Raw genomic sequence first — 57,671 nt, forward strand, 5'->3', positions numbered from 1 at the left:
GATCTTCGACGTCAGGAACTTCTGCTCGTCGAGCGGGTCGGAGTACGCGGCGTGGCCGTCCTGGGCCTCGGGCGCCTTGAGGAAGGACACGGCGGGCATCCGGTGCTCGGCGAGCGCGGTGTCGAACGCGGAGAGGTCGTACTGGTGGTTCGCGCGGTCGGTGGAGCCGATCATGCGGTCGCTCGTCGGTGCGAGGTGGTGCGGGTTCGACGTCGACGCGTAGTACGCGAACGGGTTGTGGTGCGGCGAGTAGTCGTTGCTGACCGACCCGCCGACGTTCGTCGTGGTGGCGTCGCACTTGGCGAGGGTCCCGGTGCCCGAGTAGGCCGTCGTCGGGGTGAAGCCGCCCTGGAACCAGCCCCAGGTGACGCCCTTCGCGTTGAGCAGGTCGCCGATGTTCTTGCCCGACATCTTGACCAGGTTCGACGTCGACGTGTGGTCCTTGTCGGAGCAGTCGTCGTAGGCGGGGTCCGGGTCGGCGGTGACGGTGCCCTGGCCGGCGGCGTCCTTCGTGACGACGGAGGTCGAGGTCGGCACCGTGGCACCGGTGACCGAGTCGACGCCCGTGCCGCCGTGGGTGTTGCCGCTGATCAGGTTGAGCGCCCCGGGGGTGGAGGGGCCGAAGCCGGTGTCCCAGGCGTTGTCGCTCATCGCGTAGTTCTGGGCGTAGTTCCACAGCCCGGTGGTGGTGTTGCCGTCGTAGTAGTCCATCGTCAGGCCGGGGGACCCGTACAGGCCGGTGCAGGTGTCCACCGAGGTGCTCTCGACGAACTTGTCCATGGCACCCCCGTCGACGGCCTTCTGCTCGGGCAGGTAGTTGTGGTTCTGGTCGCAGGTGAGCGCCTGGGCGGGCGTCAGCCGTGACGGGGCGTAGGCGTTCGGGTTCTTCGTCAGGGTGCCGGAGGACGCGAGCGTGTTCACCTTCGGGGTGCTCCGCGCCGCGGTGAAGCGGGTGCCGTCGGTGTTCGCGGCCTTCGGGTAGGTGCCGAAGTAGTGGTCGAACGACACGTTCTCGTCGTACATGACGACGACGTGCTTGATCGGGGTGGTGGTCTTCAGGGAGTTGTCCGCGGCGGACGCCGACTGCGGGATGGCGAGGGCCGTCCCGGCGACGGCCGCCAGGGCCATGATGGCGAGCGCGCCCTGTTGGACGCGTCGTTCGGAAGGTCGGAACACGTGGAACCTCTCACTGGTCGGGACGGTGGGGTGGTGGGGAGCGGTGGGGCCCTACGGCGGGCGGGCGGGCGCGTTCGAGCGACGGCCCGGCGCCCGGCTAGGTCCGTGCGAGCAGCCGACGGCCCAGCCAGTCGTCCGCGTGGCGGACCCCGGGCAGGGCGAAGTAGTAGCCACCGCCGACCGGTGACACGTAGTCGACGAGGGGCTCGTCGACCAGGCGCTTCTGCACGGCGACGAACTGCCGTTCCAGGTCGGCCTGGAAGCACGCGAACAGCAGGCCCATGTCGAGGTCGCCGTTCGTGTCGGTGCCGTTGTCGTAGTTGTACGGACGACGGAGCATCTGCTGCGCACGGGCCTCGGCGGTTCGGGGGTTCGCCAACCGGATGTGCGCGTCCATCTGGATGACGTCGCCGGTCGGGTCGTCCTGGTACCGGGGGTCGTCGAACTCGCCGCTGCGGGTGAGCGGGGCACCGGAGTCGCGGTGCCGGCCGATCATGTTCTCCTGCTCGTGCAGCGAGACGCGGTCCCAGAACTCGACGAACATCCGGATGGTCCGCACGACGTGGTAGCTGCCCCCGGTGACCCAGTCGGGTTCGCCGCCCTGTCCGCCGCGGGTCCAGACCAGGTCGTCCATGACGCTGCGGTCCGCGGTGGACGGGTTGCCGGTGCCGTCCTTGAACCCGAGCAGGTTGCGCGGGGTGCCGGAGGGGCGCGGCGGGGACGCGAAACCGTCCTGCCGCCAGCGCACCTGCATGCCGCCGCGAGTGGCCCGGGCGATGTCGCGGACGGCGTGCAGGACGGTGTCGGTGTTGTGCGCGCACACCTGCAGCAGCAGGTCGCCGTCCGAGATCGACCGGTCGAGGTCGTCGTTCGGGAAGTCCTCCATCGTCCGCAACCGCGCCGGGCGCTGCCCCGACAGGCCGTACCGGTGGTCGAAGAGCGAGGCACCGACGCTCGCGGTCACGGTGAGCCCGTCGGCCGCGACCTCCGGTCCGAGCACGCCGGAGTCGGCCGGCGGCGCGGTGATCCCGACGTCGGCAGGCGTGCCGCCGCGGGTGAGGAACCGGGCCCGCTCGGTGATCGTCCGGAGCAGGTCGGCGAGCTCCCCGCGGTCGGCCGCGGTCACGTCGAACGCCAGGAACGCCGACTGTCGCTGCGCGGGCGTGGTGATCCCCGCCTGGTGCGCCCCGTGGAACGCGTACGAGGAACCGGGCGGAGCGTCGGCACCGCCCGTGGTCGCGGCGGCTGCCTGGAGGCCCGTCCCACCCCCGGCGGTCAGGCTCGCTGCCGCCGCGGCGGCTCCGGCACCTGCCCCGACCGCGCTGGTCAGGAACGCGCGGCGGCCGACCCCGCGGGTGGGGCCGGTCGGCGGCTGCTGGTCGTCCGGTGCACCGGCGGGACACGCGCTGCCGTCGGCCGACAGTCCGAGGCGGGCGTGCGCCTCGGACATCCGTCGGTACGTCGCCGCGTCCATCCCGCGTGGGAGTTGCCGGCTCTGGATGCCCTGCCGGCCCTGGCACTGCGGTCGTTCGGTCACGAGGTCCTCCTCGGGTCGCAGATGGCGGCGACGGGGGCGAGTCGTTCGAGCGCAGCGTCGAGGTCGGCGTCGAGGTGCTCGCGGGCGGTGCGGTCGAGACCGTCGAGGGTGTCCCAGCTGCCGTCCGGCCGTCGGTGTGACCGGACGTCGGCACGGAGGGTCGCCAGCGCACGATCGGTGGCCCGGAGGCCCGGGTAGCGGGTCCGCAGGATCGACCGGAGCGGCTCGAGCGCGTGTTCCGTCCCGCTCGTGTTGGCGTCGATCGTCGCCAGTGCCGTGTGGCTGCCGGCGTCGGTGGCCCCGGTCGCCTCGAAGCGGAGTGCGTTCTCGAGGATCTCGTGCGAGCGCAGGCCGATGTCGAGCGGGTCGACCCGTTGGATGGGGAACGTCCGGCGCAGGTGCGCGACGGCGGCGACCAGGGCGTCGGCGGGCGCGACGGCGCGACGGCTGGGCGCACCCGACCACAGCAGCGCCTCGACGCGGTGGAAGCCGGTCAGGTGCGAGTCGTCGAGTGCGGTCCGTCCGGCGGCCGGGAGCCCGTTGATCGCGGTGTCGTCGTCGCCGAACGCCCCGTAGGCGGCTCCGAGCTGCTCGTACTCGCGGTGCCCGGTCAGCCAGTCCCGCCGTGCGGCGCGGACGTCACCCGCACGGACGTCGGCGTCCAGCGCGCGCACGTCGTCGAGCAGCGCCGGCAGGCGACTCTCGATCCAGGCGCCGTACGACTTCGCGGCGGGGATCAGGTCGTCGCGGGTGACCGGGACGATCCCCGGGGTCTCGTCGCTGACGTGGGTGGCGCCGCGCAGGTGGACGACGGGCCCGGTGCTCGGGTTCGCGTCGGCGGGCAGGCAGCGGAACCGGTACTGGCCGCGGGGGAGTCGGACGCCGTAGTCGTGCGTCGCACCCGATCCCAGGCCCTCCGCGTCGAGGTAGACCGCGCCGTTCGTGGGGTCGACCAGCTGCACCTCGATCCCGGTGACGGAGGTGTTGTGGATCCGGAACGTCTGGGGGCCGGCGAGGGCGTGGTCCGGGCTCGCGGGCCACCCCGTCCCGCAGGCGTCGGTGCCGGCCTGCACGGTGACCGCCGACGTCTGCGGCGCCGACGAGGGGACCAGGTGCGGGGCGACGATCGCCGTCCCCACGAGTGCCCCGAGCGCGCCGACGACCACTGCCGTCGTGGCACGAACCGACATCGGCACCGATGACCCCATCCTGTAGCAACTCACAGAAAACCCTGATCAGAGCCACTTTCGGCTCGACCAGGGCAACCATAGAGTCGCCCCAGGGGCAGTTTTCCCGTCGTTCACCGCAGGGCGGTTCTGTTCACCGGATCGTCATCGAGCGGTCTGCGGCGAACGGGCGCACCCGGGTGGCGTGGGCCGCTCGAGCTCGAGCTAGAGCTCGACCTCGAACGGCTCGGTGCGCACGAGCTCGTGCACGCCCGAGATGACCTCGCTCGGGCGGAACGGGTACCGGTCGATCTCGGCCTGGTCGCTGATGCCCGTCATCACGAGCACGGTGTGCAGCCCCGCCTCGATGCCGGCCTGCACGTCGGTGTCCATGCGGTCGCCGATCATGCCGGTGTTCTCGGAGTGCGCGCCGATCCGGTTCATCGCCGACCGGAACATCATCGGGTTCGGCTTGCCCACCACGTAGGGCTGCTTGCCGGTGGCCTTCTCGATCATCGCCGCGATGGCGCCGGTGGCCGGCAGGACCCCCTCGGCGCTCGGGCCGGTGGCGTCGGGGTTCGTCACGATGAACCGGGCACCGGCGCGGATGAGCCGGACGGCCTTGGTGATCGCCTCGAACGAGTAGTTGCGGGTCTCGCCGACGACGACGTAGTCGGGGGCGGTCTCGGTCATGATGAACCCGGCCTCGTGCAGGGCGGTCGTCATGCCGGCCTCACCGATCACGAACGCCGAGCCGCCGGGCATCTGTGACTTGCAGAAGTCAGCGGTCGCGAGCGCACTCGTCCAGATCCGCTCCTCGGGCACGTGCAGACCCGAGCTCCGCAGCCGGGCGCTGAGGTCGCGCGGCGTGAAGATCGAGTTGTTCGTCAGCACGAGGAACTCGGTGCCGTCGTCGAGCCACTGCTGGATGAGTTCCGGCGCGCCCGGGAGCGCCTGGTTCTCGTGGACGAGCACGCCGTCCATGTCGGTCAGCCAGCACTCGACGTCGTCTCGGGTCGCCATGGCCCTCACCCTACTGCGCAGGGGTTCAGGCCCGGCTCGTGGTCGGCTCGGAAAGGGCCGGGAGGCCCGGGGCGGCTCTTGCGCGCTGCTCCGAGACCCGAGAAGGTCGAGACACCGAACCGCGGTCGGCTTTTGCCCTACGCTTTTCGGGACACGTACCGAATCAAGGAGGCCCCCCGTGCTCGTCGAACCCGGAACCCCGTCCGCCGCGCCCCGACCCACCCCGGTGTCGGAGACGGAGCTCGAGGTGACGCCGCGACGACGCCGAGGCCGCCCGAACGTGCTCTCCCGCGAGCAGGTGATCGACGCCGCCACGACCATCGCGAACGAGGACGGCCTCGACCGCCTGTCCTTCCGGGCCCTGGGCGTGCGGCTCGGGGTCGCCCCGATGACCGTGCACCGGACCATCGGCGGGCTGGACGACCTGCACGCCGAACTCGTCCGCCGCACCGTCGACGAGTTCACCGCCACCTTCGTCTGGCCGGACGAGTGGCACGCCGTCGTCCGCACCTTCGCCACGACGTTCCGTGACCTGATGCGCACCCACCCGCTCGTGCTCGAGTCGCACAGCCAGCGCGCCCCGCTCGCCTCGACCGAGTCCGACGCCGTCGTGGCGAAGGTCGTCGGTGCCCTGCAGGACGCCGGGCTGCCGCCGGCCGAGGCGATGTACACCTTCTTCGTCGTGTACGACTTCGTGGTCGGGCACGCCGGGGTGCAGGTCGGACGCGGGGACTCCGAGGCCGGACGCCCCGAGCGGCACCGGCTGGTGGGCGAGATCCTCGGCGAGCACTCCTACGACGACCGGTTCGCGCTCGGCCTCGACATCCTGATCGCCGGCATCGAGTCGCGCATCGCCCACGGGGCCGGCGCCGCCTGAGCCCGCGCCGCCGCCGGGCGCTGCCGTCGTCGGGCCGGTCCCGTGTGCGCCGTACGCTGGTCGGGTGACCACTGCGCCCGAACCGTCGCACGAGCTGACGACCAACGGGGTGGGGCCGCACCCGGAACCCTGGCCCGACGACCCGCGGCTCGACCCGGAGCTGCTGGCCGCCGGGGACTCCCGGAACGTGCTCGACCGCTACCGGTACTGGTCGATGGACGCGATCGTCGCCGAGCTCGACACCCGCCGGCACGCGTTCGACGTGGCGATCGAGAACTGGCAGCACGACCTGAACATCGGGTCGATCGTGCGGAGCGCCAACGCGTTCCTGGCCGGCACCGTGCACATCATCGGGCGACGCCGGTGGAACAAGCGCGGAGCGATGGTCACCGACCGGTACCAGCACGTCCGCTACCACCCCGACGTCGAGGCGTTCCTCGCCGCGATGGCCGAGGAACAGCGTCCCGTCGTCGCCATCGACAACACCCCGGGTGCCGAGCGCATCGAGACCGCGACGATCCCGGAGCGCTGCGTGTTCCTGTTCGGGCAGGAGGGCCCCGGGCTCACCGAGCAGGCGGTCGCCGGTGCCGACGCACACCTCGAGATCACGCAGTTCGGGTCGACGCGGAGCATCAACGCCTCGGCGGCGGCCGCGATCGTCATGCACTCGTGGGTCGTCCAGCACGCGGAGTTGCCGGGCGCTTCGTGAGCAGAACTGGTCGGGTACGGGCCCTGGAGCCGACCATTCGTGCTCACGAAGCGGGCGGGGCGGAGACGGGGCGGGCCTCCAGGCCAGGGTCCGTGCTGACGCGTCAGCGAGCGGCGGTGGTGCGGCGCGCGACCAGGCGGGGTTCGACGAGGAGTTCCGTGGCGGCGATCCGCGGATCGGCGATGCGGGCCAGCAGGCGCTCGCCGGCGCCGCGACCGATCTCGACACTGCGGTCGTCGATGCTCGTCAGGCCGACGTACCGCATCGCGGCCACCGGGGTGTCGTCGTAGCCGATGACGGAGACGTCCTCGGGGACGCGCAACCCGCGTTCGGCGAGTTCGGACAGCGCGCCGAGGGCCATCACGTCGTTCGCGGCGAAGACGGCCGTGACGTCCGGGTGCTCGTCGAGGAGCATGCCGAGGGCGCGGGAACCGGCCTCCTCGGTGGGTTCACCCGGCAGGACCGTCGTGACGACGGACGCACGGGTCGCCGCGGCCTGCTCGAACCCGGACTGGCGTTCGGCCGAGGCCGCCGAGCTCGCACCGACGAACCCGAGTCGGGTGTGGCCGAGGTCGAGCAGGTGCTGCGCCGCGATGCCGCCACCGGCGTGGTCGTCGTTCGCCACGGTGTCGGCGCGGGGGATCGCCACGCGGCCACCGGCGATGACGAGCGGCATCGAGGCGGGGATCGCGAGGTCGGTGGTGGGCTCGCCGGCGATCACGATGCCCTCGACGCGCATGGAGAGGAAGCCCTCCACCGGAGAGGCATCGAGCCCCGTGTTGAGGAACCGGTCGGCGACCACGAGCCGGTGCCCCTGGTCCTGCAGGCTCTCGCGCAGACCGGTCAGCAGGTCCACGAACCACTGGTTGCGGAAGTCGTCGAGGACCACGCCGATGGTGCGGCTGCGCGTGCCGGCCAGGGACACGGCCGCGGTGGAGGGTCGGTAGTCGAGCTCCTGGATCGCCTTGAGCACGGCTGCCCGGCGCTGGTCGCTCACCCGGGGGGAGCGCTGCAGCACGAGGGAGACGAGGGACTTCGAGACCCCGGCGCGTGCGGCGACGTCGTAGATGGTCGCGGGCTTGCCGTCTCCCATGATGCGCTTCGACCTCCGTTGGCTCGTGCGTCGATCGTAGCGGTTGACGTGACATGGGCCGGGCGGTGGGGTGCGGGGTGGGGGTCGGTGCGGGTGCGGGTCGTCGAGTGAGCAGAAGACGACGGGTCCCGAACAGCCACTCGTCGTCTTCTGCTCACTCCCTTGGGTTCGCGAGTCCTCCACAGGGGAGGCACGGTGCCGGTTCTGCACGGAACTCCGGTTCGGTGAGCGGGGCCTCGGCGCGGGGCGCGAGCGTGTCGGCATGCAACCACGACCACTCCCTCCGGCGCTGCGAGGCCGGGCCTTCGACATCGGCGCGGCTGATCGAGCCGGAGTTCCCCGACAACGACTCCAGCGGAAGGACCTGACGTGCCCGACGCGATCGATCCGATGGCCCCGGGACCGACCACCCGATCCGATCCGCCGCATCCAGGCACTGCGGCCGGTCCTGTTGCCCGGACAGTTCGTCAGCCACACCTCGGCGGCGGTGTTGTGGGGGCTGCCGGTGCCGTGCGGCCCTGAGGCGCCGGTGCACATCACCAGCGTGCACCCGCAGGCGCAGCCCCGGCGCGTCGGTGTGGCCGGGCACCGTGTGGCTGCTGACCGGGTGAGCACCCGGCAGCGCTGGGGTGTTCCGTCCAGCAGCCCCGCGGCGCTGTGGGTGGAGTGCGGAGACCTGCTCGGACTCGATGAGCTCGTCGTCCTGGGTGACGCCATCGTCACGTCGCGGGCCTGCGCGACCGCGCTGGAGGACCTCGCCGCCGCGCTCGCCGGGGCGGGGAATCGTCGTGGCGTGCGGAAGCTGCGCGTTGCACTCGAGCTCGTGCGGGTGGGGGCCGGGTCACCGCAGGAGACCCGAGCGCGGCTGGCGATCGTCCGCGCGGGGCTGCCCGAGCCCGAACTGCAGGTCGACGTGCTCGACGAAGCCGGCCGGTTCGTCGGCCGCGTCGACCTGGCCTACCCGGAGCACCGCATCGTCATCGAGTACGAGGGCGACCACCACCGGACCGACGCCGACCAGTGGGGCCGTGACCTCCGCCGCTACCGCGAGATGGAACGACTCGGCTGGGCAGTCGTCCGGTGGACCAAGTCCGACCTGACGCTGCACCGCTCAGCCGCAGTCGCGCACCTGCAGACGCTCCTTGCACGCGGAGGAGGTCGCGTCTAGTGAGCAGAAGACGACGGGTCGCTATTGCACGCCCGTCGTCTTCTGCTCACTCGATGTCGCGCGCGGCCGCCCGCGCCGCCCGCGCCGCCCGGCGCCCGCGCCCCGCTACCCGATCAGGCTCGGGCGCAGGTCGCGCAGCGTGCGGGAGCGGGTCTGCCGCGCCGTGACCACGAAGGACACCAGGAGCGCCCCGAGCAGCCAGCAGAGCAGCACGCCCGCGTCCGACCACGCGGCGCCGAGGTTCCCGCCGTACATCGTCTGCCGGATCGCATCGACCGAGTACGTCATCGGCAGCGCGAAGTGCAGCGCCGCCAACGGCCCCGGCAGCGTCTGCCACGGGAACGTCCCGCCGGCGGTGACGAGCTGCACGAGCATGAGCACCAGGCCGAGGAACTGCCCCACCGATCCGAGCAGCACGTTGAGCGCCATGATGATCGCCGCGAAGGTCGCCGAGGCAAGCACCATGATCCCGATCGTGCCGCCGACGTGCACCACGTTCAGGTCGAGGGCGAAGCGCACGATGAAGAACAGCGCCACCATCTGCACCAGGCCGAGGAGTGCCGGGGTCAGCCATCCGCCGAACACCACGGCGAGAGGCTTCCGCACCGCCGTGATCGCACGCTTCGAGATCGGCTTGAGGATGAGGAACAGCGCGTACATGCCGATCCAGGCCGCGAGCGAGATGAAGAACGGCGCGAGGCCGGCACCGTAGTTCGACGCGGCGGCGACGTTGTCGTCCCCGACCTTGACCGGGTCGGAGATGACCGAGGCCTGCGACGCACGCTCCGAGGCGTTCGACGCCGGGATCTTCGTGCGGCCCTCGTCGAGCGACGACGCGAGCTTCGACGAGCCGGTCGTGAGCTTGTCCAACCCCGATGCGAGCGACGAGGCGCCCTCGTCGGCGGTCTTCGCACCGGTCGCGAGCTGCGATGCACCGGACGACAGCGTCGGAGCGGCCGAGGCCAGCTTCGACGTGCCGTCGGCCACCTTCGACGCGCCCGACGAGAGCGTCGAGGCGCCCGTGGCCGCGTCCGCGATCCCGGACGACAGCTCCGGGGCCTTCGCGGCGAGCTTGCCGGTGCCGGCGGCGAGCGTGTCCGAGCCGTCGGAGAGCTGCTGGATGCCGCTCGTCAGCGCCGGGGCCTGCTCGGCGAGCTGTGAGGCGCCCGCGGACACCTGCGCGCTGCCGGTCTTGAGCTTCTGCAGGTTGCCGGACAGGTCGCCGGCACCGGTACCGAGCTCGGTGCTGCCGGCCTGCAGGTCGTCGAGCCCGGCGAGCAGTCGGGTCTTCTGTTCCTCGGAGAGCACCGTGGAGGCTTGGACGACGGGCTTCAGCGACGCGACGAGTTCGGGCGACTGCGCAGAGAGCTGCTGGACGCCCGCGATGAACGGTGCGGCCTTGTCGGCGAGCTCGGCGTTGCCGCTGGCGACCTGCGACGCACCACTGGACAGGCGCGCAGAGTCGGAGGGAAGCGAGGCCGTCTGGTCGCGGAGCTGGTGCAACCCGGACTGCAGCTGCTGCGCCCCACTGTCCAACTGCTGCGTCTGCGACGGCAGTGCCGCTGTCTGCTGCTGCGCGCTGGCCAGCCCGGACGCCAGGGTCGACGCCCCCGACGCCACCTGCTGCGCCCCGCTGTTCAGCTGCTGGGTCTGCGACGGCAGGTCGGCCGTGCCGGACGCGAGCTCCGCCGCCCCGGACGACAGCTTGCCGGTGCCGTCGGCGAGCTGGTGCGCACCCTTGTCCGCCTTGGCGGTGCCGGACGCGAGTTCATCGGCCCCGTCGACGGCGTCGCCGAGGCTGTCCCGCACGTCGGCGAGCCCGACGAGCAGGGTCTTCGCCGCCTGCTTGCCGACACGCTCCGCGACGGCGGTGCGCATGGTCTTGCCCGCCTGCTCGGCGATGGTCGAGGCCAGGTAGGAGTTCGTGTCGGCCGTCGTCATGACGAGCTTCGCCTGCGTCGGGTCGTCGGACTGCGCGGACACCAGGTGCTCGGAGAAGTCGTGCGGGATGGTGACGACGAAGTCGTACGTGCCGTTCCGGACGCCGGAACGGGCGTCGGCGGCGCTCGTCTTCGTCCACTTGAAGTCGGCGCCGTCGATGGCCTCCTTCGTGACGTCCTTGCCGTAGTCGACGTGGTCGCCGTCCAGCGTGGCGCCGGCGTCGAGGTTCACGATCGCGGCGGGGATCTGGTCGAGCTTCGCGTACGGGTCGCGGTTCGCCCACAGGTAGGCGCCGCCGTACAGCAGCGGCACGATCATCAGCGCGATGAACGCCAGGCGTGCGAGCGGGGTCGCGGTGAGCCGCGCGAGTTCTGCGCGGACGAGCGAGGTGGTGGTCACTTCTGTGCCTCCGTCGGGACGGTTGCGGATGCTTCGGTGACGGAAGGAGCGGCCGGGAGGCCCGGCTCGGTTCCGTCGGTTCGGGCCACGTCCTCGGGGTCCTCGGTCTGGGGCGTCACGAGCGTCGCGACGTCGTCGTGCGTCTCGATGCCGTCGTGCGTGTCGATCGTGTCGAGCAGGTGCTCGACGGTGGTGGCAGCGGCCTTCGAGGTCACGAGGACCACGGTCACGCCCCGACGTGCGACGTCGCGGACCACCTGGAACCAGTCCTCGACGGCGCCGCCGTGCCGCTCGGGCGAGGTGATCACGATGCCGGTCACACCGTCGCGGAGCAGGGCGAGTTCGACCAGGAGCCGGACGCGCACGGCGGTCGGCACCCGCTGCACGGCGGTGTCGACGTAGTCCCGCAGACCGAGCTCGTCGAGCACGGTGTCGACGTGCTCGCGGTTCGGGCGCTGCCCGGCGAACGCGAGCTCCTCGCGCACGATCTGCTTGAGGGTCATGACGGGGAAGGGCTCGGCGACCCCGGGGGTGTCCACGAGCGCGAACGAGCGGCGGACGGCTGCCGGGTCCTCGTGCCCGTCGAGCAGCAGGCGGCCGGTGTCGGGCTGCATGCGGCCACCGGCGACGAGTGACGCGAGCACGGGTGCCTGCTCGGTCTCGACGGCGAGGACCCCCGGGCGTCCGGGGCCGGCGACGGCGGAGACGACGGGCAGGGGTGCGCCGGGCTCCTCGCCGATGCCGACGTGGTCGAGTTCGAGCGTCATGCGTGGTCCTTCGGGGCAGGGGCGGGGGCGGGAGCGGGGGCAGCGGGTTCGGAGAGCAGTGCCGTGCGCCAGTCGATGCCGGCCATGCCCAGCGCCGACACCACCACCATGCGCCGTCCGTCCTCGTCGCTCGTGCCGGAACGGGTGGCCTCGTCGAGGACGGCGATGCACGCGCCCTCGACCAGACGGCCGAGGGTCTCGGGGTCGACGTCGTCCCGCATGGCGCCGTCGGCGATCCCGAGCGCGCACGCCTGGCGTACCTGTGAGCGCAGCGGCGCGAACACCTCGGCGACGGGTTCGGCGAACGGGCTGCGGACGGCGACCCGGGCCATCGAGCGGACGTGCGACACCTCGGTCCAGAGCGTCACCGCGATGGCGGCGAGGCGTGCGGCCGGTGGGAGCTCCTGCAGGTCCGATGCGGTGGGCATGGCTGCGGCGATCCGGGCGGCGCCGGCGGTCACGACCTCGCGCACCAGGTCGTCGCGGGAGGGGAAGTGTCCGTACACCGCACGGCGCGAGAGTCCCGCAGCCGCGGCGATCGTCTCGATCGAGGCATCCGGGTCCTGCTGCAGACAGGTCTTCGCCGCGTCGAGGAGGGCTGCCCGGTTCTCCGTGGCGTCGCGGCGGGGCGCGCGGGAGGGCTGCTCGGTGGTGGTCACGCACCCCATCGTAATAACGTGCACACGTGTGTGCAACTTAACAGGTTCCGTCCCCCGGACGAGGGGAGTCCCCCAAAGTGCGGACTGTCTTCCCTGAGAACGAACGCATAGCTTCACAGGAATCTCATGCGAACCACGGACTGAGCCAGGAGTGCCCTCTTTGAACCGTGCAACACCGAACACCGACCCGAACCCAACCCCCCATCGCTTCACCCGCGTCCTGACCGCCGGCATCGCCGTCGCGGCCCTCGCGTGTGGCGGTCTCGCAGTCGGGGGCGCGGCCTCCGCGGCTCCGGCCGGGATCTCGGTGGCCGACCTCAAGCTCTCCGCCCCGCTCCGTGACGCCAAGCCGACGAAGACCGTCGCCGCGTTCGTGCGCACGACCGGCCAGGGTGCCCTCGAAGTGGACGCCAAGGCGAAGGGCGGGGACCTGACGAAGTCGCGGACCCAGTCCTCCGCGGCCAAGAACCGCGTCGAGGCGATCCAGTCGACCGTCGCCGCGGTGCGGTCGGCCGTCAAGCGCGCCGACGCCGACGCGACCGAGCTCTACTCGACCGAGTACACCGTCCCCGGCGTCGCGGTCGTCGCCGACGTCGACGCGTTCCGGCAGATCGCCGAGCGCTCCGACGTCGAGAGCATCATCCCGCTCACGCCGAAGAAGATCGTCGAGCCGACGGTCAACGAGAACGCCGACGCCGCTCCCTCGGGCGTCGACCCCAGCCTGGTCCAGCCCGGCGCCGACGGCGTCGCGCCGAAGAACGCCGCGAGCGACGTCTACACGCGCTCGCTCAACGCCTGGCAGCAGACCGGGCACACCGGCAAGGACGTCAACGTCGCCGTCCTCGACACCGGTCTCGACTACACGCAGGCCGACTTCGGTGGCCCCGGCACCACCGAGGCGTACCAGCAGGCCCTGGCGAACGCGAGCAGTGGCGCCCCGGACCCGAGCCTGTACGACGCGTCGAAGTTCCTCGGCGGGTACGACTTCGCCGGTGCGACCTACAACGCCGACCCGTCGGACCCGGACGCCTACGACCCGGTGCCGGCTCCCGACGACAACCCGATCGACGGCAAGGGCGGCGACCACGGCACGCACGTGTCCGGCTCGATCGCCGGCTACGGCCTGACCGCCGACAAGCAGCAGTTCGACGGCGACTACACCAAGCTCACCACGCAGCAGGTGCAGGACATGTGGATCGGTCCGGGCACCGCGCCCGAGGCCGGCCTGTACGCCCTGAAGGTCTTCGGTGACAACGGTGGCTCGACCGACGTCACCGGTGCCGCGCTCGACTGGGTGGGCCAGGCGCTCACCGAGGGCAAGGACATCAACGTCCTGAACCTGTCGCTCGGCTCCGACTACGGCGCGCCGGACGACCCCGACAACGCCAAGATCGACGCACTGACCGCTCGCGGCGTGCTCCCCGTGATCGCCTCGGGCAACGCCGACGACTTCACCGACATCGGTGGCTCGCCGGGCAACGCCGAGGGTGCGCTCACCGTCGCCGCGAGCGCCACCGGCCAGTCGCTGTACGACGGCGTCCAGGTCACCGCACCGGCCGACGTCGCGAAGACCTACCGCTCGCAGTACTCGTCCAACTTCAAGGGGACCCTGCCCGTCGAGGGCGACGTCGTCGTCCCGACCGCGAACATCGACGGCTGTGCAGCGTTCAGCGCCGCCGACGCCGCGAAGATCAAGGGCAAGGTCGTCTGGCTGAAGTGGACGGACGCCGCGCTCGAGTGCGGTTCCGCCGTGCGCTTCGGCAACGTCCAGGCCGCTGGCGGTGTCGGCGTCCTGCTGGCGGGCACACTCGACACGTTCGAATCCGGCATCGGTGGCAACGCGACCATCCCGGGTGCCGAGCTGACCGCGAAGAGCGTGGCGAGCCTCCAGGCCACCGCCAAGGCGGGGACCCTGCACGTGCGCTTCGCGGACGAGCTCAAGGGCTTCGAGGTCGCCATCGAGGCGGACGCCGTGAACACGCTCGCGTCGTTCACCAGCCGTGGTGTGCACGGATCGTTCGACGACATCGTCAAGCCGGACATCGCCGGCCCCGGGGTCAACGTGATCTCCGCGGCCAACGGCACCGGTGACGGCCGCATGTCGATGAGCGGTACCTCCATGGCCACGCCGGACGTCGCGGGCATCGCGGCGCTGACGTTCCAGTCGCACCCCACATGGTCCGCCCCGCAGGTCAAGGCGGCCCTGATGAACACGGCGACGCACGACGTGAAGGACGGCAACCGTTCGGCCACCCTGCTCCGCCAGGGCACCGGTCGCGTGGACGCACTGCAGGCGGTCACCGCCGGCACCACGGTCCGCAGTGCCGAGAACGACCAGCTCGTCACCGCGTCGTTCGGCGTCGTCGAGGTCGCGAGCGGGACGAGCGAGACCCGCACCCTGCAGATCGACAACACCGACAGCACGGCGCACACGTACAACGTGTCGTACCAGCCGCAGGTGTCGCAGCCGGGTGTGACCTTCGCGCTCAGCTCGAAGCAGGTCACGGTGCCCGCCAACGGCACCGCGTCGGTCACGCTGACGTTCTCGGTCGCCGACGCGACGAAGCTCCGCCGGGTCATCGACCCGACCCAGGAGGCCGTCCAGCAGGGCTACCAGCGCGAGTTCGTGGCCGCCGCTTCCGGCATCGTGGCGTTCGCGCCGACCGACAGCTCGCTCAACCCGATGCGCCTCGGGGCCTACGTGGCCCCGAAGCCCGTCAGCGCTGTGCGGGCCCGGACCACGGTCTCGTTCACGGGACCGGGCAAGTCGGCCTCGCTGACGCTCAAGGGCCGCACGCTCGACCAGGGCGGACTGACGACCGGCTACCACGCCGCCGTCGCTCCGTTCGTGCTCGGCGGCACCGACCCCGCCCAGGCGTTCCCCGAGGGTTCGGCGACGCGCTCGCTGCAGGCGGCCGACGTCCGTTCCTACGGTGCGTCGTACGACAAGGCGTCGGGAACCCTGGCGTTCGGCGTGCAGACCGCTGGTCCGGACGCGAACCCGGGAGCCGTGACCAACGTCGAGGTCCTCATCGACACGGACCGTGACGGCGAGCCCGACTTCCTGGTGTACAACGCGAAGTCGGCTGCCGTGGACGCCACGTTCGCCACGACGGTCGACCTGGCGAAGGCCGCCCTGGACGACCCCGACGTCGACCCCGTCGTCGACGTCCAGCCGCTCAACGGCGGTGCGCCCGGACAGGACGTGAACACCTTCGACAGCTCCGTGAAGGTGCTGACCGTCGCTGCGAAGGCCATCGGTTCGTCGAAGAAGTTCGACTACACCGTGCTGACGGAGTCGGCCTACGCCCCGGGTGCTGCCACCAGCGGTTCCTCGGTCGTGGACGAGACGAAGACGGCCACGTTCGACCCGTCGAAGCCGAAGCTGTCGTTCTCGCAGGACGGCACCACCGGCGTGCTGTTCGCCGACGCCGACTCGCTCACGGTCACCCGTGCCTCGGGTGTCACCAAGGCGACGGTGCTGCTGCTCCACCTCGACAACGCGGCGGGCAAGCAGGCCGACACGTCGACCATCAACGTGGTCCCGCCGAAGCTCGCGCTGGCGAAGGGGAGCAAGGTCGCGGTGAGCGGGACGGCGAAGGTCGGCTCGACCCTCACCGCGAAGCACGGCACGTGGAGCACGACGAAGGCGACCTACAAGTACCAGTGGCTGCGTGACGGCAAGGTCGTCAAGTCGGCAACGGGTACCAAGTACAAGCTCGGCTCGTCCGACGTCGGGCACCGCGTCAGCGTGCAGGTGACGGCCCATGCCTCCGGGTACAAGGACGGCACGGCCAAGTCCGGGGCGACCGCGAAGGTCACGCGCCGCTAGGACAGGGAGCACGCGCGGTTCACGCGCCACATGGTGAGCAGAAGAGGTCGGGTCCCGAGTGGGGATCCGACCTCTTCTGCTCACCAAGCGCGGGGCAGCCTCCTGAACGCGTGTTCGGGACAGGTAGTTAGACAAACTAGTGAAGTGGTGCCAGTGTGGCTCCCATGCAGAGCACGCTGAACCAGCTCCGGTCCAACCCGGTCGAGTGGCGCCGTCGTGGACTCACCCCGCCGGACGTCATCCAGGCCATGATCGAGCAGCGCCTGGCCGAGCCGGGGCACTCCCAGCCCGTCGGCGACCCGTCGTACCAGGACTTCTTCCGGAGCTGATCCGCGTCGGCCGGGCGATTCGGGACGCACCGGCGGACAGACGGGAGGCGCGGTGCCAGCTGGCACCCCTCCCTCGCAGGCTCGGTCGGCGCGCCCCGCGCAACGCTTCGCGTTGCCGCTGAGCGGAACGCGCCCGTTCGTCTCCGGTGACGTCTCGGACGTCACTCGCCGATCGTGCCGCCGGCCGCGTCCTCGGCCCTGCCGATCTGGTCGCGTCCGACCGTGCTCCGACCGATCCGGACGGACATCGAGGTGCGCTCGATGTGGACAAGCGGCCCGCCGTCCACAGGACGTCACAGCGGGTGACGCGCAGGTGACCAGCCGATAGACTCGGGTGGACCACCGGCCCGGACGGCCGTGTGCGGTCCTCCGCCAACGTGAGGAGAACCAGATGCCCGCAGCAGTCATCATCGGAGCCCAGTGGGGCGACGAGGGCAAGGGGAAGGCCACCGACCTCCTCGGCTCCCGCATCGACTACGTCGTGAAGTTCAACGGCGGCAACAACGCCGGCCACACCGTCGTCGTCGGCGGCGAGAAGTACGCCCTGCACCTGCTGCCCTCCGGCATCCTGACGCCCGGCGTGACCCCGATCATCGGCAACGGCGTCGTCGTCGACCTCGAGGTGCTGTTCCAAGAACTCGACGCCCTGCGTGCCCGCGGCGTCGACGTCTCGAAGCTCCTCGTGTCGGCCAACGCCCACGTCATCACGCACTACCACCGCACCGTCGACAAGGTGACCGAGCGGTTCCTGGGCAAGCGCCAGATCGGCACCACCGGTCGCGGTATCGGCCCGACCTACGCCGACAAGATCAACCGCGTCGGGATCCGGATCCAGGACATCTTCGACGAGAACATCCTGCGCCAGAAGGTCGAGGCGGCGCTCGACCAGAAGAACCACCTGCTGGTCAAGGTCTTCAACCGCCGTGCGATCGACCCGGAAGAAGTCGTCGAGTCGCTGCTCTCGTTCGCCGAGCGCCTGCGCCCGATGGTCGCCGACACCGCCCTCGAGATCCACCGTGCGCTCGAGCGCGGCGAGACCGTCCTGTTCGAAGCCGGCCAGGCCACCATGCTCGACGTCGACCACGGCACCTACCCGTTCGTCACCTCGTCGTCCGCGACCGCCGGTGGCGCCGCGACCGGTTCGGGCATCGGCCCGGGCAAGCTCGAGCGGATCATCGGCATCGTCAAGGCGTACACGACCCGCGTCGGCGCCGGTCCGTTCCCGACCGAGCTGTTCGACGAGTCGGGCGAGTTCCTGCGCGCCAACGGCTTCGAGTTCGGCACCACCACCGGCCGCCCGCGCCGCTGTGGCTGGTACGACGCCCCGATCGCCCGCTACACGGCACGCATCAACGGTGTGACCGACTTCGTGCTCACCAAGCTCGACGTCCTGACCGGGCTCGAGACGATCCCGGTGTGCGTCGCGTACGAGGTCGACGGCGTCCGCGTCGACGAGGTCCCGGTCAACCAGTCCGACTTCCACCACGCGAAGCCGGTGTACCAGGAGTTCCCGGGCTGGACCGAGGACATCACCGGAGCCCGCACCTTCGACGACCTGCCGAAGAACGCGCAGGACTACGTCCTGGCGATCGAGGCGATGTCCGGCGCACGGATCTCCGCGATCGGTGTCGGCCCCGGCCGTGACGCCATCGTCGTGCGGCACGACCTGCTCGGCGACGACGAGCGTGCCGACCAGCGCGCCGGCGAGCGCACCGACGCAGCGTGACGATGCGGATCCTGTTCGTCTGCAGCGGCAACATCTGCCGGTCGCCGCTCGGCGCGCAGGTCCTGACGGCACGACTCGGCCCGGACGCCCCCGCGTTCGTGGTCGAGTCGGCCGGCACCATCGCCGACGACGGTGCCGCGATGGACGGCGCCGCGGCGGAGCAGTCCGTCCGGCTCGGGGGTGACCCGTCGGCCCACCGGTCGCGGTACCTGACGGCCGAGATCGTCGCGAGCGCCGACCTGGTGCTGACCGCCGAGCGATCGCACCGTGCGGCCGCCGTCTCCCTGGCGCCGCGGGCATCCAAGCGGACCTTCACGATCAAGCAGTTCGCGCGGGTGCTCGCCGGCCTCGAGCCCGGTGACCTGGCCGACGTGACGACCCCGCAGGAACTCGTGGAGCGTGTCGCGCGGCTGCGTGGAACGGTCCCGCCGCCCGCCGACCCGGCGGACGACGACGTGGACGACCCCTACCGTCGCTCGACGGCGACCCACCAGCGGGTCGCCGACGAGATCGACGTGGCCCTGACGGGCATCGCGGACGCATTGCGCGCCGTGGTCTGACCCCCTGACGGACAGGAGGCCCGGTGTCAGCTGACACCGGGCCTCCCGTTTGTCTGGACTGCTCGTGTTCTGCGAGTGATAACGATTCTCAGTTGCATGTAAGGTCGCTGTGGCAGCGCGCAGCGCTGCGTCCCCGCCTCTCAGCAGATCAGGAACCCATGCGTCCACGCTTCCTCATCGGTGCGCTCGCGCTCGCCGTGATCATCCCCGGCGCGCTCCTCGTGCGCCCCGCACCGCCCTCGCCCGCCCGACCGCTCGCGGACTCCGTCCCCGCCTGGACCGCACACGCGGAGCGCGGCGACCCGGTGACCGCCGACGAGTTGTCCCTCACCGTCCTCCTCGACCCCGTGCACCTCGACCGCGCCCCGGCCGTGGCGACCTGGTTGCGCGGTGCCGGGCTCCACGTCGGCCCCGTCGAGCGCTCGATCGCATCCCTGCCCGTTCGCGGGACGGCCGCGCGCATCGCGGACGCCTTCCACACCTCCTTCACGCGGTGGGACGTCGCCGGACAGAGCGCCGTGGCACCGGTCCGCGCCCTCGCCGTGCCACGCGGGCTGACCGCCGTCGTCGGCGTGTCCGGAGCCGTTGACTCTGACGCCGTCCGACCGACCGAGACGACCACTGCAGCAGCGGCGGCACCCACCCCGGCACCGGGTGAGACCGTCCCGCGACCGCCGGTCCTGGCCGACGACGGACAGTGCGCCGCATGGTGGGGCGAGCGCCTCACGACGGACTGGCCCGCATCGGTGCCGGTCACGCACCGATCGAACGCGCTGTGCGGGTACCAGCCGGGCCAGTTGCGCGAGGTCCACGACGTGCCGGCCGGGTACACCGGACGCGGCGCGACCATAGCGATCGTCGCCGCCTACGACGACCCCGACGTCGAAGCGAACACGGACACCTACTTCCGGGCGGCGGGCGCCCAGCCGTTCCGCTCGGGGCAGTACCAGCACCACGCTCCGGCGTCGCCGGACACCTCCCGCTGCGGCGGGCCGCAGAGCTGGACAGAGGAGCAGCACCTCGACGTGCAGGCGGTGCACGCGATGGCCCCCGACGCCGACATCGAGTACTGGGGTGCCGACGACTGCAGCACCACCTCGTTGTTCTCGCGGATCCTCGACGTCGTCGAACACGGCAGTGCGGACGTCATCAGCCTGTCGTTCGGGTCCACCGAGGACCTGGACACCGCGGACGACCGGACGCTGCTGAACCGGGTGCTCGTCGAGGCGGGGGCCCGGGGCATCTCGGTGTTCGCGTCCTCTGGCAACGACGGCGACAACAGCGCCGTCGGTGACCACGACTCCGGCCCCGACGTGTCGTCGCCGGCGTCCAGCCCGTACGTGACCGCGGTCGGAGCGACCAGCACCGGGCTCGCCCGTGACGGTTCCGTCGCGGTCGAGGCTGGTTGGGAGACCGAGACCCGCTTCGCGCGCAACGGTGCCCTCATCCCGCCGGGCTTCGCGTACGGCGCCGGCGGCGGCCAGTCCGACGTCTACGGCCGACCGACGTGGCAGCGCCAGCTGCTCGACGAACCGGGGACCGGGCGACTCGTCCCCGACGTCGCGTCGATCGGCGACCCCAACACCGGCTTCGTCGTGTACGGGCCACACAAGGGCGTGACCGGCTACGTCACGCACGGCGGCACGAGTCTGGCGACCCCGATGGTCGCCTCGATGGTCGCCATGGCCAAGGCCGCCACGGGGGTCCGGATCGGGCTCGTCACGCCGATGCTCTACGAGATGCTCGGGACCGACGCCGTCCGCGACGTCCGCCCCGCTTCCGCTGCCACCTGGTCGCCGCGCGGGCCCGATGCCGGAGCGCTGTGGCCCGAGACCCTGTTCCTCTGGGACACCGGTCGGCAGGGACTCCGGTCCGCACCCGGCTGGGACGACGTGACCGGGGTCGGCGTCCCCGCCGGCCGCGCCTTCTTCACCGCGTTCGCCGAGGAGGCCCGCCGATGACCGATCGTCCACGCACCAGTTCCGTCATCGCGCTCGCGGCCTCGGCGCTGCTCGGCATCGGCCTCGTGGCGCCCATGCTCGCGCTGCCGGCCAGCGCGGACACCGCGGCCGACGGCGCCACCCTCGCCGCCGCGTCGGGCGTCGAACTGACCGACATCGACGGTGGCACGCTCACCGCACCGACCCCGGCCGTGCGCTGGGACTCGGGCGACCCGACGGTGGCCCGGGTCGACACGACGCAGGACGTCCTGAAGCTCAACACCACCCGCACGAGCGGTCTGCGCTCGGAGGCCGGCCCGGACGGGGCGACCTCGACGATCGCGAGCGGGGAGTTCACCCTGCGCGATCGTCCCCCCGTCGTGTTCACCGGACTCCGCGCCGCGTGCACTCCCGGCGGCACCCCCGCGGTGTCGTTCGACCGCCTGACCATCAACGGCGACGACGTCACCACCGAGGCCACCGCGACGCCCGGGTGGAGCCGCGACCTGCCGGAGTCCCGTTACGGCGCCACCAAGGTCGTCGTCGGTAGCACCACGACGGCCGCCGACGGCACCACGACGACGGTCGCGCTCCGCATCGACGCCGAAGCCGGTGCCTCCGAGATCTGGCGCGTCCGTGCCGGATCGGTCTCCTGCGCGGCGGGTGACCGCTGGCCGGCACCCACCCCGACGCCGACGCCGACGCCCACCCCGACCCCGGCTCCGACGCCTGATCCCGCGCCGCAGCCGACCCCGGCCCACGGCGACGCCCTGGCCACCCGGAGCGTCAGCGGTGTGCAGGTGACTGCCCCGGACGGAACCGTGCTCATCGACGGGCAGCCCACGGTGACCGGCGTCGCGAAGCGCACCGCCGACCGGGTCGACGCTGCCGACGGTTCCCCGTCGACCGCACGTGGGGTCACCGTCTCGACTGCGGCGGACGGTACTTCGGACGTGCACCTCGACTCGTTCGAGCAGATCCCCGACCGGGCCTCGGACCCGGTCGCGGAGTACCGCTGGCCAGCGCTGCGCGTGTACGGCCTCGACGCCCACCTCACGCCGGAGGGGACGATGACCGTGGACTTCGCGAACGAGTCGAACGCGGTGTTCGTCAACGGGGTGTGGATCAACACCGCCACCGACCTGTACACCGGCGTCGACGCTGACGGCAAGGAGCGGGTCAGCGTGGCCTTCGGGGAGCGCACGGTGCACGCGGACGGCAGCACGACCCTGACCGCGCTGCACTACCGCGACCTGACGGGGGCGCACCCCGACGTGCGGCTCGGCGCCGTCACGATCCCGGCGAGGGCGAGCAGCCCGACGGACGCTCGGGTCACCGCCGCCTTCGGGGTGGGCGTCCGGGGGACGGACGGTACGGCGCTGGTCGCCCCGCAGCCGCGGGTCACCAGTGCCGGGGAACACCGTTCCGCCGCCCGCATCGACGCGACCGCCGGCTACCCCGCCCGGGCAACCGACGTCACGGCGGCGATCGGGGACGACGGCGACACCGCGACCATCTCGGTCGGGCACTTCGAGCAGATCCCGGACGAGGCCACCGACCCCGTCGCCGCCTACCGCTGGCCGGCACTCCGCGTGAACGGGTTGCACGCCGAGGTGACGGCGGCCGGCACGATGACGGTCTCCTTCGACGACGAGTCGAACGCCGTGTTCGTCAACGGGGTGTGGATCAACACCGCCACCGACCTGTACACGGGGCTCGCCCCGGACGGGACCGAACGGGTCCGCGTCCACATCGGCGAACGGACCGAGAACCCGGACGGGACCGTCACGCTCACGGCGCTCCGCTACGAGGACCTGACCGGGACGCACCCCGACGTGCTGCTCGGCCAGGTGACGTTGGCGGCGGCGCAGCCCGCCCCGGACCCGACCCCGGGAGGGGGCGGCACCACGCCGACACCGGAGCCGCACGACCCGGCCATCGCACGCTGGCACGCCTTCGCGCTCCGGGCATCCGGACCGAGCGACGTCCCGGCACAACCCGTCGCTGCGCCCGCCGCCGACGGCACCACCGTGACCGAGCGGGCGGACGAGGTCGGGGACGGCGCCACCGGACAGCTGCGTGTCGACGGGGTCACGGTGCGGTCGGCGAGTGACCGCGGCGAGGTCCGACTCGAACGGGTCGTCCTCTACCCGGGCACGAGCATCGCCGGCGAGCTCCGTGACGTCCGTGTCCGGGTGACCCACGGCGGTGCCACCGTGACGACCGCGGGTGGGCAGATCGCGGGCACCACCATCCCGGCGGGCACGATCCGGGCGAACACCCGGATCGCCCTGCCCGGCGGGCTGGGGAAGGTCGTGCTCAACGAGCAGCGGACCCGCGGGCGGGACCGGACCGTCACCGCGCTGCACCTGAGCGACCCCGCCGGGTTGGCAGCCGACGTGTCGGCAGCGGTGGTCACCACGGCAAAGGTCGATCCGCCCGCGAACGGCGGGAATGGCGGGCAGGGCGGCGGCAGCGCAGCCGGAGGCCCGGGCAACGAAGCGGCTCCCGGTGCCCTGACGCCGGACGGCACGAGCCCGGCCGGTACGAGCGGTACGAACGGCATCGGGACGGGCAGCGGAGACCTCGCGTTCACCGGTGCCTCGCTCCTGCCGGGCCTCATCGCGGCGGTGCTCCTGCTCGGTGCGGGTACCGCGATGGTGGCGCTGCGGCGTCGACGGCGCGTGCGCTGACCGCAGGCCCGCGGGATCGCGGGACGTCAGGCCCGGTGCCGGTCGGCACCGGGCCTGACGTCCGCCGCGTGGGGGAGGCCCGCGCGACCGCCACGTGCGAGGATGACTCATGCCCGTCGTCGAGTCCCGCTGCGTCGTCCCGGTCGAGCCCGACGTGGCCTTCGCCGTCTCGCAGACACAGGGGGCGATCCGGAAGCGGTGGGACCCCTTCATCCGCCGCCAGTACCTGATGGACGGTGCGACCGTGCCGGCGAAGGGCGTCCGGACGTACACGGTCCAGCGGTTCGGGCTGGCGATGGAGAGCGAGTACGTCTCGTACCACCCGCCGTCGAACGTGGGGATGAAGATGACGAAGGGCTCGTGGTTCTTCGAGCGCATGGGCGGGGGCTGGCGCTTCACGGCGGCCGAGGGGCAGCGCGGACACACCCTGGCCGTCTGGCGTTACAACTTCACGTGCCGGCCGAAGTGGCTCGCGCCGATCGCCGAGCGGATCGGCGTGCTGGTGCTGCAGCGGGACATCGACCGGCGCATCCTGGGGTTCGCCCGCGGCTGCGAGGACCCCGTCGTCCTGGCCCACGTGGCCGCCCAGCGCGCTGCCTGACCGGACCCGCGAGACGCCGGCGTCTGCGCACGACGACGGCGTGTTCAGGAGTGCCGAACCGAGCGAAAGGCACTTGCATCCTTCGATGGAACTCCCGCAGGTGCATCCCGAAGCCGGTCGTCCCCGAGCGCCCGGCTTCCTAGCGTCGTCTGCATGACGAACACCACCGAAGTCCGGCCCACCGCCGGCACCGCAGCCCGCGACCGAGGGGGTGTCCGCGGCCCCATCGCCCGGCACCCGCTCACGTCCTTCTTCACCATGGCACTCGGCCTGAGCTGGCTCGCGTGGGTGCCGTACATCCTGTCCCCGCACGGCATGGGCGTGTGGGACATCCACTTCCCCGAGGTCCTGGGCAGCGCGCAGTTCACGGGCGTCCTGCCCGGTGCGCTCCTCGGCCCGTTGGGCAGCGCGTTCATCGTCACCGCGGTCGCCGACGGTCACGCGGGGCTCCGCCGCTGGGTGGGACGGCTGTTCCGCTGGCGGGTCGCCTGGTACTGGTACGCGCTGGCGCTCGTCGTCGTGCCGGCCCTGATCGTCGTGTCCGCGCTGCCGTTCGCCGGTGGTGACGTGCGGGCTCCCTCGGCCCTGGCCTTCGCCATGCTCGTGCCCGGCCTGATCATCCAGCTGTTCTCGACCGGCCTGAGCGAGGAGCCCGGCTGGCGCGACTTCGCCCTGCCCCGCCTGCAGCACCGCTTCGGAGGCCTCGGCGCCGCAGCGATCCTCGGCCCGATCTGGGCGCTCTGGCACATGCCGCTGTACTTCAGCGACTGGGGCGGCTGGCCGAACGCGCACTGGAGCGAGCCCGTCGTGTTCGCCCTGTTCACCATCACCTTCAACGTCGTGATGATCCAGGTCTTCAACAAGACCCGCGAGAGCCTGCCCCTGGCCCTGCTGCTGCACGTCGGCGTGAACAACACGATCTCGACGCTGTTCCCCGAGATGTACCCGAGCATGACCGCCGGCACGCTGATGATCGGCCTGACGATCATGTCGACGATCGCCGCCGTGGTGCTGCTCGCCGTGACCCGTGGCCGCCTGGGCTACGACCCCGCCCGACGCGCCCTGCCCCTCGACGCACCGGTCCCCACCCGCGCCCGCCTCGTAGGATCCAACGATGGCACCCGCTGAGCACGACGCGCTGCGCGCACCGGCCGAGCCGGCAGCACAGCGCGCCCGCCGCGTCGACGTCTTCGTCGCCCTCGGCACGGCCGTCGTCGCACTCGGGCTGCTGCTCGGCCTGCCGCCCCTGGACGCCCTCGAACCGGACGGCCCCGCCCTGGCACTGGGGGTCCCTGCAGTGTTCTCGGCCGCCTGGACCGTCCTGGCCCTCGGCCTGCTGGCCCAGTCGGCCGCCCTGCTCGCCGCCCGTCGGGCACCGCGCACCGTCCTGATCGTGGTCGCCGCCCTGACGGTGGTGGTCGCGGCGCTCGCCCCGGCGTCGTCCGACCTGTTCGGCCTCACCGCACTGCCCGTGGTCGTCGCCGTCGTCCTCGCCGCACTCCGCGTCCCGCTGGCCCGCCTCTGGCCGACACTCGTGGTCGCCGCTGCCCTGGTGGCAGCCGGCAATGTGGTGCTGGCGGTCGCCGGTGACACCACGGCCGCCGTGTCCGGCTCGCTCGGGCAGGGCGTGCTGCAGGCGATCGGCGCGGTCGGCCTGCCCCTGCTGGTCACCCTGCTCGTGCAGTCCCGCCGCGAGGTCCGCGTCGCCCGCACCGCCGAGGCCAGCGCCGTGAACCGTGAGCAGGACGCCCTGGTCGACGCCGCGGTGTCCCGCGAACGTGCCGCGATGGCCCGTGAGCTCCACGACATCGCCGCGCACCACCTGTCCGGCATCGCACTGATGGCCGCCGTCATCGACCGGCAGATCGACGCGGACCCGGAGCGTGCCCACGAGGGCGCCCGCCAGGTCCGCGAGCAGAGCACCGCCGTGCTCGAGGACCTGCGCCGCCTGGTCGGCCTGCTCCGCGACGACGCCCCTGCCGAGCGCGCCGTCGAGACGGTCGCCGGCATCGTCGACCTGGCCGAACGCGCCCGGTTCCGCAGCGACGTCCGGCTCGACGTGCTGCCGGGGGAGCGTCCGCTGGCCGACGGCGTCGGCCCGCTCGCGCAGCTCGCCGCGTACCGAACCGTCCAGGAGGCACTGGCCAACGCCGCCCTGCACGCCCCGTCCGCCCCGTGCACCGTCACCATCGACGACCGCGACGCGACCCGGGTGGTGATCCGGGTGGAGAACGCACCGGCCACCGTGCCGGCAGCGGGGACCTCTCCCTCGGGCGGCAACGGCCTGCGGGGGATGCGCGAGCGGGCGGACCTGGTCGGGGCGCGCCTCCAGACCGGCCCGACCGCGACCGGCGGATGGCTGGTGGAGCTGGCGCTCGGCCGGGAGGCACCTGCCGCACCCGCGCAGGCCGCCGACGGCACCGGGGTGGTCGCGTGATCCGCGTGCTGGTCGCGGACGACCAGCCCCTGGTCCGCGCCGGGGTGTCCGCGCTCCTCGGTGCGGAGCCGGACATCGAGGTGGTCGGCGTGGCCGCCGACGGCGGCGAGGCGCTCGCGCTGGCGCGCGAGACGCGACCCGACGTCGCCTGCCTGGACATCCGGATGCCGGTGATGAACGGCATCGAACTCGCCCGGATCTTCTGCGCGCCGGACGCCGATCCGGCGATCCCCGCGCTCATGCTGACGACGTTCGACCTGGACGACTACGTGTTCGGGGCACTCGAGGCCGGGGCCTCCGGGTTCCTGCTCAAGGACGCGGAGCCGGACACCATCGTCGGCGCCGTCCGGCAGGTCGCCGCCGGGAACGGCACGCTCGACCAGGCCCTGACCCGGCGGGTGCTGCGGGAGTTCGTGTCGCGGCGGAGCCTGCAGCCGGTGTCCGGCGACCGGGCCGACGGCGTGCTGACCGCCCGCGAGCGCGAGGTGCTCCTGCTGCTGGCGCAGGGGATGTCGAACGAGGAGATCGCCGCTGCGCTCGTGCTCGAGGTGTCGACCGTCAAGTCGCACCTGGCGCGGATGCTTCCGAAGCTCGGGGTGCGGTCGCGGCTGCAGGCCGTGGTGTGGGCGTACCAGAACCGGATCGTGACGGTGCCGGAGCAGTCGTAGCGGCCCCGGTGCCCGCCGGCGGGCTGCGGTGTCAGCCGGCGGGCCGTGGCTCCGCGGCGCCGGGGACGACGAGCTGCCAGACGTCGTCGTCTCCGTCGTGGGAGAGGTACAGGCGGAAGGTGCCCTCGTCGGCGAGGGGGTCGCCCGAGAGGTACTCGACCGGTTCGCCGCTCGTCTCGCACTGGTCCGAGGTGCTGATGACCTGGATCGTGTCGCCGGGGGCGGCGGCGTCACCCTTCGTGACGTCGGTGACCGTCGCCTCGTACACCTCGTAGATGCCCTGCGGTTCCACGGTGCGGTCGGTCTTGGTGACGTCGGCGTCGACGACGAGTTCAGCGGCGTCGCGGCGTTCGGCCGGGGTCTTCAGCTGGACGTAGTCGGTGCACCCGGTGCTCTGCACGTTGTCGTCGTTGCTCGAGTTCGTGGGGGCGCCGGTGCCGCTGCCGACTTCGGGGGCGCAGCCCGCGAGGGTGCCGCCGAGCACCACGACGAGTGCCACGACCGGTGCGATCCGTCCCCACTGCATGGGGCGAGTATGGCTCACGACGCGACCGGGGGCTAGCCCGCTGCGCCCTTGGCGCCCTCTGCGGCGATGTGGATCGCCTGCTGCATCCGGATCGAGACCTTCTTCGACATCGCGACCGTCGGGTGGACGCCGTCGTAGGTGCGCGAGGACGGCCAGCCGCCGTCGAGCCGGCGGTCGGCTGCCCACGGGTCGACGAACATCCAGCCGCGGGTGAGTGCGTGGTTCTGCAGGTCGCGGTTCAGGATCTCGCCCTGCTTGCGGCGGTCGATGTGCTTCTTGCTGTAGTTCGTGATGTTCGACGGGGCGATCGCGGCGATCACGACGTGGCGCGCGCCGACCTTCTTCGTGATCTTGTCGATGTTGTTCAGGATCGACTTCGTGCTGTACCCGTAGCGCAGGTCGTTCGTGCCGGCCATCACGACGAGGACGTCGGCATCGTGCGCCGAGCTCCGTTCGAGGATCCGCGTCGAGGTGGCTCCTCCGATCGAGGTGCCCCCGACGTTGGCCATCGTCGGGTCCTTCAGCTGCCGCATCCACGAGGCGTCCATGGCCGTGAGCGAGTCGCCGGCGTAGGTGAACGTCAGCTTGCTCGGTGTCGGAGCGGGCGTCGGGGTCGGCACCGGTTTCGGCGTGGCCGTCGGGGCGGTGCTCGGCGCCGGGGCGCTGGTCGGAACGGGCGTGGGCTCGCTCGGCTGGCTCGGCTGGCTCGTCGGCTCCGTGGTCGGGGACGGTGCCGGAACGTCGGTCGGCGTGGGGGCGGGGGCGCTCGTCCCGGTTCCCTCCACGGCGGTCGCGGTGTTCGGGACTGCGGCGAGCAGGGTGCCAGCGAAGACGGCGACGGATGCGGCTGCGGCGATGAAGGGCAGGCGGGAGGAGCGCTGGTGGTGAGGCAACGTGAGCTTTCGTTTCGGGTGCGAACTTCACCACCCTAGAAGTTCCGTGACATGTCATCGTCCCCCAGGTCTGGGGGGCCGCACGGCTCGCGCTCCGCGGACAGACAGATCGTTTCCCGTGCTACACGATCCGGTCGCTGTCCGGGGAACGCACGTTCCCGTTCGGGGGACTGTGCGCGGGCGCGTCGGGCTGGTGCAGTGTATGCATGCACATCGAAACGCCGCCGGTGACCACCCCCGACGACCCCGCCCTGCGGGGTGAGGTCATCCACGGGATGATCACGGCGCTGCGTTCCCGTCCGCTGCACGAGGTGACCCCCGACGTCGTCGCGGCTGCGGCCGGGGTGGACACCGACGTCGTCGGCCGCACGTTCCCGAGCTGGGACGGCCTGCTGCTGGCGACCATCGACCGGTGGAACGAGGACCGTACCGTGCCGCTCATGCCCCTGGCCGAGCAGCACGGCACCATCCGGTTCCTGCGCGCGATCGTCACCGCGAACGTGGCCGACCCGTCGCTCATGCGGTTCCTGACGGCGACGCTGAACATCGCGGCATCGCCCGAGCACCCGCTCGCGCCGATGCTGCACGTCCGGTGGCGACGCTTCCACGCCTTCGTGCAGCACGCCCTGGAGCGCGACGTCCTGCTCGGGCGTGAGCCGAGCACGATGGAGCCGGCCCGCGGCTCGGAGCAGCTGCTCGCGACCTACGAGGGACTGCAGCTGCAGTCCATGGTGCGGCCGGAGATGGACCTGCTCGAGGCCTTCGACCGCGCCGTGACGCGCCTGCGCGAGGGCTGGTCCCGCGCGTACGTGCCGCCCGTCTGGGACCTCGCCCGGGTCGGTTGACCCTCCGGGTGGCTCGTCGGGCCGCCCCCACAGACCGAGGACGCTAGGGCGTCCGAGGGCAGACGCTCACCGTCTGCACGCGTCGCCGCACGATTCGGGTTCGAGCGGCGGCGCGTACCAATCGCCGCGAGACGACCGTGCATTCCCCACTGGTCGCCGGTCGCTCGTTCCGCGCCGTCAGTCCGCGTGCATCGCGAGCGGTCGCTCGGTGTCCACCTCGACCGGCTGCCGGCGGATCGCGATCACCGTGACGTCGTCGTCGTGCGGCACCTCGTCGGCTCGGGCCGACAGCGCGAGGACGACCGCATGAGGATCGCGGCCGGCGCGGGCGATCGCGGCGACGGAGTCGATCGTGTCGTCCAGGTCGTCGTACAGGTCGAGCACACCGTCGCTGAACGAGACGAGCAGGTCGCCCGGTTCGAGGGTGCCGTCGGTCGTCGCCCACTCCTCGCGGATGCCGAGCCCGAGCGGCATGTCGCCGGACCGGAGCCGGTCGACGTGCCCGTCGGCCCGCAGGACGAAGCTCAGTCCGTGCCCGGCATCGGCCCAACGGAGCGTGCCGTCGTCGGAGATCCGGGCGTGGAACAGCGTGGTGAAGGCGAGGTCGGGACCGACACCCTCGGCGGTCAGCCCGTCGGAGGCCCGCTTCAGTGCCTCGCCGGGGTCCTCGACGGTCCGGGCGCTGCGCAGGGTCGCGCGCACCGCGGCCGCGATCAGCCCCGCGCCGACGCCCTTGCCCATGACGTCACCGAGACTCACTGCCACGCCGGTCGGCGTCGGGTACCAGTCGAAGAAGTCCCCACCGACGCTCCGGGCCGGCAGGCAGGCACCGGCGACGACGACGTCCTCGGTGATGCGGCCGGTCGTCGTCGGGAGCAAGGACCGCTGCACCGCGGCTGCCCGGTCGATCTCGGCGCGGACCTTGCCCTCGCGCGCCTCGGCGGACCGCAGACTCCGTCGGGCCCGGCGGGAGAGCTCGTGCACGACGACGGCGACGGTGCCGAACACGACGACGAGGATGCCCAGACGGACGAGTTCACCCGCGCCGGGCGCGTCGGACGGGGTCAGGACGTAGGGGGCGAGGATCACGACCACGATGCCCGCGATCGCGAAGAGCACGGTGCGACGGCCCTCGAGCGACGCCCACCAGACCACCGGGAGCACCACGATCGCCGTGAACAGCGAGGAGCCGGAGCCCGTCCCGGTGCGCAGCAGCGCGATCGTCAGGAAGTCGACGGTGAGCAGGACCGGCACCACCCAGGCCGCGCGGCGCACGAGTGCGGGGATCGCGCTCATCAGCGTCGCGACCACGACGCCCACCACACTCGCGACGAACAGGTGGTGCTGGGTGATCGGCAGCGTCGGCATCACGACGCTCAGGAACGCCGACAGCGCCAACAGGCCGCTGATCGGAGCCTGACGGACGAGAGGGTTGTCGACGATGCTGGTTGGGCGAGTCATGCTCAGTGCAGGCTAGTGGTCCGCGCTGCCGAGCGACCGCCCCTGACCCCATCTGGGGACGCAGCCCTGGCCGCTCAGCGCGGCCAGGTGGCGACGACCGCGACCGCGTTGAACAGCACGTGCGCCAGGATCGCGCCGCCGATGCGGTCGGTCATCGCGACGAGCGTGCCGGTGAGCAGGCCGAGCAGGAACGTGGTCACGAACACCTGGAACCCGCCGAGCGACGTGCCACCCGCACCGAGCAGCAGGTGGAGCAGCGCGAACAGGAACGCCGTGACCAGCACCGCGAGGAACCGGGTGCGGGGCGTGAGCTCGGCGGCGAGCCGGCGCTGGAACAGCCCGCGGAACACCACTTCCTCGAGCACCGGGCTCACGACGACGATGCCGATCGCCGACACGAGCAGCAGCCCGACGTCCGGCGTGCCGAGGGACGGCGCGGGGACCAGCCCGGTCGTCCCCGTGAACGCGAGCGACATGACGACGTCCACCGCGCGGCACACGATCACGATGCCGATCGCGAAGACCACGATCCCCAGGTCGAGTCGCAGCCGCGACGCCATGGCCGATCGCGGCGTCCGACGGAGCACCACGGCGGCCGCGACGACGAGCGGCACCCACACGGCGGCGTCCGCGCCGAGCACCTGCAGGACCGGCGAGGGGATGCCCCCAGTCCGGGTGACCTGTCCGACGATCCGGGTGAGGATCACGGCGACGCCGAGTGCGACGAGGATGACGATGAGGTCCCGCTGTCGCCGCACGCTGGGCTCGGTGGTGGTCGTGGCCGGCTCGGAGCGCATGGGGCCACCGTAGAGGACACCGCGCGGCGGATGGCGACTTCCCCCGAGCAGTACTCGTTCCTGTGGCACTATTTGTATGCCGTGCGCTGGGAGTACCCCGGCGTGCCTGTGTCGGGACCACGGGGACGGCCATGATCGGGGAAGGCAAAGGCGTGGAACTCCGCGACTACATCACGGTGCTCCGCAAGGGATGGGTGCTGATCGTCGTACTCGCCCTGGTGGGAGTGGCCGCAGCCGCAGGGTTCTCCCTGCTGAAGAAGCCGGTCTACTCGGCATCGGCGCAGGTCTTCGTCTCCACGGAGACGTCCGGCAGCGCCAGTGACCTGGCGCAGGGCAACACGTTCACCCAGCAGCGGGTGCTGACGTACTCGAACCTGGTGTCGACGCCGATCGTGCTGCTGCCGGTGATCTCGTCGCTCAAGCTCGACATGAACGCGGACCAGCTCGCGACGATGGTGTCGGCGACGGCGCCGACGAGCACGACCCTCATCTCCATCTCGGTGGAGGGCACCGACCCGGTGCAGGCCGCCGACATCGCGAACGCGACCTCGCAGAGCCTGACCAACGTCGTGCAGGACATCGAGGCCACCGACGCGAGCGGCAAGAGCACCGTCAAGCTCACCCGCGTGAAGCAGGCCGACGTGCCGAGCGTCCCGGTCAGCCCGAACGTGCCCGTCAACGTGGCGCTCGGTCTGCTCGTCGGGCTCGCCCTGGGCATCGGCATCGCCGTGCTGCGCCAGACCCTGGACAACCGGATCCGCACCGAACTCGACGTCGAGAAGATCAGCGACAAGCCGGTCGTCGGTGGGATCGCCTTCGACGCCAAGGCCGCCGAACGTCCGCTCATCGTGCAGGTGGACCCGCGCAGCCCCCGTGCCGAGTCGTTCCGCACGCTCCGCACCAACCTGCAGTTCCTCGACATCGGCACCGGTGCCCGCACCTTCGTCATGACGTCGTCGATGCAGTCCGAGGGCAAGAGCACCACCGTCGCGAACCTGGCGATCGCCCTGGACAGCGCCGGGTTCCGCGTCATCCTGATCGACGCCGACCTGCGCCGCCCCCGCGTCGCCGAGTACATGGACGTCGAGAGCAACGCCGGTCTGACCGACGTGCTGATCGGCCGCGCCGACCTGGAGGACGTGGCCCACCCCTGGGGCCGCGGCAAGCTCGTCGTCCTGCCCGCCGGTCAGATCCCGCCGAACCCGTCCGAGCTGCTCGGCTCGCGCGCGATGCAGGACCTGATCGACCTGCTCGAGCAGCAGTTCGACTACGTCCTGTTCGACGCACCGCCGCTGCTGCCCGTCACCGACGCGGCGATCCTGGCCAAGAAGGCCTCCGGCGCGATCGTCGCGGTCGCCTCGGGACAGACGCTGAAGGGTCAGCTCGCCGCGGCCGTCGCCACCCTCGAGAACGTCGGGGCCCCGGTCTCCGGCTTCGTCCTGACGAAGATGCCGCTGAAGGGCCCGGGCGCATACGGCCACGGCCGCTACGGTTACGGCTACAGCTACGGCCACGACGAGGACGACAACACCGTGACCACGTCGACGCACCCGCCGAAGCGTTCCGGCAAGAAGCTGGGCGTGCTCCGCCGCGCCGGGCGCTGAACGGGGCCGATCAGATGACGAATCGCCGGGGGACCCGAAGCCTCGGCCGCGCACTGCCCCGGACCACGTTCATCCTGGTGGCCGTCGTGGTGGTGGCGCTGATCGTCGTCGACGTCGTGCTCGTCGCGCTCGCCCTGGGCCGGACAGCGCCCGAGGAGAACGGGCCCGCCGGCCCCATCCCCACCTTCTCGGGAACGCCCGACCGGCGTGAGACACCGCGACCGAGTGCGTCTGCGGACGCAGACGCCGCCTCCACCAAGCAGCAGGGTCGCCGCCTGCTGGCAGCGGTCGACGGTCAGGAGGCGTGGCGCGCGTCCGGTGGGTCGTGCGGCGGCCCGCGGCCGGTGCTGGAACACTCCGTGGACGGCGGGGCGACGTGGGTCCCGGTGGGACTCGGGACGGATGTCGGATCGCTCATGGCGATCCGGGCCTCCAGTGCGGAGCTCTCGGTCCTGGTGGGTGTCGGCGACGACTGCACCACGACGGCGCGGACCAGCACCGACGCCGGCGTGACGTGGGAAGCCGGGGCGCCCGGCGCCGCCGGCGCCGGCATCAGCACCGACGGTGTCGTGCTCGCGAGCGGGACGGAGCAGGCGCCGTGCGGCGACCCGATCGACGCGTTCCAGGGTGAGAAGACCGCCGTCGTCATCTGCGACGGCCAGCTCGAGTGGCGCACCGGCGATGCCGCCTGGGTCGACGTGCCGATGGGCGGCGTCCGTTCGATCGGCGTCGACGGTGGCAACTACACGCTCGCCCGCGTCGGTGCAGCAGCGTGCGACGGCGTGCAGATCGAGACCATGTCCGCTTCGGACGTGACGCCCTCGTCGTCGACCACGCCGATCGGCTGTGCCGACGGCGCGGACACCGACAACACCGTCACCATCGACCGTGCCGGCCAGGACGTGTGGCTGTGGGACGGCACGACCGTGCGGGTGTCGTCGGACGGTGGCGCGACGTGGTGACCGGGTCGTCCTCGTGACGGCGGATGCGCTCAGCGCACCACGCGCCATCGGTGCCACCGACGAGTGGAGCCGCACGTACTCGCGCCGTGTGCTCTTCACCGACCTGCTGGCCCTGATCTGGGTGGTCTTCGGTGTGCAGATCGCCTGGCTCGGGCTCGAATCGAACCTGGCGACCAACACCGCCGACCTGCGGCTCAGCTACTCCGCGATCTCCATCGTCGTGATCGTCGTGTGGATGAGCGCGCTCGCCCTGTACGACACCCGCGGTGCGCGGGTGATCGGCGTCGGCAGTACCGAGTACCGCCTGGTCGCTGACTCCAGCGTCCGCGTGTTCGGCCTGCTCGCGATCGCGGCGTTCCTGCTGCACGTCGACCTGGCCCGCGGCTACGTGCTCATCGCGTTCCCGATCGGGATCCTCGTCCTCCTGCTGTCGCGGTGGATCTGGCGGCAGTGGCTCGTGGCCCAGCGTCAGCAGGGCGCGTACTCGGCGACCGTGCTGCTCGTCGGGTCTCCGGCCAGCGTGCTGCACATCGGCCGCGAACTCGCTCGTTCCCCCGAAGCCGGCTACCGCGTGGTCGGGGCGGTCGTGTCGACGAACCACCGAGGTCTGCTGACGGGTTCGACCATCCAGAGCCACGGCGGCTTCGACGACGTCGGCTCCGCGCTGCGTGAGACCGGCGCCGACACCGTCGTGATCACCAGCTCCGACGACCTGCCGCCGGAGCGCGTCCGTGAGCTCAGCTGGTCGCTCGAGCCGGGCCGGCAGCACCTGGTGGTCGCGCCGAGCCTGACCGACATCGGTGGTCCCCGCATCCACACCCGGCCGGTGCAGGGCCTGCCGCTCATCCACGTCGAGACACCGACGTACTCGGGGCGCAAGCTCTACACGAAGCGCGCCTTCGACCTGATCGGTGCAGGGTTGCTCGTCGTCGTCCTGTCGCCGCTGCTGCTCGTGCTCGCCGTGCTGGTGAAGACCACCTCGACCGGTCCGGTCTTCTTCCGGCAGGAGCGCGTCGGCCTGAACGGCAGCACCTTCCGGATGATCAAGTTCCGTTCGATGGTCGTCGACGCCGAGGAACGCCTTCAGGAGCTCAGCGCGCTCGACCGTGCCGAGGGCAACGACGTCCTGTTCAAGATGCGGAACGACCCCCGGGTCACCCGGGTCGGCGGGTTCATGCGCCGCTACAGCCTTGACGAGGTGCCGCAGCTGTTCAACGTGTTGACCGGCAGCATGTCCCTCGTCGGACCCCGACCTCCGCTGGCACGCGAGGTCGCCCGCTACGACACCCACGTCCACCGTCGGTTCCTGGTGAAGCCGGGCATGACCGGCCTGTGGCAGGTGAGCGGTCGGTCCGACCTGTCATGGGAGGATTCGGTGCGGCTCGATCTGTACTACGTGGAGAACTGGTCGATCGTGGCCGACCTCCTGATCCTCTGGAAGACCTTCAAGGCAATCGCCAACAGCCGGGGTGCGTACTAGATGGTTGATCACAACGACGTCCGGCCCGACGGCGGGGACGAAGCCACTCCCCGCGACACCCTGCTGGCTCTTCCCACGGTGCGTGCCGCGGGCGTACCACTGGTCGCGATACCCGGCTCGAAGATCCTCGACGAGCTCAGACTCATCGCCGATCATCTGGACGACGCAGGCGTGCCGGTCCATTTCGTCAACGCCTACACCGTCTCGTTGACCGCTGACGAGCGCTACTTGCGCTTGTTCCAGTCGGACGGGCTGAACATCGCCGATGGGACGCCCCTCGCTTGGATTGCCCGTCGGACGAGTGGCCAGGTGGCACATCTGCGTGGTCCAGATGCGTTCCGTGAGCTGCTTTCGTCGGACCCGTCGCACGGCATCCGGCACTTCCTTCTCGGCGGAAGTGATGCTTCGCTGGCCCGTCTCGAAAGCGCGATCGCGCGCGACTACCCCGACGCAGTGGTGGTGGGGTCGTTCAGCCCGCCGTTCACTGACTTCGGAACGAGCGATCGAGAACTGATCGACTCGTTGATCCGGGAGTCGAGGGCGAACATGCTGTGGGTCGGTATCGGGACTCCCAAGCAGGACTACGAGGTCCAGCGACTCGCCGAGCGGCACCCCGCAGTCGTGTTGGCGGTTGGAGCCGCCTTCAACTTCGTGTCCGGAGACGTGGTTGAAGCTCCGAGACTGTGGCGCCGGACGGGCCTGGAATGGTTGTACCGGCTCTTCCGTGAGCCACGACGCCTCTGGCGACGGTACTTGCTGGGCAACGTGAAGTTCCTGCTCCTCGCACTTCGGAGACGACGTGGCTGAGGCAAGCGCGGACGTCGTGGTGATCAGCCAGCTTCCTCCACCGGTGCACGGATCGACCATCATGACGCGGACGTTCCTGGAGGTACTTCACCGCTCCGGCCTGCGGGCGGTCCTCGTGGATCGTCGCTTCAGCAAGTCAGTCGACGAGATCGGCGGTACGAGCCTCAAGAAGGTCCTCAGCGCTTTCTCGCTTCTGTTGCGACTCGGGAACGCACTCCGACGCAACCGAGGAGCGGCGGTGGTGTTCTTCACCACCAACCGGCCGCCATCGTTCTGGGTCGATGTGATGATGAGCGCAACGCTCCAGGTGCTGCGCCGTCCCTACATCGCGTACGTGCACACGTCGGGGTACCAGGAACTCGCTGACCGAGGCGCAGGACAACGCCGCGGGGTCGCGCTCCTCCTCGGCGGTGCTGCGTCCGTGGTCGTCCTCGGGGAGTCGATGGTCGCTGACGTACGGCGGTTCAACGACTCGATCCGCACGATCCCCAACGCCGTGCCGGAGCGGCAGCGGAAAGCCACACCTGTGGCCGAAGCATCGTCAATCGTCTTTCTGTCGAACCTCATCCCCGGCAAGGGTGCGGAGGACTTCATGCGCATCGCGAACCGATGTCTGGACAGCACGCCGGGATCGCGCGCGGTCGTGATCGGGCGTGCTTCGTCGGACGAGTACCTCGACGGTCTCCGAGCGCTCCTCAACCCGCACGTTCGCGATCAAGTGCACTTCACGGGTGCTCGGTTCGATGAGGACCGCGACGATGTTCTCTCGACAGCAGCCGTGCTCGTCTTCCCCAGCACCTACCGCTACGAGGCACAACCGTTGACCGTGTTGGAAGCGATGCGGTTGGGTGTTCCGGTCGTCGCCTACGACGTCGGAGGCCTCCGCGATGTCATCGAAGACGGCAAGAACGGATTCCTCGTCGGCTTGGGCGACTGGGAGGCGGCGTCTGAACGTTGTCGGGAGATCCTGTCGTCACAGCGTGATCGCGAACGCCTCGCAGCCGGAGCCCTCGCAACCTCGCGTGAGCGCTTCGGACTCGCCCAGTACAGCGCCGCATGGGTCGCGCTCCTCGAGCGAGGTGTGTGACGTGGCGGGCCGACGATTCGCGATCGTGCAGGAGTACGTCCCGGAATACCGTGCGCCACTCTTCGACAGGTTGGCGGCGGCGCTGTCGGCGGAGGGCGATGAGCTCACCGTCTTCGCAGGAGAACCAGCGGGTACTCTTGCACAACGACGAGACGGCATTCGCACCCGCCCGTGGTTGCGGAAGATCCGGCAGCGGGAACTGAGCTTGCTCGGGAAGCGACTGACCATCCGCGCTCTGCCTCGCGACGTCTGGCGAGCAGACCTCATCGTCGTGGAGCAGGCCCGACGGAATCTCGACGTCCCAGTGTTGCTCCTCTGGCCCCGCACCGCGCGGAAGACAGCGCTGTGGGGTCACGGTGCTGACGTCGTGAAGGTGCCGTCCCGCTTCGAACGCCTGTACAGCCGCCTGATCACGCGGAAGGCCGCCTGGTTCTTTGCGTACACGCCTTCCGGTGCCGAGTGGGCCGCCGAGATCGGTAGGGATCCACGGCGTACCACGATCTTGTACAACAGCATCGACGTGGGGCAGCTACAGGAGGACCTTCGATCCGTTCAGACAACGACGTCGGCGCACCAGGTCTGCTTCATCGGCGGGCTCGACGCCAGCAAGAAGATATCCGAGCTGATCGCGATCGGAGAGGCCGCACACCGTGCGGATCCTGCCTTCCGCCTGGCGGTCGGGGGCGACGGACAGCTTCGAGGTGCGGTCCAGTCCGCTGCTGGCCGTTTTCCGTGGCTCGACTATCGTGGCCCCGTGTCAGGACGCGCGAAGGCGTCGATGCTCTTCGAAAGCGAGTTGCTCCTGCTTCCAGGTCGAGTCGGCTTGACAGCAATCGACAGCCTCGCAGCAGGCCGGCCGATCGTCACGCTCGCCTCTTCCCTGCACGGACCGGAGTTCGGGTACCTCGAGCCAGGCAGGACCTGCGTCGTGTCTGATGGTGTCGAGGACGCCGCCCGGTCTATCGTGACGCTCCTTCGCGATCGACAGGCACTTGCGACGATGCAAGACAGCTGCCGCCGGGCATCTCAGAAGTACTCCATCGAGAACATGGCGCAGTATTTCCACGGCGGGCTGAAGGAAGCGATCAAGGACGACGATGAGTAAGTTGCACGTGATCGTGGCCAGCCACAACCGCGCTGAGACCACCGGAAACGCGCTGCGGTCGCTCCACGAGGCGGCTTCCGGTGCGGGTGTCGAGTACGACGTGACGTTGTTCGACGACGGTTCGTCAGACGACACCATCGCGCAAGCCACCGCCGCCGTGGATCGACTGACGGTGCTGCAGGGTGACGGCTCGGCTTTCTGGGCGCTGTCCATGGCCACTGCAGAGGCAGCGGTGCTGGCACGGGACGACGTCCGGGACGACGACTGGTTGCTCTGGTTCAACGACGATGTCCAGCTCGAGCGCTCGGGGCTCCGGGCACTGTTCGAAGCAGCCGCACGCCTCCCGGATGGCATCCTCATCGGGAGTACCGTCGACGCTGTTTCGGGCGAGCTGACCTACGGAGGCCTCCGGCGCGCGGGTGTCCACCCGCTCTCGTTCGCTCTCGTCGAGCCGTCAGGACTCGTCGAGGAAGCGAAGCGAGTCGACGCGTTCAACGGCAACATCGTGCTCCTACCCGTCCATGTCGCTCGGGCGGTCGGATCGATCGACGGAGGATTCAGTCATGCGTACGCGGATGTCGATTACGGGATGCGGGCGACCTCGGCAGGTGTGCCGATCTGGGTGACCGGGGGCACGGTCGGTTACTGCAGCCGGAACCCGACCGTGTCGCACCGATCCCTCATCACCGCCTGGCGGTCCTTTACCAGTCAGAAAGGGGCGGGCAATCCGCGCTCGCTGCGGCGTTACCTGCGCCGGCACAGTGCACGCTCGTGGTGGTTCTTCTACACAGCGTCTTACGCGCTCTGGTGGATTCGGACCCTCCGTCGGACAGCGCGCGGCGAAGGAGCAAGCCGATGACGACCTTGCTCTTCCTCGTCGTGGCGATCATCTTCATGGTCCTCGCGATCGGTCTGGTGCGGATGCAGCCGCGCGTCGTCTACTGGGTCGCGTCCTTGTACGCCGTGACGGCATGGGAGTACCCGAACTTCGGAACGATCGGCACTTTCGGAGGTACGACCATCACCCTTGGCGACGGGCTAGCAGTGAGCCTGATCGTCGCGGGACTCCTGGACGCTCGGGCGGTGGTCCGGCGTTTCCCACCTGTTGCTGTCATCGCTGGCGCGGTGCTCGTCGCACTGCTCGCGATCTCGCTCGTTCAGGGGATCGCGACCTTCGGCCTCGGCGTCGCCGTGAACGAAGCACGTGGCTTCTTGTACGTCCTCGGCATCTTGTTCTGGGCGGTGACGCGTCCCTGGCCGCAATCCGAGGTCGTCTACGCGGAGAAGTTCCTCGTCATCGTGCAGGGCGTCGGACTGTGCGTCGTGGGCCTGTACCACGTCGCGCGGTACGGGTTGGGCGGGACCGCCGACTTCGTTCTCGTCAGCGGAGAACTCAGCCAGACTGGCCGGCCTCTGGTCTCGGGGCAAGCCCTGCTCCTCACGCTCTGTGCGGTTCTTGCTCTCCGGCTCTGGCAGCGCAATGCGCAATCGCGCTGGGTCTGGTTGTTCGGCTTGTTCATGGTGTTCGTGATCGTCAGTCAGCAGCGGACTGTCTGGTTGACGGCCCTTGCAGTCGCACTCGTCCTCCTGGTCCGCGGACCTCGTGCTCTTCGCCAGAAGCTCGTGCTGCTCTTCGGGGTGCTCCTCGTCGGGGGCGTCCTGGTGTCGGCAGCCCAGTCGTCGACGAGCAGCATCGTGGCTGAGTTCGCCGGCTCAGCATCGAACACCGGAACGTACTCCGCGCGACTCACGAGCTGGATCGGGCTCATCGTGCAATCGGTGGGCGAGGGTGTGCTGACCGTCCTGTTCGGAGCACCCTTCGGTCACGGGTTCGGCAGGTTCGAGGGTGTCGGCCGATGGGTGGTCTTCGCGCCACACAATTGGTACGTCACGGTGTACCTGCGGGAGGGGCTGATCGGGCTCGGCGCGATGTTGGTCATCTTCCTGCCCCGGTTCTTCGCCGGGTTCAGGGCCAAGCGAGATGTCTTCCTGACTGCCGTTCTCGTGTGCTTCCTCGTCTACGGATGGACGTACTCGTGGCAGTGGTGGACCTGTCTGCCCCTCGCCCTGGCGTTCCTCGACCGAGACTTCCCCGAGGCGATCTCCCCGCAGAAGCCCGCGCTCCATGGCTCCCGGCGGCTTGAGGTGCACAGGTGAAGCCCGGGATTCGGGTCCTGCACGTCCTCGGGGAACTCAAACCGAGTGGCATGGAGCGAATGCTCGTCTCCGGAGCACAGGAGTTCGAAGCGGCGGGTGTCGACGGTCATGTCCTCGGCGTGGGCCTCCATCACCCGTTCGAGAGCGCGATCCGGGACGCTGGCTACTCGGTGACCACCACCGACCGCGCGTTGCACACCCCCGCTGGGCGCGAGATGCTGCGACGCCTCCTCGCTGACGTCGAACCGGATGTCGTCCACATCCACACCGAGGGCCGGTACTTGCAGACGGTGCTCGCTTTCCGGAGGCTGAACCGGCGACTGCCCGTCGTGAGGACCATCCACAACGTGTTCGACGCGCGCGGTCGGTGGTTTGTCCGTCGTGCCGCGCAGGCGCTCGTCGCTGACCGGTTGATCAGCGCTCTCATCGCTCCGAGCCCTGACGTGGCGGAGAATGAGACGCGCTTCGGCCGTCGGCCCCAGGTGATCTACAACTGGGTGGAGGACCGGTTCTTCGATCTGGCGAGGCAGCGTGCCGAAGCGGCGGTGGCGCCCTCGGCCCCGATCGTCATCGTCGGGAACTGCTCGAGGATCAAGAACCACGAAGTGGCACTCGAGGCAGCGCTCCTCGGGAACCTCCGCGTTGCCCACGTCGGTTCCGAAGAAGATGCCGGGCCCGTTGAAGGGGAACTCCTCGAACGACTCGAGCGAGCGGGACTCCTCGTCGCTCGCGGGGTAGCGGATCCGGGAGCAGCGCTCGTCGCTGGGCGCGTGTTCGCGATGCCCAGCCGTCACGAGGGCATGCCTGTTGCGCTTGCTGAAGCGTTGGTCGTCGGCCTGCCCGCGATCGTTTCGGACGTTCCGGGGCTCCGGTGGGCCGTGGGGCAGAGTGGTGTCGTCGCACTCGCAGACCGGGAACCGGCGAAGTGGAGCGAACGTCTCCGCGCGGGAGCCGTGGCGAGTAGCGGTCCGACGATCGACTTCCATGCCTCCAGGGGAGTCGCCGAGTACACGGCGGTGTACCGAGCCACCACCACCAGACGACGAAGAAGGGCTGCCCCGTGATCCGAGGAATGCTGACAGGCATCCGGCGGCGGCGGTGGTTCCGGGCGCTGCCGACGACCGTGGCGTGCGAGCGCGGCCTGCGCTTCGGCGCACGCGTCCGTCTCTGGGCGCCGACGTCGCTGACCATCGGCTCGGATGTCCATCTCGGGTCCGACGTCCGTATCGAAGTCGACGGCAGCATCGGCGACGCGGTCCTCATCGCCAATCGGGCGGCCATCATCGGTCGACGTGATCACGACATGACTGTCGTGGGGGTCCCCATCACCGCGAGTCCTTGGGTGGGTGACACTCCGGCCCTCAGCGCCGTCACGACGATCGGAAGTGACGTCTGGATCGGGTTCGGAGCGATCATCTTGTCCGGCGTCACGGTCGGGGACAGTTCCGTCATCGCGGCTGGCTCAGTCGTCACGCAGGACGTCGAGGCGAACACGGTCGTCGCCGGCAACCCGGCGAAGGTCCTCAGGCCTCGATTCCGCGAAGGAGAACTGAGCGCGCACTGGGACGCCTTGCGAGGACAGGGTGTCCGGCTCGCCGTTGACGAGGCGGCAGGTGCACCCGATGTCTGAATCGTCTCCACGGATCTTCTACGTGCCGAACGAGTTCGGCGGTTTCCGCCAGCTCGGCTTCCGTGATCCGCTGGAAGCGCTGGTCAGGGCCGGTCGCGTCGCTTCACTCGCGACCTTCAGCGTCCTGGACGCGATCCGGAACGGTGGAGATGCCGAGCGTCACCGGGAGGAGCTCGTGCGACGGGTGTCGGATTTCCGCCCGGACATCCTGCTCATGCAGCACCTCGGACACACCGGACTGCGTCGGCAGCACTTCGCGGCCCTGCGCGCAGCCTGTCCTGGTGATTTCATCTACCACGAGGCTGATCCCTACTCGAGGTACCTCCATCCGATCCCTCCCGAAGCGAAGGCGGCAGGCAGGGCCGCGGACGTCGTATTCACCGTGGGGAGCAGCGGGTTCAGCGAGAACTTCCGGAGGGCGGGGAGCGCCGACGTCCGCTGGATCCCCTCGGCCTACGAACCGACGAGGAGCGCCAACTTCGACCGACCGATCCGGAAGGACCGCCCGTACGACGTCGTCATCGTCGCCAATCGGAATCGTCCTCGGCTCCGAGGTCTGCCGGACTGGCGGGAACGCATTCGATTCGTCGAGTTGATGCAGCAGCACTTCGGAGACCGGCTCGCTGTCTTCGGGAGAGGCTGGGACGGAACGACGGCCAAGGGGCCCGTGCCCTTCGAAGCGCAAGACGAGGCCATCACCTCAGGCTGGGTCAGCGCCAACTGGGATCACTTCGCGGGCGAAGCGTCCTACTTCTCGAACAGGCTGCCCATCTCGTTGGCTGCAGGGTCGATCCATGCGACGACCGAACACCCCGGATACGACGAGATCTTCCCCGCGAGCAGCAGCAGATTCCTGTTGCGCGGACGGACGCCGGAGGCCCTCATCGGTTCCATCGAGCAGGTGCTGGCCGAGACCACCACGAACGACCGCCTCGACTCGATCGCCGCGGGTCGTCGCTTCGCTGACGAGAACTTTCGGCAGGACGATCTCATGGTCCAGATGCTGAACTGGCGCACCCGGTGGATCGACCCAGCGGACGCCCGCGCAGTCTGGGGCCGGACGACGGGAGGACGGCTGTGAGGATCGGACCGATCAGTACGCTTCCCCTGCGTGCTTCGCTTCGGATCGAGCGGGGCAAGAACGCCAAAGAGCTCCGCAGGAAAAGTGATGGACGAACTGCGCCCGGGGACTGGACACCTCCGCAAAACTTGCTGGGACTCCGTGTGCGCATCGATCCGTACCCCGATCTCGGCCATCAGCTGTCGACGTGGATCGCGGGGTACCTCTGGTCCGCCGATCTCGGGGTGCCGTACTTCGGCGGGGAAGTGACGAAGGACACGAAAGGGCTCTTCGACCTGGCGCAGCTGACCGCTGCCGCACCGTCCGGGAACGTGCTCGAGCATCGCCTCGCCGCGACTGGGTTCGAGACCGACGATTGGTCGCTTCACGCTCTCCAAGAATCGACGAGCCGTGCAGCACCTCGTTCGAGCCGTCCGTGGATCGGGCGCCTGGCCTTGGACCAGCGTCGCTGGGACCAAACGACGGCTGCAGAACCGCTCCGACGCGCAGTCCTCGGAGGATACCTCGGCGACCAGCTCCGGAGCCTCGAGTCGAAGGCGGACTACATCGCTGTCCACGCTCGGCGCGGTGACATCGGCCCTCAGTCACATCCCGACCGCTGGATCGGTCTCGACTACTACCAAGGCCTGATCAACGAGATCAGGGGCGTGCCAGCACTCAGCAGCATGCCGATCAGGCTCTTCACGTCGGGAGATGCTGCGGACCTGCGCGACCTGGAGCGCGTCGGAGTGTCGATCAATGACGGAGGGCAGCGCGATCAGGACTTCATCGAGATCGCGGCAGCTCGGGTGGTCGTAGCGGCACCGAGTTCGTTCGGTTTCCTCGCCGCGCTCGTGTCGCGTGCACCTGTCATCGCCCGGACCCCCTGGTGGCACCATGTGCCCGACTCCGGCCGCTGGCTTGCCTACCAGGCTGACGAAGGCCTCGACATCGCTCGTCTCGGCCGTCTGGTCGCCGGTGCCCCTTCGTGACCTCGAACGGGCGACGCCTCATGGCGGGGGCGTCATGGGTCTACGGGCTGCAACTCCTCACCGTCGTCGTGCAACTCGGCTACGCGGCCCTGACGTCGAGGCTCGCTGCTCCGGGCGTCTTCGGTGCGTACAGCGTTGCGCTCTCCATCGCGGCGCTCGTCAACCTCCTGGGGTCTGGTGGTCTGTCGCAGACGGCGGCTCGTGCACCTGATGCGGAACGGTCGTCGACACGGCCCCTCGCGACCTACGCCCTGCTCCTCGGCGTGGCGGCTGCCCTCTTCACCTTGGTCACAGCCGATCTCTGGAGCGCATTCTGGGGCGCTCCGCAGGCCGCCGGTGCTGTTCGTCTCCTCGCCGTGAGCGCGCTGGTGATGCCGTTCCTCAGCCTGAGTACGGGCCTTCTGCGCCGCCAAGGCGCTTTTCGTGAGATGGCGATCGCCACCTTCTGTTCCAACGTCGTCGGAATGGTCGCGGGTGCCGGAGCCGTGCTCCTCTTCCGAAGCCCGGAATCACTCGCCGTGTCCGCAATCATCGGACAGTGGGGCACCCTGCTCTGGGCGGCCACCCGGCTCCGCGGCGCTCTGGTTCCGGGGCGGCTCGCCCTCCGATCGGACAACGTTCGGTTCAGCACCAAGCTCGTCGCAGTATCTGTCTTCCAGTACATCTCCGGCAACGCTCCGCGGTGGAGCGTGAGCCAGTTCGTCGGAGCCGGCGTGCTCGGGGCATGGAACCGGGCAGATGTCCTGTCAACGGTCCCGTTCTCGCAGCTGCAGAACGCGCTGATGCAGGTGATCTACCCGGAATTCCGTCGCTACGAGGTCGGCACGTCGGATGCGAAAGCCGTGTGGCTGGACATGCTGACCCTGGTCGCATGGCTCACCCTGCCAATCGGTGCCGTCATCGCTGGAGTAGGACCGGAAGTCGTCCACCTCGCGCTCGGGCCGGGGTGGGAACTCGCAGGCCAAATCCTGCCGCTGCTCGCAGTGCTGGGAGCCGTGCAACCGTTGATGATCCTCCTCGCCGGCGCCCTCGAGTCCGCGGCGCTGTTCAAAGCGATCTGGCTGTCCGAGGCCGTCGCCTTCGTCATCAGTGCTGTCGGCGTCGCGATGGTCGTGGTCCATCAGCAGTACGTCTTCGCCCTCCTAGCACTCATCGCGGCGATGATCGGTCGGCACGTGGTCCACATCATCCAGGCGCAACGCGTCCGAGCGCTCGGCTTCCGGCAACTCGCGCTCGGGTACGCACAGCCAGCGGGATTCGCCCTGGTTCTCTACGGCTCACTCGTGGTGCTGTTCCACGATTTCGGCGTCGGCCCCGTCCGCGTGGCGGTAGGACTCATCGGCCTTGCTGCCCTCGCTGCATGGGTGGGCTTGACGCGTCGATCCTTCCCGCCACTGGAGATCCTCCACCGCCGGGGGATTCTCGGTCGTCGCGGCGAAGGTGCGCCGTGAGGCTCGGAACCTCCGCGGGACGCAAAGGAGTTCGGTCTGGCGGTCTTCGCTGACGCTCGTACGGTAGATTCAGCCGATCAGGGGGCCGAGAGGTCGGATGTTCCGGTTGATCCCTCTCGATCACGAAGGGGCGGCTGTGAAACCGATCTTCCTCGTCTACACCTTCCAGGACGCGGAACACCTCCGGGAACTCGTCGAAGCGCTGTCACCGCACGAAGTGATCGTGCACGTTGACGCGAAGGTCGATCTGTCCCCGTTCGCAGTCGCTGTCGAGGACTGTGCCAACGTCCGAATGGTGAGGGACAGGGTGCAGGTCAACTGGGGTGGCTACTCGCAGGTCCGTGCGATCCGAGCCCTCGTTCGGCACGGACTCGAGTTCGCGGACGACGACGACTACCTCGTCCTGCTCTCCGGGTCTGACTACCCACTCCGTACCGTCGACCACTTGATTGCCCACCTGGAGGAGCACCAGGGTCGGCAGTTCCTCCGCGCATTCGAAATCTCGGCGAGTGAAGAGAAGTACCGTAGTCAAGTCGACCGGCATCACCACCGTGACATGCGTTTCCTGTCGACCCGGACCGGTAACAAGGCTCTCCGAAAGCTCCGTAACGGGATCATCCGGCTCATCGACGGCCCCTTCAGCGTGAAGCGACCTCCGGCTCTCCCGGGCGGGCTGCGCGTTGGTCACGGCGGTACGCACTTCGCGGTGACAGCATCGTGTCTCCGCGAGATGGAAGCCCTGGTAACGCCGGAAATCGAGCGCTACTTCGCAGCGATATTCTGCCCGGAGGAAAAGTTCTACCAATCCCTGGTCATGTGCACCCGCTTCGCTTCGGCGACGCCAGCAGGCGGCTTCGAGGACTACGTCGGCCCGGGGAATTGGCGATACGCCAACCTTCACCTGATCGACCCGACTCTCATCCGGGTGTTCACCGAAGAGGATTGGCCGGAAGTGGCGTCCTCCGATGCCTTCTTCATCCGGAAGATCGTGACCGGACCGAGCACCGGTCTTCGCACCAAGATCAAGACCGAGCGGCTGACGGCCGCGCGCTCCAACTAACGACGTGAGGACGGGAACCAGTTGCCCAAGAAGGCCTTGATCACAGGCATCACCGGACAGGACGGCTCGTACCTGGCCGAGCTGCTGCTCCGGAAGGGGTACGAGGTGCACGGACTCATCCGTCGTGCGTCCACGTTCAACACCTCGCGGATCGACCACTTGTACGTGGACCCGCACAACCCTGACGCCAAGCTCTTCCTGCACTACGGGGACCTCGGCGACGGTGCGCGGCTCGTCAGTCTCCTCAGCGAGCTGAAGCCCGACGAGGTCTACAACCTCGCGGCGCAGTCGCACGTGCGGGTCTCGTTCGACGAGCCGGAGCACACCGGTGATGTGACCGGTGTCGGCACGATGCGCATGCTCGAGGCCGTCCGGGTGTCCGGCATCCACACGCGCTTCTACCAGGCGTCCTCCTCCGAGATGTTCGGCGCGACCCCGCCGCCGCAGAACGAGGAGACGCCCTTCTGGCCGCGTTCTCCGTACGGTGCCGCGAAGGTCTACAGCTACTGGGTGACCCGGAACTACCGCGAGGCCTACGGGATGTTCGCGGTCAACGGCATCCTGTTCAACCACGAGTCACCGCGTCGCGGTGAGACGTTCGTCACCCGGAAGATCACCCGCGCGGTCGCTCGGATCAAGGCTGGCCTCGAGGACCACGTGTACCTCGGCAACCTCGACTCCGTCCGCGACTGGGGGTACGCCGCCGAGTACGTCGAGGGCATGTGGCGGATGCTGCAGGTCGACGAGCCGGACGACTTCGTGCTGGCGACCGGTGGCGACTTCACGGTCAAGGACTTCCTCACCACCGCGTTCTCGCACGCCGGGCTGAACTGGGAAGACCACGTCCGGTTCGACGAGCGTTACCTGCGACCGAGCGAGGTGGACGCCTTGGTTGGCGACGCCTCGAAGGCCAAGGAGAAGCTCGGTTGGGAGGCGACCGTCGACACCGCCGAGCTGGCGAGGATCATGGTCGACGCCGACATCTCCGCCCTCGAGCACGAGGGCCGTCCCTGGATCGACACCGTCCGTCTCGAGAGCTGGGGTTCCTGATGACCACGACCGACTTCACCCCCGGTCCGATCGATCGAGCTGACCGCGTCTACGTCGCGGGGCACCGCGGCCTGGTGGGTTCGGCGGTCTGGCGCAGGCTCGAGTCGGAGGGCTTCACCGACGTGGTCGGACGGACCTCGTCCGAGCTCGACCTGAAGGACCGCGGCGCGGTCTTCGCCTTCTTCGCGGACCAGCAGCCGAAGCACGTCGTGCTCGCCGCCGCCAAGGTGGGCGGGATCATGGCGAACAACACGTACCCGCACGATTTCCTGAGCGAGAACCTGCAGATCCAGGTCAACGTGATGGACGCCGCGGTGGAGCACGGTGTCGAACGGCTCGTGTTCCTCGGCTCGTCCTGCATCTACCCGAAGATGGCCGAGCAGCCGATCCACGAGGACGCACTGCTCACGGGCCACCTCGAGCCGACGAACGACGCCTACGCCATCGCAAAGATCGCCGGCATCCTGCAGGTGCAGGCCGTCCGTCGGCAGTTCGGCCGCCCGTGGATCTCGGCGATGCCGACCAACCTCTACGGCCCCGGCGACAACTTCTCGCCGACCGGGTCCCACGTCCTGCCGGCGCTCATCCGCCGGTACGACGAAGCCGCCCGCAGCGGTGCATCAACCGTTGAGAACTGGGGGACCGGGTCGCCCCGTCGTGAGTTCCTGCACGTCGACGACATGGCGGCGGCGGTGTTCCATCTCATGGAGCACTACGACGGTCCTGACCAGGTCAACGTCGGTACCGGGTCGGACGTCACGATCAAGGAGATCGCCGAGACGATCGGCAAGATCGTCGGGTTCGAGGGCGAGACGGTCTGGGACACCACCAAGCCGGACGGGACCCCGCAGAAGCTGCTCGACGTGTCGAAGCTGGCGGATGCCGGTTGGACGGCACAGATCGGCCTCGAGGACGGGCTCCGCAGCACCGTCGACTGGTACCGCGAACACGCGGACTCCATCCGTCAGTGACGGGTGTGGGACGTACGGAACCGTAGGATCGCCTCATGTCCGACCAGCCCGAGTCGCGACGCACTGCAGTACGCCGGGGGTCCAGGGCCCGGATCGTCCTGTGGGTCGTCCTCGCCCTTGTCCTGCTGCTGATCCTCGCCGTCGCCTGGGTCGGTGTCCGCGGCCTGCTCGCAAAGGGGCACCTGGAGCGGGCCGTCGGGGACGTCGACACCCTCCGGTCGCAGCTGACCAGTGGTGACACCGGCGCCGCGCAGAAGACCGCGAGGCATCTCGAGGACGAAGCAGCGTCGGCTCGATCACTGACCGGCGACCCCGTGTGGGGCGCAGCACAGTCCGTACCCTTCTTCGGGACCAACCTGCGGGCCGTGCGCGACATCTCGGTGATCGTCGACGACGTCGCCAGCGATGCCGTCAGTCCCGTCGCCGGCGTCATCGACGGCCTCGGGTCGGATTCGTTCGCGCCGAAGAACGGCAAGATCAATCTCCAGCCGATCGAGGACGCGCAGCCGGCGGTCGCCGAGGCCACGAAGACGCTCGAGCAGGCTCGTGCCGACGCGGCGCGGATCGACACCAGTGGAACGCTGTCGCCGGTCACCACCGCCGTGGGACAGCTGCGGAACGCGCTGTCGTCAGCTTCCGAGCAGGCGGTGGCGGCGAACCGCATCGTGCAGCTCGCGCCGGCCATGCTCGGTCACGACGGGCAGCGGCGGTATCTGCTGCTCTTCCAGAACAACGCCGAACTGCGAGCCGGGGGAGGTATCCCCGGTGCGGTGGCGGCGCTCGACGCGAAGGACGGTTCGCTCCGTCTGTCGGCCCAGGCCTCGAGCGGGGACTTCGGGCCGTACGAGGAACCGGTCCTGCCACTGACGGCTGACACGCGTGGGCTCTACGGGGAGATCACCGGGGAGTACATGCAGGATGTCACCCTCACACCACGCTTCGACGTGTCGGCAAAGCTCGCGCGGGAGATGTGGAAGCAGAAGTTCGGCCAGCAGGTGGACGGCGTGCTCGCCATGGACCCGGTGACGCTCAGCTTCATCCTCAAGGCGACCGGCCCCGTGCAGTTGCCGACCGGAGACACTCTGAACTCCGACAACGCGGTGCAGCTGCTGCTCAGCGACGTCTACGCCAAGTACCCCGACCCGGCGGTGCAGGACGCCTTCTTCGCGTCCGCCGCCAGCGCGGTGTTCGCCAAGGTCTCTTCTGGCGGGTTCGACGCGAAGGCATTCGTGTCGGCGCTGACGCAGAGCGCTGACGAGGGCCGTTTGCGGCTCTGGAGCGCCGACAAGGCGGAGCAGCGCCGCATCAGCGGGACTCCGGTCGCGGGCGAACTACCGACGGCCAGCGTCGACTCGAACCAGTTCGCCGTCTACCTGAACGACGGCACCGGCGCGAAGATGGACTACTACCTCCAGAAGCGCGTCTCCGTTGGCAGTTCGGTGTGCCGGAAGGATGGACGACCGACGTCGGTCGTCGAGATCACCTTGAAGAACACGGCACCGGCCGATGCCGCGACGACCCTGCCGCGCTACGTCACCGGGGGCGGTGACTTCGGCGTGGAGCCCGGCAAGATCAAGACCCTGCTCGCTGCGTACGCGCCCGAGAACGCGATCTTCCTCGGCGCCACGAAGGACGGCAAGACCACTCCGGTGCAGACAGCGACCGACGGCGGGCACCCGGTGGCCCAGCTGCAGACCCTGCTCGCCCCCGGCGAGAGCCTGACCTACCGCGTCGCGTTCCTCGGCGAGGCGAAGTACGCGAAGGCGGCGGTGCAGGCGGACTCGACTCCTGGCGTCCGGCAGACCGAGACGAAGCCCCTCACGTTCGACTGCGAGCGGCCGCTCACCGCGGGCTGACAACGGAACCTCCGCAAAGCGAACCGCGAGTGTGCCCCCACTCCGAGGGACAACGCGCCAACCTGTCCGGGTGCAAAGGTCCTTGATCGAACGCACAGTGTGCTCTGGTTCACACCGTTGATGCCTCTCATCTGGGGTTTCTGTCGTGTGAAGCCTCGATGGACCGAAGGTAGGGCCGTGCGACGGGTAGTTGGCGCGGATGAACACACGTCGACCAATGAACAAAATCCACGTGATCTGGTATCAAGCTGGGAAACTCCGCTAGATTGAGACAACTTCGCCATAACAACCGCCATTTCTGTGGCTGGGGTCAACCACCGGCGAACAGCGGGCTCTGGGTGTCAGGGTCTGGATTTTCAGATCTTTAGGGGAACCATTCATGAAGAAGCTCATTGCAGCGGTGGTGCTGGCTGGCGCCGCACTGCTCGCCACTCCGGCCGTCGCCAACGCCGCCGGTTACACGCCTGACTCCGACGTCTCCGTCTCCGGCACCGCCGTTGCCGGTGGCACCGCTTCGGTGAACTTCACCGAGGGTGCGTTCCAGGACAACGAGACCGTCAACGTCCAGGTCACCGGTGCCGGTGCGGTCACGCTCGGCGCGCTGCCGACCACGACCGTCTCGAAGACCTACACGGCCGCTTCGGATGGCTCGCTCGTCGTCAAGGTCACGTTCCCCCAGGGCGCCTCGGGTACCTACAACCTGACCGCCACCGGCGCCACCTCGGGCGTCGTCGGCTTCGCGGCCTTCACCGTCGCCCCGGCTGACGCTGCTGCGGTTCCCGCAGCCGGCGCTGGCAACGGCACCGACGGCACGCTGGCCTTCACGGGTTCGACCGTCTCCGCCCTGGCCCTCTGGGTCGCCGGCGGCGCAGTCGTCCTCGGTGGTGGCCTCCTGCTGGTCCGCGGCTCGGTCCGCCGCCAGCGCGAGTCCGTCTGAGTCTCGACACACTGAACGAAGCCCCCGGAGCATCTGCTCCGGGGGCTTCTTCGTGTCCGGGGATCGTCCTCAGCGACGCCGGGCCGCACGGCTGAGCAGCAGTACACCCACCACGGCCCCCAGGAGCGCCCCCACGCCGTTCGCGACGACGTCGTCGATGGTCGCGGTGCGGGCGGGCAGGAACAGCGCCTGACCGGTCTCGGTGCACGTGCTGACGACGAGCCCCGCGGCGATGGCGGCCCACCACCAGCGGGCACCGGCGAGCAGCACCACGAGCAGTCCGAGCGGCACGAAGTAGACCACGTTCGCCAGGGACTCCACGGTGGCGTAGTCGATGCGCTCCGGCAGGCCGTGCCGGTGCGCGGCAGCGAGGACACGGGTGAGCCACGGGGCCCCTGCGGCGTCGACGGGGGAGCCCCAGAACCCGACGAGCGCCAGGGCGACGCCGTAGGCGATCGCCAGCCCCGTCGCGAACCGACGGCTGCGCCAGGTGGCCGGGGCGCGGTCGTCGACGCGGGGCTTGTCGGAGGTCACGTGCCGACGCTAGCGAGTCGCGCCTCCAGGCAGGTGTCCGCACCGTCTCGTCCCCCGATCCCGGCGATCCGGAAAACGAGTACCCCGATCCTGGCGCTGTACCCCGGAAGTGCGACGCACCTGCCCGGAAATCCGGGGCTGCCCGATGGGTGGCATTGACGAAACCCGTGAATCGACGGGCCTGGCTGGCGATCCCCTCGGCACTTCTCGTAGCGTTCTGGTGTCAGCAGATGTACCCCGGATCGTGAAGGAGAGCGACATGAGCATCACCGTGAACAACGCGACGCAGGCCGAGGTCACCCTCGACACCGACACCGTGGACACCATCGCGATCCTCGAGGCCGATGCAGCGCTCTCCTCGCGCCCCAAGCGCGCCAAGGTCACCTGGGTGCAGGAAGACCAGGGCGAGTGGATCGCCGGCTACGGCGGGTACTTCGGCGGCAGTGTCGACAAGCGCGACGACCGCTACGTGGCCTCCGACACCTTCGGGCTCGTCGTGGGCGAGTTCTCCTCCCTGGAGGAGGCACAGACCAAGCTCGAGGACCAGCTGCACGTCATGCTCCCGCCGGTCATCCGGCCGGTCGAGTGACGACGACGGACCCCAGCTCCACCGGCGTCGATCGTGACGCCCGCACCACCCGGAACCACCGGCACCACCCAGTACGCAGCACAGCACGAAGGAGCAGCACCATGAGCACGACCGTCGCCCACCGCCAGCAGGCCGAGGTGACCCTGGACACCCAGACGATCGAGGTCATCGCCGAGATCGAGGCCCAGGTCGTGGCTCCCGTGCAGGCAGCCCCCGTCCGCATCTCGTGGGCCCAGGCCGACACCGGTCTGTGGGTCGCGAACTACGGCGGCTACTACGGCGGCACCGTCGACCGCCAGGGCACCCACTTCTTCGTCGCCGACACCTTCGGTGAGTACGTCGGGGACTTCCGGTCCCTCGACGAGGCGAAGGCGCGTCTGGCCGAGCGCCTGCACGTGCTGCTGCCGGACGTGATCCGTCCGACCGCGTGATCCACTGCTGATCGCTCGCTGATCCTCGAACCCCCGCCGGCCTGCCGGCGGGGGTTCTTCCGTGTGCCCGGGGCGGAGTCGGACCGCGACGGCGGACCGTGGAGCGCCGAAGCAAGCCGGGCTGCGCCATGACCCCTGAACGAGTGGTCCCCCCTATTGGGGACCCCGATTGTCCCCATCCGAACACGAGGAACTGCCAGGATCAACCTGGCGCCAACGACCGTTCTCCCTGATCCTCCGGTCGGTCTCGGTGCCCGCATCGTCTCGACCCGAAAGTGATCATGCAGCGTACGAACCCGGGCACCGCTGTGCCCAGAAGCCGTCCCGGCCTGCGCGCCGTCGCCATGCTCGGCGCCGCGCTCCTCGCCGGCGTCGGTCTGACCCAGGCCGTCGTGGCCGACCCCGCCGCCGCAGCCGGCGCGCTCGCCTGCGACCAGAACACGCTGTACGGCATCAACACCGCCGCGAACCAGCTCGCCGCCATCGACGCCACCACCGGTGCCGTCACGAACATCACGAGCATGGCGCCGGGCGACAACGCCCTCGCGGTCGCCCGCAACGGTGTCGCCGCGTACGCGTCGATCAACAACGGCAACACGATCACTGGGTACGACGCGGTGAACGATGCCCGGATTGCCGACGTGACCGCCGCGGACCCGAACGGCAGCCACCAGCTGCTCCGTGGTGCGATCAACCCGGCGACCGGCATCTACTACTACGCGAGCGGCGCGAACCCCGCGTACCTCGGTGCGTACGACACGAAGACCGGCGCGAAGATCGGCCAGGTCGGCACCATCGGCAACCTGCTCACCAACAAGAACGGTGACATGGCGTTCAGCACCCGCGGGCTGCTGTTCGTCGTCACCGGCAACGAGATCCGTCGCGTCGACACCGAGACGGTCCCGACGACCGCGGGCACCACGGCTCTGACCACCTCGAAGGTCGCGACCCTTCCGATCGACGCGAGCACGAGCGGCAGCCCCGGCATCGCGTTCTCGTCCGACGGCTACCTGTTCGCCTCGGTCGGCTCCACCATGTACAAGATCGATCCGGGTTCGGGCGCGCAGGTCAGCACGTTCACGATCGCGAACGGCTACGCACCGAGCGACCTGGCGTCCTGCAACTACGCCAACACCCTGGCGGCGCAGTCGAGTGTCGACCAGCGGTGGAGTCCGTCCGACCAGTTCGGCCTGGCGGTGACCGGCGGCGGCGTCTCGACGGGCAACACGGCCACCACCAACGGCACGGCCGCCGGCACCCAGCCCCAGAAGGCGGGCGCGGTCCTGTCGACTCCGAACAAGACCTACACGGCCCGCCAGACGGCGGTGGGCACCACCGACCCGTCGAACTACACGACCACGTGGAAGGCCGTGAACCTGAACAGCGACGCGGTCGTCGCCAGCGGCACCGGCACCACGGGGACCTTCACGTTCCCGGCAGCCACCACCGCGGACGGTACGGACGTCCTGGTCACCTTCACGAACACGCTGAAGGCCACGCACGTCAGCACCAGCAGCGACACCGCCACGACCCCCACGGGCACGGCGCTGTCGGTGCCCGCATCATCGGGTGTGCTCGCGAACGACCAGGGGACCGGCCTGTCCGTGGTCTCGAACACCACGCCGGCGCACGGCACCGCCACGGTCGCCGCCGACGGCTCGTACACGTACACCCCGGCCGGCGGGTTCTCCGGCTCGGACACGTTCCAGTACACGGCGAAGGACTCGTCGGGGCAGACCTCGACCAGCACCGTGACCGTCACCGTCGCACCGAAGGGCTCCGACGACGCGTACAGCGTGCACGCGGGCACCGTGCTCAAGGTGAACGCCGCGGAGGGCGTCCTGACGAACGACCGCGGGTCGGACCTGACCCTCACCGGCCACGGTCAGCCGTCGCACGGTCTGGTGAAGATCGGCCCCGACGGGTCGTTCTCCTACGGCGCCGACAAGGGCTACTCCGGTCCGGACGCGTTCACGTACACGGCGAAGGACGGCTCCGGCGCGACCGTCACCGCGACGGTGCGGCTCACCGTCCTGCCGACCGCGACGGCCGACGCCGCCACCGCGACGGCCGGCGCGCCGACGACCGGCAATGTGCTCGACAATGACCTGGGCACCGGCCTGACGGTCACGGGCAACAGCACCCCCGCAAACGGCTCGGCGACGGTGCGTCCGGACGGCTCGTACTCGTACACCCCGGCCGCCGGGTTCTCCGGCACCGACTCCTTCACGTACACCGTGACCGACGGCAGCGGCGGGACCGACACCGTCACCGTGACCGTGCAGGTCGCCCCGGCCGCGCAGGACGACACCGTCAAGGTCGCCGCGGGCGGCACCGCCACCGCCAGCACCCGGGCGACCGGCGTGCTCGGCAACGACTCCGGCACCGGGCTCACCGTGGCGTCGAACACGTCCCCCTCGCACGGTGCGCTGACGCTGGACAAGGCCACCGGCACCTTCACGTACACGCCGGCCGAGGGGTACTCCGGCCCGGACGCGTTCATGTACACGGCGGTCGACGGCTCCGGCTCGCCGAGCACCGCGACCGTCTCCATCACGGTCAACCCGACCATCGGTGCCGACACCGCGTCGACGGACTCCGGCACCCCGGTGACGATCGACGTGCAGGCCAACGACCGTGGCTCGGACCTCGAGACCACGATCGTCACCGGTCCGACCCACGGCACGGCCGTCGTCGCAGCGGACGGCTCGGTCGAGTACACGCCGACCGCCGGCGCGTCCGGCAACGACTCGTTCACCTACACGGTGACCGACGGCAGCGGTGTCACCACCGGTGCGGCGACCGTCACGATCACCGTGCGACCCGTCGCGACCGCCGACACGGTGTCGACCCGGGCCGATCAGCCGCTGACCCTCGACGCCGCCACCCTGACCGGCAACGACCGGGGCACGGGGCTGACCGTCACCGACGTGACCGCAAGCGGGGCCGCCGGCGGCGGCACCGGCAACAACACCGGCGAGACCGGCACCGGCAGCGGCACCGGCAGCGGCACCGGCAGCGGCACCGGCACCGGCGAGACCGGCGCCGCCCGCGCCACCGTCACGCTCGACCGTGCCACCGGCCGCGTCGTCTACACCCCGGCCGACGGCTTCTCGGGCACGGACACCTTCACCTACACGGTGGTCGACGGAGCAGGTCGCTCCACCACCGGCACGGTCACGGTCGTCGTCGGCCCCCGCGCCACGGCCGACACCGCCACCGCCACGGCCGGCTCGACGCTGACCGTCGCGAAGGGCGACGGCGTGCTCGCGAACGACCGCGGCACCGGCCTGACCGCGACCGTCGACCAGCAGCCCGCGCACGGCACGGTCGAGCTCGCCGCGAACGGCTCGTACACGTACACGCCGAAGGACGGCTTCTCGGGCACGGACACCTTCACCTACACGGCGACGGACCCTGCCGGCCGCACCACCACCGGCACCGTGACGGTCACGGTCCGCCCCGGTACGGAGCCCGACACCATCACGGTCGCGGCGGGTGGCAGCACCACGGTCACCTCCGGCGCCCTGACGGGCAACGACCACGGCACCGGCCTGACGGTCGTGTCCGTCACCGACGGCAAGAACGGCACCGCGACCCGCAACGACGACGGCACGATCACGTACGCGCCGAAGGACGGCTTCTCCGGTACGGACACCGTCACCTACACGGTGACGGACCCGTCGGGCGCCACGAACACCGGCACCGTGACGGTCACCGTCACCCCGGTCGCCGGCGGCGGGTCGACCTCGGCCGAGGCCGACGCGACCACCACCGTGCCGGCCGGCACTGGACTGCTCGACGGTGCGAAGGGCACCGACCTGGCGGTCACCGACCACACGAAGCCCTCGCACGGCGAGGTGACGGTCGACGAGGACGGCTCGTACACGTACAAGCCCGAGCCGGGTTACTCCGGCCCGGATGAGTTCGACTACACGGTCACCGACGGCTCCGGTGGGACCACCACGGGCACCGTGACGATCGTCGTCGCCCCGAAGGCCGCCGCGGACACCGCGACGACGAGCGCCGCGACCCCGGTCGACGTCGCCGTCACCGGCAACGACTCGGGCACGGAGCTCGCCGTC

48 protein-coding genes (2 of these 48 only partly in view) are annotated in these 57,671 nt (G+C 70.1%); 35 read left to right on the plus strand and 13 right to left on the minus strand.

Features of this window, described 5'->3' with window-relative positions; translation table 11 throughout:
- From QRN49_RS09745 to QRN49_RS09760, 4 genes are all read right to left on the minus strand, one after another.
- Positions 1-1,176 carry the 5' portion of an alkaline phosphatase family protein gene (locus QRN49_RS09745; RefSeq protein ID WP_284755410.1) on the minus strand. 804 nt of this gene lie to the left of the window's left edge, so only the first 1,176 of its 1,980 coding nucleotides appear in the window; the start codon lies at positions 1,174-1,176; its stop codon lies beyond the left edge, outside the window.
- A gap of 97 nt (positions 1,177-1,273) precedes the next feature.
- Complete coding sequence (gene efeB / locus QRN49_RS09750; RefSeq protein ID WP_284755412.1) at positions 1,274-2,713, minus strand: iron uptake transporter deferrochelatase/peroxidase subunit; 1,440 nt, start codon at positions 2,711-2,713, stop codon at positions 1,274-1,276.
- Positions 2,710-3,903, minus strand: a complete 1,194-nt coding sequence (locus QRN49_RS09755; protein ID WP_284755671.1) for an EfeM/EfeO family lipoprotein — start codon at positions 3,901-3,903, stop codon at positions 2,710-2,712. Before QRN49_RS09755 ends, efeB begins: the two co-directional genes overlap by 4 nt.
- 201 nt (positions 3,904-4,104) lie before the next feature.
- On the minus strand, positions 4,105-4,902 hold the full coding sequence (locus QRN49_RS09760) for an HAD-IIA family hydrolase (protein ID WP_111234866.1): 798 nt from the start codon (positions 4,900-4,902) through the stop codon (positions 4,105-4,107).
- 178 nt (positions 4,903-5,080) lie between these two features.
- On the opposite strand from QRN49_RS09760, the gene QRN49_RS09765 reads away from it, so the two are divergent.
- Positions 5,081-5,779, plus strand: coding sequence for a TetR/AcrR family transcriptional regulator (locus QRN49_RS09765; protein WP_284755415.1), 699 nt, complete (start codon positions 5,081-5,083; stop codon positions 5,777-5,779).
- Positions 5,780-5,843: 64 nt separating this feature from the next.
- Positions 5,844-6,488, plus strand: coding sequence for a TrmH family RNA methyltransferase (locus tag QRN49_RS09770; RefSeq protein WP_214542478.1), 645 nt, complete (start codon positions 5,844-5,846; stop codon positions 6,486-6,488).
- Positions 6,489-6,591: 103 nt separating this feature from the next.
- On the opposite strand, the gene QRN49_RS09775 is transcribed toward QRN49_RS09770, so the two are convergent.
- Positions 6,592-7,581, minus strand: coding sequence for a LacI family DNA-binding transcriptional regulator (locus QRN49_RS09775; protein WP_111022781.1), 990 nt, complete (start codon positions 7,579-7,581; stop codon positions 6,592-6,594).
- A gap of 529 nt (positions 7,582-8,110) precedes the next feature.
- Between QRN49_RS09775 and QRN49_RS09780 the strand changes: the two genes are divergently transcribed.
- A complete protein-coding gene (locus tag QRN49_RS09780; protein ID WP_209080372.1) occupies positions 8,111-8,749 on the plus strand; it encodes an endonuclease domain-containing protein in 639 nt (212 codons plus the stop codon).
- Between the two features lie 105 nt (positions 8,750-8,854).
- Here QRN49_RS09780 and QRN49_RS09785 read toward each other — a convergent pair whose 3' ends face one another.
- The 3 genes from QRN49_RS09785 to QRN49_RS09795 are packed head-to-tail and all read right to left on the minus strand — an operon-like array spanning position 8,855 to position 12,515.
- Positions 8,855-11,089, minus strand: coding sequence for a YhgE/Pip family protein (locus QRN49_RS09785; RefSeq protein ID WP_284755421.1), 2,235 nt, complete (start codon positions 11,087-11,089; stop codon positions 8,855-8,857).
- A complete protein-coding gene (locus QRN49_RS09790; protein WP_284755423.1) occupies positions 11,086-11,856 on the minus strand; it encodes a P-loop NTPase family protein in 771 nt (256 codons plus the stop codon). Before QRN49_RS09790 ends, QRN49_RS09785 begins: the two co-directional genes overlap by 4 nt.
- On the minus strand, positions 11,853-12,515 hold the full coding sequence (locus QRN49_RS09795; protein WP_284755424.1) for a TetR/AcrR family transcriptional regulator: 663 nt from the start codon (positions 12,513-12,515) through the stop codon (positions 11,853-11,855). The genes QRN49_RS09790 and QRN49_RS09795 overlap by 4 nt, the downstream gene beginning before the upstream one ends.
- A 160-nt stretch (positions 12,516-12,675) precedes the next feature.
- Here QRN49_RS09795 and QRN49_RS09800 point away from each other — a divergent pair, with 160 nt between their 5' ends.
- The 10 genes from QRN49_RS09800 (at position 12,676) to QRN49_RS09845 (ending at position 27,301) form a co-directional block, all read left to right on the plus strand.
- Positions 12,676-16,347 (plus strand): S8 family peptidase, encoded by a 3,672-nt coding sequence (locus QRN49_RS09800; protein WP_284755426.1) that lies wholly within the window; start codon positions 12,676-12,678, stop codon positions 16,345-16,347.
- A 164-nt stretch (positions 16,348-16,511) separates the two neighbouring features.
- On the plus strand, positions 16,512-16,676 hold the full coding sequence (locus tag QRN49_RS09805; RefSeq protein ID WP_156155336.1) for a hypothetical protein: 165 nt from the start codon (positions 16,512-16,514) through the stop codon (positions 16,674-16,676).
- Positions 16,677-17,067: 391 nt separating this feature from the next.
- Entirely contained in the window at positions 17,068-18,402 is a 1,335-nt protein-coding gene (locus QRN49_RS09810) for an adenylosuccinate synthase (protein WP_017886319.1), read from the plus strand.
- Between the two features lie 2 nt (positions 18,403-18,404).
- A complete protein-coding gene (locus tag QRN49_RS09815) occupies positions 18,405-18,962 on the plus strand; it encodes an arsenate reductase/protein-tyrosine-phosphatase family protein (protein WP_284755673.1) in 558 nt (185 codons plus the stop codon).
- A gap of 158 nt (positions 18,963-19,120) precedes the next feature.
- Positions 19,121-20,923 (plus strand): S53 family peptidase, encoded by a 1,803-nt coding sequence (locus tag QRN49_RS09820; protein WP_284755430.1) that lies wholly within the window; start codon positions 19,121-19,123, stop codon positions 20,921-20,923.
- The gene (locus QRN49_RS09825) at positions 20,920-23,595 is read left to right on the plus strand and encodes a hypothetical protein (RefSeq protein WP_284755432.1); all 2,676 of its coding nucleotides are present in this window, start codon (positions 20,920-20,922) and stop codon (positions 23,593-23,595) included. Before QRN49_RS09820 ends, QRN49_RS09825 begins: the two co-directional genes overlap by 4 nt.
- A gap of 109 nt (positions 23,596-23,704) precedes the next feature.
- Positions 23,705-24,196, plus strand: a complete 492-nt coding sequence (locus QRN49_RS09830; protein ID WP_284755434.1) for an SRPBCC family protein — start codon at positions 23,705-23,707, stop codon at positions 24,194-24,196.
- 153 nt (positions 24,197-24,349) lie between these two features.
- Entirely contained in the window at positions 24,350-25,324 is a 975-nt protein-coding gene (locus tag QRN49_RS09835) for a CPBP family glutamic-type intramembrane protease (protein WP_284755436.1), read from the plus strand.
- Positions 25,311-26,633 carry a sensor histidine kinase gene (locus QRN49_RS09840; protein WP_284755438.1) on the plus strand — a complete coding sequence of 441 codons (1,323 nt, stop codon included), beginning with the start codon at positions 25,311-25,313 and terminating at the stop codon, positions 26,631-26,633. Before QRN49_RS09835 ends, QRN49_RS09840 begins: the two co-directional genes overlap by 14 nt.
- Entirely contained in the window at positions 26,630-27,301 is a 672-nt protein-coding gene (locus QRN49_RS09845) for a response regulator (protein WP_284755440.1), read from the plus strand. Before QRN49_RS09840 ends, QRN49_RS09845 begins: the two co-directional genes overlap by 4 nt.
- A gap of 31 nt (positions 27,302-27,332) precedes the next feature.
- Here QRN49_RS09845 and QRN49_RS09850 read toward each other — a convergent pair whose 3' ends face one another.
- Together QRN49_RS09850 and QRN49_RS09855 are read right to left on the minus strand one after the other, a co-directional pair.
- A complete protein-coding gene (locus tag QRN49_RS09850) occupies positions 27,333-27,827 on the minus strand; it encodes a hypothetical protein (protein WP_284755442.1) in 495 nt (164 codons plus the stop codon).
- A gap of 32 nt (positions 27,828-27,859) precedes the next feature.
- Positions 27,860-28,720, minus strand: coding sequence for an SGNH/GDSL hydrolase family protein (locus QRN49_RS09855; protein WP_284755444.1), 861 nt, complete (start codon positions 28,718-28,720; stop codon positions 27,860-27,862).
- Positions 28,721-28,926: 206 nt separating this feature from the next.
- On the opposite strand from QRN49_RS09855, the gene QRN49_RS09860 reads away from it, so the two are divergent.
- Entirely contained in the window at positions 28,927-29,565 is a 639-nt protein-coding gene (locus QRN49_RS09860) for a TetR/AcrR family transcriptional regulator (RefSeq protein ID WP_284755446.1), read from the plus strand.
- A 177-nt stretch (positions 29,566-29,742) separates the two neighbouring features.
- On the opposite strand, the gene QRN49_RS09865 is transcribed toward QRN49_RS09860, so the two are convergent.
- Positions 29,743-31,026 carry a PP2C family protein-serine/threonine phosphatase gene (locus tag QRN49_RS09865; protein ID WP_284755448.1) on the minus strand — a complete coding sequence of 428 codons (1,284 nt, stop codon included), beginning with the start codon at positions 31,024-31,026 and terminating at the stop codon, positions 29,743-29,745.
- Positions 31,027-31,100: 74 nt separating this feature from the next.
- Positions 31,101-31,823, minus strand: a complete 723-nt coding sequence (locus QRN49_RS09870) for a CPBP family glutamic-type intramembrane protease (RefSeq protein ID WP_284755451.1) — start codon at positions 31,821-31,823, stop codon at positions 31,101-31,103.
- A 152-nt stretch (positions 31,824-31,975) separates the two neighbouring features.
- On the opposite strand from QRN49_RS09870, the gene QRN49_RS09875 reads away from it, so the two are divergent.
- The 18 genes from QRN49_RS09875 (at position 31,976) to QRN49_RS09960 (ending at position 52,032) form a co-directional block, all read left to right on the plus strand.
- Entirely contained in the window at positions 31,976-33,427 is a 1,452-nt protein-coding gene (locus tag QRN49_RS09875; protein ID WP_110864273.1) for a tyrosine-protein kinase domain-containing protein, read from the plus strand.
- Positions 33,428-33,441: 14 nt separating this feature from the next.
- Positions 33,442-34,389 carry a beta propeller repeat protein gene (locus QRN49_RS09880; RefSeq protein WP_209136437.1) on the plus strand — a complete coding sequence of 316 codons (948 nt, stop codon included), beginning with the start codon at positions 33,442-33,444 and terminating at the stop codon, positions 34,387-34,389.
- The gene (locus QRN49_RS09885; RefSeq protein WP_284755453.1) at positions 34,373-35,869 is read left to right on the plus strand and encodes a sugar transferase; all 1,497 of its coding nucleotides are present in this window, start codon (positions 34,373-34,375) and stop codon (positions 35,867-35,869) included. Before QRN49_RS09880 ends, QRN49_RS09885 begins: the two co-directional genes overlap by 17 nt.
- Positions 35,870-36,676, plus strand: coding sequence for a WecB/TagA/CpsF family glycosyltransferase (locus QRN49_RS09890; protein WP_194654037.1), 807 nt, complete (start codon positions 35,870-35,872; stop codon positions 36,674-36,676). It abuts the gene before it with no gap.
- A complete protein-coding gene (locus tag QRN49_RS09895; protein ID WP_284755457.1) occupies positions 36,669-37,763 on the plus strand; it encodes a glycosyltransferase family 4 protein in 1,095 nt (364 codons plus the stop codon). The genes QRN49_RS09890 and QRN49_RS09895 overlap by 8 nt, the downstream gene beginning before the upstream one ends.
- Positions 37,764-37,788: 25 nt before the next feature.
- Complete coding sequence (locus QRN49_RS09900) at positions 37,789-38,868, plus strand: glycosyltransferase family 4 protein (RefSeq protein WP_284755459.1); 1,080 nt, start codon at positions 37,789-37,791, stop codon at positions 38,866-38,868.
- The gene (locus QRN49_RS09905) at positions 38,861-39,727 is read left to right on the plus strand and encodes a glycosyltransferase family 2 protein (protein WP_284755461.1); all 867 of its coding nucleotides are present in this window, start codon (positions 38,861-38,863) and stop codon (positions 39,725-39,727) included. The genes QRN49_RS09900 and QRN49_RS09905 overlap by 8 nt, the downstream gene beginning before the upstream one ends.
- The gene (locus QRN49_RS09910; protein ID WP_111029780.1) at positions 39,724-41,025 is read left to right on the plus strand and encodes an O-antigen ligase family protein; all 1,302 of its coding nucleotides are present in this window, start codon (positions 39,724-39,726) and stop codon (positions 41,023-41,025) included. Before QRN49_RS09905 ends, QRN49_RS09910 begins: the two co-directional genes overlap by 4 nt.
- Complete coding sequence (locus tag QRN49_RS09915) at positions 41,022-42,089, plus strand: glycosyltransferase (protein ID WP_194654042.1); 1,068 nt, start codon at positions 41,022-41,024, stop codon at positions 42,087-42,089. The genes QRN49_RS09910 and QRN49_RS09915 overlap by 4 nt, the downstream gene beginning before the upstream one ends.
- Positions 42,086-42,655: an acyltransferase gene (locus tag QRN49_RS09920; protein ID WP_284755465.1), complete on the plus strand. Its 570-nt coding sequence runs from the start codon at positions 42,086-42,088 to the stop codon at positions 42,653-42,655. Before QRN49_RS09915 ends, QRN49_RS09920 begins: the two co-directional genes overlap by 4 nt.
- The gene (locus QRN49_RS09925) at positions 42,648-43,736 is read left to right on the plus strand and encodes a CgeB family protein (protein ID WP_194654043.1); all 1,089 of its coding nucleotides are present in this window, start codon (positions 42,648-42,650) and stop codon (positions 43,734-43,736) included. Before QRN49_RS09920 ends, QRN49_RS09925 begins: the two co-directional genes overlap by 8 nt.
- 143 nt (positions 43,737-43,879) lie before the next feature.
- Positions 43,880-44,707 (plus strand): hypothetical protein, encoded by an 828-nt coding sequence (locus tag QRN49_RS09930; RefSeq protein WP_284755468.1) that lies wholly within the window; start codon positions 43,880-43,882, stop codon positions 44,705-44,707.
- Complete coding sequence (locus tag QRN49_RS09935; RefSeq protein ID WP_146249306.1) at positions 44,704-46,158, plus strand: oligosaccharide flippase family protein; 1,455 nt, start codon at positions 44,704-44,706, stop codon at positions 46,156-46,158. Before QRN49_RS09930 ends, QRN49_RS09935 begins: the two co-directional genes overlap by 4 nt.
- Before the next feature lie 136 nt (positions 46,159-46,294).
- Complete coding sequence (locus QRN49_RS09940; RefSeq protein WP_262131853.1) at positions 46,295-47,218, plus strand: beta-1,6-N-acetylglucosaminyltransferase; 924 nt, start codon at positions 46,295-46,297, stop codon at positions 47,216-47,218.
- A gap of 21 nt (positions 47,219-47,239) precedes the next feature.
- Positions 47,240-48,268, plus strand: a complete 1,029-nt coding sequence (gmd, locus tag QRN49_RS09945) for a GDP-mannose 4,6-dehydratase (RefSeq protein ID WP_111053820.1) — start codon at positions 47,240-47,242, stop codon at positions 48,266-48,268.
- Positions 48,268-49,239 (plus strand): GDP-L-fucose synthase family protein, encoded by a 972-nt coding sequence (locus tag QRN49_RS09950; protein ID WP_284755475.1) that lies wholly within the window; start codon positions 48,268-48,270, stop codon positions 49,237-49,239. The genes gmd and QRN49_RS09950 overlap by 1 nt, the downstream gene beginning before the upstream one ends.
- 35 nt (positions 49,240-49,274) lie before the next feature.
- Entirely contained in the window at positions 49,275-51,095 is a 1,821-nt protein-coding gene (locus QRN49_RS09955; protein WP_194654048.1) for a DUF4012 domain-containing protein, read from the plus strand.
- Positions 51,096-51,474: 379 nt separating this feature from the next.
- The gene (locus QRN49_RS09960) at positions 51,475-52,032 is read left to right on the plus strand and encodes a hypothetical protein (protein ID WP_111029789.1); all 558 of its coding nucleotides are present in this window, start codon (positions 51,475-51,477) and stop codon (positions 52,030-52,032) included.
- 69 nt (positions 52,033-52,101) lie between these two features.
- Here the strand turns inward: QRN49_RS09960 and QRN49_RS09965 are convergent, their stop codons facing one another.
- A complete protein-coding gene (locus QRN49_RS09965; protein WP_262131858.1) occupies positions 52,102-52,566 on the minus strand; it encodes a VanZ family protein in 465 nt (154 codons plus the stop codon).
- A gap of 259 nt (positions 52,567-52,825) precedes the next feature.
- Between QRN49_RS09965 and QRN49_RS09970 the strand changes: the two genes are divergently transcribed.
- From QRN49_RS09970 to QRN49_RS09980, 3 genes are all read left to right on the plus strand, one after another.
- Positions 52,826-53,155, plus strand: coding sequence for a hypothetical protein (locus QRN49_RS09970; RefSeq protein ID WP_071248415.1), 330 nt, complete (start codon positions 52,826-52,828; stop codon positions 53,153-53,155).
- Positions 53,156-53,256: 101 nt separating this feature from the next.
- Positions 53,257-53,586, plus strand: coding sequence for a hypothetical protein (locus tag QRN49_RS09975; RefSeq protein WP_228513523.1), 330 nt, complete (start codon positions 53,257-53,259; stop codon positions 53,584-53,586).
- Between the two features lie 308 nt (positions 53,587-53,894).
- A protein-coding gene (locus QRN49_RS09980; protein ID WP_284755481.1) for an Ig-like domain-containing protein crosses the window boundary here: on the plus strand, positions 53,895-57,671 show its 5' portion. The gene runs 1,758 nt beyond the window's last position; 3,777 of the gene's 5,535 nt are visible here — the first part of the coding sequence; the start codon lies at positions 53,895-53,897; its stop codon lies off the right edge, out of view.

The sequence above is a fragment of the Curtobacterium sp. ME-Dv--P-122a genome (genome assembly GCF_030209645.1).
Lineage (GTDB): Bacteria > Actinomycetota > Actinomycetes > Actinomycetales > Microbacteriaceae > Curtobacterium > Curtobacterium flaccumfaciens.

Coding starts and splice junctions, on each gene's coding strand:
- QRN49_RS09755 (WP_284755671.1), bottom strand. CDS start 3,903: ATGTCGGTTCGTGCCACGACGGCAGTGGTCGTCGGCGCGCTCGGGGCA.
- QRN49_RS09760 (WP_111234866.1), bottom strand. CDS start 4,902: ATGGCGACCCGAGACGACGTCGAGTGCTGGCTGACCGACATGGACGGC.
- QRN49_RS09775 (WP_111022781.1), bottom strand. CDS start 7,581: ATGGGAGACGGCAAGCCCGCGACCATCTACGACGTCGCCGCACGCGCC.
- QRN49_RS09790 (WP_284755423.1), bottom strand. CDS start 11,856: ATGACGCTCGAACTCGACCACGTCGGCATCGGCGAGGAGCCCGGCGCA.
- QRN49_RS09805 (WP_156155336.1), top strand. CDS start 16,512: ATGCAGAGCACGCTGAACCAGCTCCGGTCCAACCCGGTCGAGTGGCGC.
- QRN49_RS09810 (WP_017886319.1), top strand. CDS start 17,068: ATGCCCGCAGCAGTCATCATCGGAGCCCAGTGGGGCGACGAGGGCAAG.
- QRN49_RS09815 (WP_284755673.1), top strand. CDS start 18,405: ATGCGGATCCTGTTCGTCTGCAGCGGCAACATCTGCCGGTCGCCGCTC.
- QRN49_RS09820 (WP_284755430.1), top strand. CDS start 19,121: ATGCGTCCACGCTTCCTCATCGGTGCGCTCGCGCTCGCCGTGATCATC.
- QRN49_RS09825 (WP_284755432.1), top strand. CDS start 20,920: ATGACCGATCGTCCACGCACCAGTTCCGTCATCGCGCTCGCGGCCTCG.
- QRN49_RS09830 (WP_284755434.1), top strand. CDS start 23,705: ATGCCCGTCGTCGAGTCCCGCTGCGTCGTCCCGGTCGAGCCCGACGTG.
- QRN49_RS09835 (WP_284755436.1), top strand. CDS start 24,350: ATGACGAACACCACCGAAGTCCGGCCCACCGCCGGCACCGCAGCCCGC.
- QRN49_RS09840 (WP_284755438.1), top strand. CDS start 25,311: ATGGCACCCGCTGAGCACGACGCGCTGCGCGCACCGGCCGAGCCGGCA.
- QRN49_RS09850 (WP_284755442.1), bottom strand. CDS start 27,827: ATGCAGTGGGGACGGATCGCACCGGTCGTGGCACTCGTCGTGGTGCTC.
- QRN49_RS09860 (WP_284755446.1), top strand. CDS start 28,927: ATGCACATCGAAACGCCGCCGGTGACCACCCCCGACGACCCCGCCCTG.
- QRN49_RS09865 (WP_284755448.1), bottom strand. CDS start 31,026: ATGACTCGCCCAACCAGCATCGTCGACAACCCTCTCGTCCGTCAGGCT.
- QRN49_RS09870 (WP_284755451.1), bottom strand. CDS start 31,823: ATGCGCTCCGAGCCGGCCACGACCACCACCGAGCCCAGCGTGCGGCGA.
- QRN49_RS09880 (WP_209136437.1), top strand. CDS start 33,442: ATGACGAATCGCCGGGGGACCCGAAGCCTCGGCCGCGCACTGCCCCGG.
- QRN49_RS09890 (WP_194654037.1), top strand. CDS start 35,870: ATGGTTGATCACAACGACGTCCGGCCCGACGGCGGGGACGAAGCCACT.
- QRN49_RS09905 (WP_284755461.1), top strand. CDS start 38,861: ATGAGTAAGTTGCACGTGATCGTGGCCAGCCACAACCGCGCTGAGACC.
- QRN49_RS09910 (WP_111029780.1), top strand. CDS start 39,724: ATGACGACCTTGCTCTTCCTCGTCGTGGCGATCATCTTCATGGTCCTC.
- QRN49_RS09925 (WP_194654043.1), top strand. CDS start 42,648: ATGTCTGAATCGTCTCCACGGATCTTCTACGTGCCGAACGAGTTCGGC.
- QRN49_RS09950 (WP_284755475.1), top strand. CDS start 48,268: ATGACCACGACCGACTTCACCCCCGGTCCGATCGATCGAGCTGACCGC.
- QRN49_RS09955 (WP_194654048.1), top strand. CDS start 49,275: ATGTCCGACCAGCCCGAGTCGCGACGCACTGCAGTACGCCGGGGGTCC.
- QRN49_RS09960 (WP_111029789.1), top strand. CDS start 51,475: ATGAAGAAGCTCATTGCAGCGGTGGTGCTGGCTGGCGCCGCACTGCTC.
- QRN49_RS09970 (WP_071248415.1), top strand. CDS start 52,826: ATGAGCATCACCGTGAACAACGCGACGCAGGCCGAGGTCACCCTCGAC.
- QRN49_RS09975 (WP_228513523.1), top strand. CDS start 53,257: ATGAGCACGACCGTCGCCCACCGCCAGCAGGCCGAGGTGACCCTGGAC.